Source organism: Salinispora sp. CH2A1_6, from assembly GCF_056820975.1.
Genome location: NZ_JBXEDG010000016.1, coordinates 113,624 through 169,122, shown reverse-complemented (window position 1 = coordinate 169,122; position 55,499 = coordinate 113,624). Strand labels below are relative to the sequence as shown.

Here is a 55,499-nt window from a genome sequence, read left to right as displayed (position 1 = left end):
CGATTGAGGCGGAGCTCGCGGAGGCCGCTCCGAAGGCCCAGTCGTGGGATGTCCTCGCGTCGGCCGACGGTGACTGGTCGGTCCGGGACGCCGCCAAGGTCCTGTCGCGCGATCCGGGCCTAGACCTGGGGGAGCGGCGGCTGTTCACTCTGCTCGGCGAGCAGCAGTGGATCTATCGGCAGCGCGGGGACGGCCGTTGGCGGCCGTATCAGCGGGCTGTCGAGTCGGGCTGGCTGTCCGAACTACCCGCCAGCCACTACCACCCGCGTACGGGGGAGCTGGTGCTTGATCCGCCTCAGGTGCGGGTCACCACGAAGGGTCTGCACCTGCTGCACCGCCGCCTGGGCGGCGTGCAGCCGTTGCGGACGCATGAGCAGACGGCGCTGATCGCATGACCGCCGATGGATCGTATGCCTGTCCTGATTGCACCGACGGTCTCACCGGGATGCCGTCGATGAGGCGAATCGCGGCCGAGCGTGGCCTGCCGTGGGAGTGGCTGTGGGCCCGCATCCAGGAGGCGGGGGTCATCCGCATTCAAGGACGGCAGTTCATCCGTACCCCGCAGGCCCGGTACCTCCTGGGTCTGCCGTGCCGGGGCTGCCGGCAGCAGTAAGTGAGCCCCCCGCCGACCGCAGATCGGCGAAGGGCTCGACACCCGGACAACACCACTCAAAGAAGGAGTCCAGATGCACACCGATCGTACCGACACCACCGAGCGGCAGATGTGCGCCGCCGCCGCGGCTGGTGTCCACTGCTCGCCGCGCTGCTACAGCAGCCGCGGCTGGGACTGCGAGCACCCGCTGCCCACGCCGGCAGCAGAGCCTCAGACCACCCCGGAGCCGGACTACTGGCTGTCCCTCGCCGCTGACCTGCGTCGTGTGGCTGACCGGGTGGGCTCTCTCGCCGGCACGCCGGCCCACGTCAGCTATGTCACCGTCGGCATCTGCGCCGGCCTGGTGCCGTCGGAGGCGCCGGACGGCATCACCACTGTTGATGCCATCGCCGGAGCCTTTGGCGGCTCAGCGAGTACCGGCCACCACAACGGATCTGCCTTGTGGGAGCACCGGGCGGACGTGCAGGTGGGAGAGGTCGTGCTGTCCGCGTTCGCGGTCGTACCAAAGCCGGCCAGCGTCGAAGACGAACTGCGGGCCGAGGTGAAGGCGCTGCGCGCCCAGCTCGCCGAGGGCGGCCCCCGATGAGCGCCCTCGACCCGACCGACCCGGTCGACGCCGTCGTGCTGCGGCACATCACGTGGGATCTTGACCGGGCCACCGATGCCGAGCTCGCCGCGAGGGCCGCCGAGTACGCGACACTCCCGCCGAGCCTGGTCGGCGACGGGCTGCGACATCTGGCCGAGTGCGCCCAGGAGCAGCACCGCATCACTGGCGGTGCCCGATGAGCGCCCCGGAGTGCGACGCCTGTCTAAGCAATGCCCGGTGGCGGATCAGTCCCGCCTGCTCATGTGTCCTCCGTCCCCTCGAAGGGAAAGAACGGAGCTGGTATTTCGCCTGCACAAGGCACATCGGAATGGTGACCCGGCTCTTCACCGAAAATCACGAGCGGCACGTGGGCCAGACCGCGCCCGAGGTGGTCATTTCGGAGGTGCCCAAATGAGCGCCTCCACCTGGCCGCCCTCGGCCGACGCCGATCCGATCACCGTCCCGGACCTCGGTTGCGGGCACCTGCCCGGGGAGAGCTGCGACGACTCCTGCGGCTACTGGCGGGGTGTAGCGGCCGGCGAGTACCCGCCGCCGCCGGAGATGCCGGTGACGCTGCCGCCGCACTGCCCCGGCCTGGTCCCACTACCGGACCCGGCGCTGCGGGAGGTGGCCTGACATGGCACGCCACGAGCAGACCCACTCGGGCCCCGGGGTGTGCCCCGGCTGCCTGACCGTCCCCGGCCGTGACCACGGTCTGGCCTGCCCGGCGGTGGAGGGCCCCCGGCACGCTGCCGCGCCGCATCCGCACGCGGACACCGTCCGCATCGTCACTGCCCTGCTGGTCGGCGTGCCGATCGGTGCCGCCATCTACCTCCTGGCCGCCCTGCTGATCTGGAGCCTCACATGACCGACGACATGGTGCGGGAACTGGCCGCCGCCCTCGACGCGGCCGACGCCGAGCGGGCCCGCCTCGAAGACGAGCTGGACACCACGACGGCCGCCTACCAACGGCGGACCCGGCAGGCCCACCAGTGGCGGGACCTGGCCCGCGGCCTCGGCGACGACCTGCGGCAGGCCCGTGACGACCGGGACCAGGCGATCGCCACCTCCCAGCAGTTGCGGGTGGGCCTGGTGGCCGCGCGGGAGCGGCTCGCCGGCCGTGAGGAGGCGGGCCGGTGAGCCTCATCGACGAGATCGTCCTGCCCATGGCCGCGCACTTGTCCCGTCCGGTGCGGGTGGCGGGCCGGCACCGGCGCACACCTGGGGACCTGCCGCGGATCTCCACCCCTCACTGCGTTCGCTCCCATCGCTATCCGAAGGCGAGGAATCGATGAACCCGATCCACCTTGATGAACTGGCCCCGCTGGTAGACGCGCTCAACCACGCTGAGGCTGAAGCCAAGAAATGGGGTGGGGCTGCGGAGACGATCCGTAAGCGCATCCAGTCCGTCATGGGCGACCGCACCGAGGGGCACATTGGTGGGCGGCCGGTGTTCACGTGGCGGCACACCGGCCAGTTCAACGCACGCCGTTTCGCCCAGGACCACCCCGACCTGGCGGTCAAGTACACGGTCACGGTCACCCGCGATGAGGTGGATGTGGGCGCGCTCAAGGCGGAGTTGCCGGAGCTGTTCACCGCGTACCGGGCTCGCCGTTTCGAGCGGAAGGCGTGACCGTGACTCGCGCCGTCAAGTTGTCGCGTGTTGCGTGCGCCGCGAACTGTGGTGAGCCGCTGGACCCGAGCCTGTGGGCCCACGGTCTGCATGTCGGGTGTGTTCGGCCTGCTGCGGTTCCCGAACAGCCTGCCCTTCCTGCTGGCGCTGGGGTGTTCGCGGCGCCGGCCGGGCCGACGGCGCACCCGATCAAAGCCGAGCTCATCGACATGGTGCGGTGGGCATCGGCCAACGCCCCCCGGTCGCGTCAGCGTGCTGTCGGCCCGTCGGAGATCGGCGTGGACTGTATGCGCCGTCTCGCCTACCGGTATGCCGGGGCGGAGCCGGTCAATACGGCCGCTGACCCGTGGTTCGCATTCGTCGGTACTGCGGTGCACGAGAACCTGGCTATCGCTATCGACCGGTACAACGCGGAAGTGTTGGGGCCACCGAACGGCAGCCGCGACTACGGGCAGCGCCGGTACTGGGTGGAGGAACGCGTCACGGCCGGCGCGGATCAGCATGGGGTGTCCGGGTCGTGCGACCTGTACGACGCTGACCGACACGTCGTCATCGACCACAAGGTTGTCGGCGCGGCGGCCCTGAAGAAGTACATCAACCACGGACCCTCCAACCAGTACCGGACGCAAATCCACCTGTACGGGCTGGGCCACGCGCAGGCCGGGCGGCCGGTCCGGGAGGTCGCGATCGCGTTCTACCCGAGGTCGGGGTACCTCACCGACCTGCATGTCTGGTCGGAGCCCTACCAGCCGCAGGTCGCCCACGACGCGCTGCGGCGTGCCACCACCGTGCGGCAGCTCGCCGCCGCCCTACCCATCGGGCACATCCCCGCCCACCCGGACCAGGCCGCCTGCACCTGGTGCCCGTTCTACCGGCCCGGCGGGCCCGCCGACACCACCGGCTGCCCCGGACCGGGATAGCTCCACCCAACCGTGGCCGGGAGCCACCCAACAAACCCAGTAGCCGCAGCAGACGCCGCAGCTCATATCGAAAGGACACGACAGTGCAGTTCAACGCCCCCAGCAGCAGCGGAGACATTCTCGCCGCGAAAGACCTCGTCGGTCAGCTCCTGATCGTCCGGCCGACCGAACACGCCCAGGGCATCAAGACCAGCTTCGGGGAGAAGGACGGCATCCGCTGCGATGTCGCCGTGCTCACCCAGACCAACGCCGACGGCAGCCACGGTGTCATCTACCGCGATGTCTTGTGGTTGCAGGGCAAACTCGTCGGCGCCCTGAAGCGGCAGCTCGGCGAGCTGGTCCTGGCCCGGATGAGCATCGGCACCGGCAAGCCCGGACAGCAGCCGCCGTTCGAGCTCGACGACGCCACCGGCGACGCGCAGGCCGTGGCTTTCGCCGAGCAGTGGATGGCCGCGAATCCCGGGTTCGTTACCGCGTTGACGGCGCCCACCCCGGCCTCCCAGCCCGCCGCGGCCCTGGCGCCGGTTCCCGCCCCTCCGGTCTCCACCCCTGCGGCGGTTCCCGCCCAGGTCCCGGCGGCCATTCCGGCCGGCCCCGCGCCCGCGGCGGTCCCGGCGTCCACGCCGCCGGCTGCGCTGGACCCGGCGGTTTTGGCGCAGCTCACCCCCGAGGCCCGGGCGCAGCTCGGCGCCCTCGGCGCCTGACCCGCACAGTTCAACCCGCCGGCCCCCGCCCCGGATCGAAAGGGCGGGGGCCGGCATGACCCGAAGCGGAGCAAAGAGTCGATGACCAGCACGGCGACCGAGACACGGCAGGCCAGCACATGACCGCACTCGTCGCCCCCACCCGCCCCGCCGACGACGACATCGAGCGGGCCCTCACCATCGCCCGCGGCCTCGTCCAGGCTGGGGTGCCGCTGTTCGTCGCCCCACCCCACGTCGACGGCGAGTGTGTGCCCTGGTGTAAAGGCACATCGGTTTCCGGCTTCCACTTACCTAGGCGTTGGGAGACCAGCACCCCTACCCTCGACGTGGTCAACCGGTGGCGGCCCGGGTGGGCGCTGTGCGCCGTCATGGGCCACCGCATCGACCTACTCGACGTTGACCCGCGCAACGGCGGCGACACCACGGTGGGTGGCCTCAAAGCCGCCGGGGCGTGGCCGACCAGCTACGGCCAGGCTGCCACCCCGAGCGGCGGCACCCACGACTTCATCGCCGCTCTTGCCGTCGGCTCCCGTGACAACATCGCCCCCGGTGTTGACGTCAAGGGCGGACGCCCGGACGGCGACGGCCGCGGGTTCGCGTTCATCGCGCCCACCGTGCGTGTCTCGAAAACCACCGGCCAGCCCGAACGCTACCGGTGGTTGATCGAACCCGACCTCGACGAGCTGGACGACGACGACAGCGGCGCCACCATCGCCGACATGATCCAACGCGCCCGCGGTAACCCCACCGAGGCGACACCAGCCGCCCCGGACAGCCTCCCCGACGGGCTGACCGGCCCGCACAACCCACACACCGGCCCCATCCCCGACGGCACCCGTCACGCCGCCCTCGTCTCCTACGCCGGGCACCTACGCAACCTGCCCGGCCTCACCCTTGCCGAAGCCGAAAACCTGATGCGGGCCCGATGGTCCGACTGCGCCCAACCACCCGCCGCCCGCTACCCCGTCACCTGGGAAGAAGCCCACGACAAGCTCACCGACGTCTGGTACCGCTACCCCACAACCTCGCAGCAGCCCGCCACCCTCACCCCCGCAACGCAGCTCACCGCCGAAGCAGAAGCCACCCGCCTCGCCCAGCTCACCGACAACGAACTCATGCGCCTCCGCGCCCGCCGCGCCGCCGAAGCCACTCTCCGAGCCGAAACCGCGGCCCGCCTGCCACCACCGGAATTCGTCGCCCTCCCCGACCTACTCGCCGAGCCCGACGAACCCGTGCGCTACCTGGTCGACGAGCTGTGGCCCCGCCACGGCCGAGTCATGCTCGTCGCCCAAGCCAAAGCCGGAAAGACCACCCTGCGCGACAACCTGATCCGCAGCCTGGCCGACGGCACCCCGTTCCTCGACCGCTTCCACGCCGACCCGGTCCAGGACGGAACCATCGTCGTATTCGACGTCGAGCTGTCCCGGCAGAATCTGCGCCGCTGGTTGGCCGACCAAACAATCACCAATCAGCAACGCATCATTGTGGTGCCCCTACGGGGCGCCGTGTCCTCATTCGACCTTTTCGACGAACAGCGTCGCAATGAATGGGTGGAACGCATCCGGTCGGTTTCCGGCCGGACAGTCATTCTTGACTGCCTCGGTCCGGTACTCGCCGCGTTCGGCCTCGACGAGAAAGACAACCGCGATGTCGGTCGTTTCCTCGTCGCCTTCGAAGCCCTTCTCAAAGAGGCTGATGTGACAGAGGCGCTTGTGGTTCACCACATGGGCCACAACGGAGAACGGGGGCGGGGAGCATCCCGGCTGCGGGACTGGCCCGACGCCGAATGGCGGCTCGTGCGCGCCGACGAAGACCGCGACAACCCCGACCCGGCCCGCTACCTGACCGCCGTTGGCCGTGACGTCGAGCTACCCGAGACGCAACTGGAGTTCACGGCCGCCAGTCGGCGCCTGACGGTCACCGGAGGCGGGTCCCGCAAGGAGGTGAAAGACGCCCGCTACCTCGACCTGGCTGTCGACTACGTGACCGTGAACCCGGGCCTGAGCCAAACCAAGATCGTGGCCGGGTTGGAGGAGAAGCACGGCGTCGTCCGGGACGATGCCCGCGCCGCGATCCGGTACGCAGTACAGATAGGGGCCATAAGGCAAGAAAAAGTCAACAATCGGGACACAGCACACTACCTAGAAGCCGACCGCGCGGACCGCGCGGAACCCCGCGACCGCGCGGTTCCGCAACCGCGCGACCGCGCTTATATGGAAGCGCGCGGTTCGGTTCGCAGCGAACAAAGATCAAAAAACAGCGACCGCGCGGTCGCCACCTTCGCCGCCCCCGCCACCACCGGCTGCCCCTGCCACCGCCACACCCACTCACAGGGCGACTGGGGCACCTGCCCCCGATGCGGCAGCCGCTACCACCGACACGGCCCCGGACGGCTACGCCAATGCCCCCACTGCCACGGCCAAGGCGGCAGAACGCCATGAGCCACCTCCACACCACACCCGTCAAGGTCCACACCTGCCACCGCTGCCGCACCGTCGTCCTCACCGGCTGGGCCGAAGGCATCCACGCCCGAGCTGACCCCACACCCCTCAACCGGGCCGGCGTCATCGCCGCCATCCTCACCACCCGAACCATCTACCGACTCACCCGAATCGGCCTCATCCACCTCGACCAAGAACGCATCAAAAGCGCCAACCGCGGCCCCGTACTCCCAGAACACCACTGCGGGAACCCCACCCCCGCCGAACACCACGCCACCACCACCTGCGACACCACCGAAACAGCAGAAGAGGTGATCCCGTTCTAATGAGCGCCAGCAAACGAAAAGGAACCGCCTGGGAAACCGCAGTAGTAACCTACCTCCGCGACAACGGCGCACCCCACGCCGAACGCCGCACCCTCAACGGCGCAAACGACCGAGGCGACATCGCCGGAATCCCCGGCGTCGTCATCGAATGCAAAAACGAGAAGACCATCACCCTCGCCGCCTACGCCGACGAAACCAACACCGAAACCGCAAACGACGGCGCCCGAATCGGCCTCGCCTGGATCAAACGGCGCGGCAAAACCAGCCCCGCCCACGCCTACGTCCTCCTCGACGGCGCCACCGCCGTACGCCTGCTCGCCGACGCCGGCTACATCCCCAACGGAGCCACCGATGCCTGAGCCCACCCGCCTACCCGTCTACGGCGAATGCCGCCACGACCACCACGCCACCACCACCACTGAGTACGACTGCGCTCTCGACCAGCTCGCCGACGTGCGGGCCGCCCTCGACCGCGCCGGCTACAGCGACCCCGACACCACCGCCGCGCAGCTCGTCGACCAGCTCACCGCCGAGCGGGACCAGGCCCGCGCAGCCCTCGCCGACGCCCAGGAGCTGATCGCCGTATTTGACGACGTGGTCGAGCAGCTCGACCGGGCACGGGCGCGGTACGCCACCCGCCCCGGTTCCCCGGCCCGCGGCGCGCAGGGTTCCGCCAAGCCCGCTGAGAGCCACGCACAGCCCCGAGTAGGCCACGAGCGGGACCGCAACCCCACGTACCCCCCAATCGGCATGCAGGCGTTCCTCGACTACTCCACGGCGGAGTGGCGGGCCGCCCGCACCGCCGACGAACGCTGGGCAGCCATTCGCGACCTCCTGGAGGGCTGGTACGACCGCTGGGACGCCCACTACCCCGGGGCCGTTACCGACGAGCACGACGGAATCGCCCGCCACCTCGTCGCCCTCATCGCCGCCGCCGAAGCTCGCGCCGGCTGGGACGACCTCGACCGGGGCAGCCGATGACCGCGCTCCGCCTCGGCTCCCTGTGCACCGGCTACGGCGGACTCGACCTCGCCGCTGACGCCGTACTCGGCCCCCTCGAACACGCATGGCACGCCGAAAACGACCCCCACGCCTCCCGCGTACTCGCCCACCACTGGCCGCACGTGCCCAACCTCGGTGACCTCACCACCGTCGACTGGACACGTGCCGAGCCCGTGGACGTGCTCACCGCCGGGTTCCCCTGCCAAGACGTGTCCTCAGCAGGCCGCCGGGCCGGACTCAAACCGGGCACCCGCACCGGCATCTGGTCACACATCGCCTACGTCATCGCCACCATGCGGCCGCCCCTAGTGCTACTCGAAAACGTGGAAGGACTACTCAGTGGACCAGCCCACAGCGACGTGGAACGCTGCCCGTGGTGTCTGGGAGACACCCCGCCTGACCTTGTGGTGCGGGCACTCGGAGCCGTACTCGCAGACCTTGCCGCCTGCGGGTTCGATGCGGAATGGACAACTGTTCCCGCGTCGGCCGTCGGCGCCCCACACCGCCGCAAGCGAGTTTTCATCGCCGCCTGGCCTACCGACACCCCGCGCCCGCGACTGGAAGCGCGGCGGCAAAGACGGCCTGGAACAGGCACTGCTACCGACCCTGCGTGCCTCGGACACCGGCACCCCAGGCCGGAGGGCATCAGAGGGATTCCGGCCGCCGCTGTCGCAGGTTTTGCTGAGTCTGGACGCGACAGCATGATGTTGCTACCCACACCACGGGCCGCCGTGTTCGGCAGCGACGAGGACGTACGGACGTGGCTCTCGCGTAACGCCCGACTGGCGGGCGCTCGCCCCAAGGGGTCCAGCGGAATGCCCCTGGGTGTCGCACTACAAGTGCTGCCAACGGCTGACCAGTGGGGCAAATACACCCCTGCCATACGGCGGTGGGAGCACATCCTCGGCCGGCCCGCACCCGCTCCGACAGAGCCGGGTGCCGCCGGCCAGCCCCGCCTGGCTGCGGCCTTCGTCGAGTGGCTGATGGGACTGCCCGCCGGGTGGGTCACCGACCACCTGACCCGTCGCCCCGCCCTGCGCTGCCTCGGAGCCGGCGTCGTCCCACAACAGGGCGCCCACGCCTACACCGACCTATTCACCGTCTGAGGAGCCGTTATGAGTAGCAGCTGGCGCGGCGGCGACTACGCGCCCACGTCCTAACCCCGGCCACCCAGACCCTGACCGTCGCTCGCTGAGAGGCCACGCTGTGACACCGCACCACCTGCACGCCACCGCCGCCGCCTGGTCCATCCACACCGCCAGACAGCAACTCGACGTGCTCGCCGCCACCGAGGCCCGGCACCGAGGCGACACCCTCACCGCCGCCGCCCCGATTCTGCGCAGCCCCATCCACGGCACCATCCACCCGATCGGCGGCCACGCCGACCCTGTCGCGACGCTGACCGCCGACCGGACCCCACCGCGCACCCAGACGTGGGCGCAGCGGATCCGACGCCTTCACGGCCGGCTGACCTGGCTCGCCGACATGTACCGTCTCCCGGCCGGCCGTGACCCGCTGGGGCGCATCCTCCACGCCCTACCCGCCCTCACCCTGCCGACCCGCACCCTCGGCCTGCTCGCCCTCCACCTCGCCGATGAGGACGAGCTGGCCCGCGGCTGGCTTAACCAGCCGCCCTACCGCACGCGGATCCCTGGCGAGTGCCCCGGATGCCGGCGACGCTCCCTGGAGGCGGCCACCGTCGGGCCCGCCGCCGCCCGCACCGTCGTATGCGCCGCCGACTGCCGGCACACCCCCGACTGCCGGTGCCCCGGGGGTGTGGAGGGCGTACGACACATCTGGCCACGGGCAGGCGTCCTCAGCGTGGTCAGAGATGCGGGGTACGCGTGAGCGACCGCTGCCCCGCCTGCCGCGCCCACCTGCCCGCCAGCGGCACCTGCACCGGCACTGCACCTCTCATCGAGCGCGACGGCCGCCACTACGGCACCGCCGCGCAGATCGCCCACCACCTCGGATACCTCGGGGACGTTTCCGAGGCCATGGTGGTCAACTGGCGGCGACGTGATGGCCTGACCTGCTACCGCTTCGCCCGCAGCGTCTACCACGCCCTCGACGACGCCGCGACCATCGAGCGCAACAAGCGGGTGTCGAAACGCGGTCGGGCACGTCAGCTTGACGCCATCCCGCTCCCTGCCGCATGATTTGATCAGTCACTCCCACTAGGCGGAGTGTGCCCAAAGCCCGGCCGGCCGACTCGCCGCCGGGCTTTCGCGTACCCAGGACCGGGACGCACGAGGGGAACTGCGGGCAGGTCACAGGCTGGGATGACCTGCCCGCACACCCACATCAGTACAGGGGGCGATCGTGACGTATCCGGCGAGTCTCGGTGCCCGCACCATCACCGGTGTCATCCTCACCGCCGATGGCGCCCCGGCCGCCGGAACAATCCGGCTGACGAGGGCCATCCCCCTACAAGGCCCCGCCGACGACATCACCATCCAGCCCGGCGCGCACACGGCCACACTCGACACCGCCGGCGCATACAGCCTTACCGTGCCCGTCTCGGACGACGACGACTGGTCGCCGTCCGGGTGGGCGTACACACTCGACGTGGACACCACCGCCTGGCGGTACCGGGCGGACATCACGATCCCCGCCGGCCCGCCCGCGAGCCTCGCCGACCTGGTACCGACGACCACCACGGCACCGGACCCGGCGAGTACCTACGTCACCAAAGCGTCGGTCGGAACCGCTACCGGCCCGGCTGGGCCCCTCGACGGCAGTGCGCTGCTTCCCGCCGGGCAGGTGCCTGATCTGTCCGGCACCTACACGCCGCGGGCCTACGTAGGCGCATCCACCGCACTGACCGCCCCGCTGCTGTCGGTGCGGTTCAGCGACGTACCCGGTGGTAGCGCCGTCAATTTGGCTGAGGCGCACATCACCATCGGCGGGCAGCTCAGACTTGCCGCGTGGCTCAACGAGGCCCTGCGCTATCGGGCCGAGCAGCAGCCGGGCGGGTTCGGCTACGACCACCTGATTACCTTGATCGCGAGCCACGCTACGGCTACTGGGGTGCTGATTCGGTTCGAGCGCCGCGACGGCGCCGACCAGCGTGTCACCACCGGCGGGATCGACCAGGACGGGCGGATCCAAACCAGCCTGTACGCCTGGCAGGCCATCACCGCTGTCGACCCCGACGCGACCGGCCGGTACAGCGAGGACACCAGTACCGGCGTCGCGCCCCTAGCCGTGCGCCGCGAAAGCGACGACCGGACCTGGCTGCGCGGCAGGATCGCCGTAACCTCCAGTGGCGCCAGCTCGGGGCATGTGGTGGCCACCCTGCCCGTCGGCCACGCACCGACCCACAGTCAACTGCTGTCAGTGCCCACCACCGGTGGTATCGCCGCCCCCTGCGAGGTGATGGCCTCCACCGGTGACATCGTGGTACGCCGCACCCAGGCCGGCGCGTACAGCCTCAGCTTTGACGGCCTCAGCTACGTGCGATGAGCCGGCACAGCGAGGACAGCTACGCCTACCGCAAGGCGAGGCGAGTGTTCCTCGCCGAGCACCCGGTGTGTTGGATCTGCGGGCACGGTGGTGCCAACCAGATCGACCATCGGATTCCCCGATCCCGCCGGCCCGTCGGCCGTCTGGAGGTATGGAATTGGGAGCCGTCGCACGGGCCGCGTCCCGATGGATCACCGGGGTGTGCGGTCTGCGCGACGAACTGCAACCAGAAACGCGGCACCGGTGGAGTGTCGGCGCCTGCCTTGTGGGTGACATCGCCGCATTGGTGATCTGTGTTTGCGCAGGTCAGGGCTGCTGTTTTTTAGTTTCCGGTGGGTCGACAACCCGCCGCCAAGTTGATTTTTTTCTCTCTCCCGGGACTGGGGGGACAGGTCGATGGAGCAGGAAGAGCCCTCGGTGAGTGAGCCGATCAGTGCGGTGGTCACCGTTGAGATCGGTGTGGCGCGGCGGGTTCGAGGCGCTACCCGGGATGAGGTGGCTGTCGCGGCGCGGGCCGCTGGTGCGCCGGCTGTGTTTACCGCGGCGGCGCTGCGGAACCTGGAGACGGGTAAGCGGGCTCCGAGTGTGGATGAGCTGGTGTGGCTGGCGGCGGCGCTGGAGGTGCCTGTGCCGCGGCTGCTCGGCGCGCACCGTGACCTGTTCGGTGCCGTATCGGCGTCGTCGGGGTGCGGGGCGGTTGAGTCGGCGACCCGCGAGTCGATGCGCGAGTTGGGTGACCTGGAGGGGCGGGAGCATCCGTTGGCGCAGGCGGCGTACGCGTTGGCGCGCAAGCTGGACACCGACGCCGGTATGGCCACTGCGGCGGTGTCGAAGGAGCTACGGGCGGCGCTGGCCGACATCTGGGAGGGCCGGGGTGCCGAGGACGAAGACGACGAGGAACTCGGGCCGTCCTGACCGGTACACGCCGTACGAGGTGCGGCTGCGGCCGGGAATGTCGTTGGCGGAGATCTGGGCGGCGTATGGGCTGACGTGCCCACCGCGGGTGGGTACCGTCCGTGACCCGTCTCGTCAGACGTACGGCGCGGCGGTGGCGCGGATCTCGGCCCAGTTGGGTATGCCGATGATGCCGTGGCAGCGGTACTGCGTGGATGTCGCGTTGGAGGTCGACCCGGACACGCAGGAGTTGGTGTATCGGGATGTGACCCTGTTGGTGCCGCGGCAGAGCGGTAAGACGTCGATTGTGCTCGGGGTGAAGGCGCATCGCGCGCTGGCGTTCCCACGGGCTGCTCGGCGGCACGCGCCGCAGCAGGTTGGCCGGCAGCGCATCCTGTATGCGGCGCAGAAGCGGCAGGACGCGCGGGACAAACTGATAGATGATCACCTACCGGTGTTGTTGGCGTCGCCGCTGGCGAACCGGTTCCGGCCCCGCCTACGGGGTGGGTCCGAGGCGTTGATCTGGGATACCGGTGCGATCGACGGGATCACCGCGAACACCGAAGACGCGGGGCACGGCAAAACCCTCGATCTGGGGGTGGAGGACGAGTTCTTCCACGCCGAGGATGCACGCCTGGAGCAGGCGTTCTCACCGGCGATGCTGACGCGGTGGTCACCGCAGCATTGGCGGGTGTCCACCGAGGGCACCGAGCGGTCGGCGTATCTCGCCGCGAAGGTGGAGTTGGGTCGTACGGTCGCCGCCGCCGGTGAGCGGTCCCCGATCTGCTACCTGGAGTGGTCGGAACTGACCGGCTCGTACGACGACCCAGGTACGTGGCTGCGATGTATGCCGGCGCTGTGCCCACGTCAGAGCGGCCCGTGCGTATGCGGGGTGGATGAGCAGGGCCGCCAGTGGTGGCGGCACACGGTGCGGCTGGACACGATCCGCGCCGAGATGGCCAAGTCCACCACCGTGGCCGACTTCGAGCGGGCGTATCTGAACCGGCGTCGTGGCGCGACGCCGCCTGCGGACCCGAACGTGCCGCCGGTGGCCCGCTGGAACGAACTGATCGACATACGGCAGACGCCGGGGGATGTGGTGGCGTTCGGCGCGGCGTGTGACTGGCAGGGCACCCAGGCCGCGATCGTCGCGGCGTGGCCGGGCGTGGGCGGGGTGAAGCATCACCTGCGGGTGATCGAGTACAAGCCGGGCATTGACTGGCTACCAGGACGGGCGCAGGCCCTCAGCCAGCGGTGGGCGCCAGTCGCGTGGGGTGTGGACCTCGCCGGAGGGCCGACCAGGCAACTCAAGCAGCCGCTGGCCGACGAGGACATCCGGTTGCCGACCGGCGTGCAGCCGCGGCGGGGGGATGTCGCGTCGCCGTTGGTCAGTGACACCGCCGCGTACACGGGGACGTTGCTAGCCGAGGTCCGTGACGCGACGCTGCGGCATGAGGGTCAGGCGGCGTTGACCGACGCGTACACGGTGGCCCGCACGAAACCCTCCGGTGACGTGTGGCTGCTCGACCGCAAGGCCAGCGGGAACGTGGTGTGCCTACAGGCGGCGATCACCGCCCTGTTCGCGCTGGAAACCCGTAAGCACCTGGCCGACGACGACTACGACGTTTCCGAATCGTTCGGATAGGGATGGTGTGCCGTGCTGCGTGATGGGGTGACGCTCGGCCTGGACCTGCTCGGCTTGCTGCTGGTCGCCGCTGGTGTCGGTGTCGCCGTCGCGGCGCTGGCCGGCACCGGCGCGGGCATGGTTGTTGCTGGTGTGGTGGTGCTGGCCGGACGGTGGTGGGCCGACCGCCGCAACCCGAGGGTTGAGCCGTGAGTTTGTTCGGCCGCCACAAGCGGGCGGCGACCATCACCACCCCCGAAGAACTGCTGGGTGAGCGCACCAGCCGGCGTACCGGCGGCCCGCTGGTCACGAACGCGACCGCGTTGCGGCACTCGGCGGTGTGGGCGTGTCTGACGCTCCGCGCCGACCTCATCTCCACGATGCCGGTGGACGTGTTCCGCCGCGTCGGCGGGGTGCAGGTGCAGGTGCCGACACCGCCGGTACTGATGCTCCCTGGTGGTGACCGGGTCGACATCCAGGAGTGGCTGTGGTCCACCCAGTTCGACCTTGACCGGGCCGGCAACGTGTTCGGCGTCATCACCCAGCGGTCCGCGCTGGGGCTGCCGGCGCACATCGAGCTGGTGGCCCTGTCGGATGTGTCGGTGCGGGCGTCCGGCGCCCAGATCACCGAGATACGCATCGGCGGTGAGCAGTTTACCGGCGCGCGGCTGGCCGATGTGTGGCATGAGCGGCAGTATGTGGTGGCGGGTTTGCCGCTGGGGTTGTCCCCGGTCGCCTACGCCGCCTGGTCGCTGGAGGAGTCGCTGTCGGCGCAGCGGTTCGCCCTGGACTGGTTCGGCGGATCCGCTATCCCGATGGCCGAGCTCACCAACACCGCCAAGAAGATCAACAAGGATGAGGCGCGGGTCGCCAAAGACGCCTACCGGGCCGCGGTGGACAACGGTGACCTGTTCGTGCACGGCAACGACTGGGAGTACAAGCCCATCCAAACCGTCGCGGCATCCTCGGAGTTCCTACGGACCCGCGAGTTCGGGCTGACCGACATCGCCCGGTTCTTCGGCGCCCCGGCCGACCTGATCGACGCCGCGGTGTCCACCGGGTCGATCACCTACGCCAGCATCACACAACGCAACCTCCAATTTCTGATCATGAAGTTGGGTCCGGCTGTCACCCGACGGGAAACCGCGTTGTCCCGGCTGACCGCGCGTCCCCGGTTCGTCAAACTCAACCGGTCCGCGCTGCTAGCCATGGACCCAGCCGCCCGCGCCGCCACGATCAAAACGAGGCTAGACGCGCGGGTACTCACGCCAACTGAAGCACGGCAGTTGGATGACCTGCCGCCCCTGACCGACGCCGACCTGGCCGAGTTCGACCGGGTGTACGGCACCCCCCGCACACAGCCGACGGAGGCGAAAACATGACCACCACCACCGGCGCCGCCGCGGCTGCCGCGCAGCGGGCGCAGCACGTGCGGCAACGCGCCGACCGGCCCTCCCAACGCCGCTGCGCGCCGCAGACCGGATCCCGGCCAGCGACACGCGCACGACTGGCCGACATACACCTACGCGACGCCGACGGCACAACGCAGGTGGAGTTCACCGGTCACGCCTCAGTCACCGAGCGGGCCTACGAGATGTGGGACTCCTACGGCCCGTACACCGAGGTCATCACCCATAGCGCGTTCGATGCCACTCTCGCCCGCCCGGACCTGGACGTGCCGCTGGTACTCGGCCACGACCAGCTACGCCGTATCGCCCGCACCACCACCGGCACGCTCGACCTGTCGATCGACGACGGTGGGCTGCTGGTGACCGCCCGCCTAGACCCCACCGACGCCGACGTGGCCTACATCGCCCCGAAGCTACGCGCCCGCCTCGTCGACGAGATGTCGTTCGCGTTCCGCATCGAGTCGGGCACCTGGTCGCCGGACTGGACCCAGTACCGCATCGACCAGGTCGACATCCACCGCGGCGACGTGGCGATCGTCGGCTACGGGGCGAACCCCGCCACCGACGCCGCCCTGCGCCAGCGCGGCGACGCCCGGGCGCGGGCGCTGCTGGAACTCGCCATCGCCGGAGGCTAACCAGCCCCGATCACCAGAGCACCTGTCGCCCGCGCGGGCGTCGGGTACCTCGCCCTGCTCTGCCTCGCACGAGCCCACCCGGCGCTACCGCCTCGGGTGGCCGTCTGACCTGGACCGGGCGCCACCGATCACTCACCACCACAAGGGAGTCATGAGCATGACGCTCACCGAGATGATCGCCCGGGCGCGGGACACGCTGCGCACGGCGATCACCACCCGCCAGGCCGCCCAGGACCAGCTTATGGCGCTGCGGCAGGACCCGAACCTGACCGAGGACGCTGTCACCGCCCGCCGGCAGACCCGAGACGACGCCGACGCCGCGGTTACCCGCGCCGAGGCCGACCTCGCCGAACTGCTCGCCGAGCAGCGCCGCGAAGACGAGATCGCCGAACTCGCCGCCCGCACCGAGACCACCGGCGCCCGACCCCCGGCCTACGACCAGGTGGCCCGCGTCGGCGCCGAGGAGCGCACCTACCGGCGAGACCAGGACCCGCGCGGCGCCGGCTTCGAGCGTGACGTGGCCGCGATGTTCGTGGGTGACTTCGCCGCCCGGGACCGCCTGTCCCGGCACATGGCCGAAGAGCAGGTCGAGCGCGGCCAGCACATCCGCGCCATCGGCACCGGCGCGTTCGCCGGCCTGACCGTGCCGCAGTACCTGACCGACATGTACGCCCCGGCCGCCGCCGCCGGCCGCCCGTTCGCCGACGCGATCCGCCGCCACGACCTACCGGCGCAGGGCATGACGGTGAACATCTCCCGAATCACCACCTCCACCGACACCGACCTGCAACCGTCCGAGAACGCCGCAGTGACCGAACAGGACGCCGACGACACCCTGCTGACGATCACCGTGCAGACCAACGCCGGGCAGCAGACCATGTCGCGCCAGTCGATCGAACGCGGCGCGGGCACCGAACCGGTCATCCTCGACGACCTGTTCCGCCGCTACGCCACCCGACTGGGCTCCACCCTGCTCAACCAGGCCAGCACCGGCCTGTCAGCCACCGCCACCGCCGTCACCTACACCTCCGGCGCCCCGGCCACCGCCGAGCTGTACCCGCGGGTAATCGAAGCCCTGTCCGGAGTGGAAGCCGCGCTGCTGGACCAGGCATCCGGCGAGAACATCGCGGTGATGCACTCCCGCCGCTGGTACTGGATGCAAAACGCCATGGGCACCTCGTACCCGCTGATCACCCAGCCCGGCATCGTCGCGCAGACCCTCGGCGCGAACTACGCCACCGCCTACGGGCGCGGCGTCCGCGGCATCCTGCCCAACGGCACCCCCGTGATCGTCGACAACAACATCGCCACGACCCTCGGCACGGGCACCAACGAGGACGAGATCTACCTCGTCGACCGCAACGAGTGCCACCTGTGGGAAGACCCGAACGCCCCGATGTACATCCGCGCCGAGCAGGCCAAAGCCGCGTCCCTGGGTGTCCTGCTCGTCGTGTACGGCTACCTCGCCTACACCCACTCCCGCTACACCCACGCCCACAAGGTCGCCGGCACCGGCCTGGTCACCCCAACCTTCACCGGCGCCTAGCCCCACGCTCGGCTGGGCGCACCAGCGGTACGCCCAGCCGAGCACCACCAATCGAACGGGAGCAGCGATGGACACGTTGAACGATCCGAACCCCGCCGGCACCATCGCCGGTCTGGCCGCCGAACGCGCCGCGCTGACCCGCGCCACCGCCAAGGCTGACGAACCGATCAAGAAGCGCTACACCGACCGGATCGCCCTGATCGACGAGCAACTCAAACTTCGCGGCCACGGCTCCAAGACCCCGCCGGCTGGCCGGCAAAGCCCACCGCGGCAGAGAACCTGAGGCGACCCATGAACTACGTGGATCTCGTCATGCTGAAGAACTACCTCGGCGTCACCACCACCTCAACCGATGGCCTACTCAACCAGGCAATCCACACCGCGTCCCGATGGATCGACCGGCACTGCGGCCGACGCTTCCACACCGACGCCGGCACGGCGCGGGTTGCGGTGGTGCCGCTACGACACCGTGTCATCGGCGACCCCCACCCCGGGCAGTCACAACTGCTCGTCGACGACATCGCCACCACCACCGGGCTGACCGTCGAACTCGGTAGAGCCCCGTCCACGTGGTCCAGCTACACCAGCTGGTACGCCGACGACCCCAAACCGGGCTGGCCCGTGACCGTCCTACGGGGCACCTGGTCAGGCACCCACACCCGGATCACCGCCGTGTGGGGATGGCCGGCGGTCCCCGACGAAGTCACCCAAGCCGCGCTCCTGCAAGCAGCACGGCTACACCAGCGCAGATCCAGCCCCGAGGGCATCGCCGGCTCGGCCGACTGGGGGTCGATGCGGGTAGCCCGCATCGATCCGGACGTTCACGCCCTGCTCTCCCCGTTCGTCCTGCCCGCATTCGCATAGGAGCAGCCGTGGACATCGCCGACGTGATGCGCGACATCGCCGCCCGACTCGCCACCATCGACGACTCATGGTCGGTCTACCCGTACCCGCCAGGCACCGTGTCGGCGCCGGCCGCGGTGGTCTCCTACCCCGACACCTACACCTACGACGCCACCTACGGCCGCGGCAGTGACGAGCTGACCCTCACCGTCGCCCTGGTCGCCGGCCGCGTGCACGACGAGTCCACCCGCGACCAGCTATCCACCTGGCTCGCCGGCACCGGCGACACCTCGGTCAAGGCCGGTCTCGAAGCAGACGAGGGCACCTACACCGCGTTCGACTCCATCCGCGTCGCCGGCGTGGAGTTCGACAGCGCGACCATCGGCAGTAACACCCACATGGTCGCGCTAGTTGAGATCCGGATCGCAGGCCCAGGCGGACAGTGAAGGGAACAAAGATATGGCCCGCGTGCACAGTAAACACACCTACGTATCACTGGCGGGAAATGACCTGTCGCAGTACCTGAATGATTCGGACTGGACGAGGTCCACGGACGTTCGGAAGTTGACCACCTACGGCAGCGACAATGAGGTCTATGCCGGCGGTCTGGGCGATGGGTCAACCGACCTGTCGGGCACCTACGACAACGCTGCCGTTACCGGGCCCCGGGCGGTTATTGAGCCGCTGATCGGCACTAATGCCGTTTTCGTATACCGCCCCGAGGGCACCGGCACCGGCCGACCGGAAAGATCGGTTGATGTCGTTGTGGGCGAGTATAAAGAGACGCATCCGGTTGCCGATTTCGTGATGTGGACGGTCAAGTTTCAGCATTCCGGCGACGTCACCTACTCCACCCAGGCATGACAGGAGAGGCCATGGCACATCTGACCCGCGACGAGATTCTTGCCCGCAAGACCGGTAAGGGCATCGCTACCCTTCCTGATGGTTCGACGGTTGGCATTCGCGGACTGACCCGTGACGAGGTCCTAGCCTCCAATGACAAGGCGACGCTGACCGACCGTGACAATTTCATTGTCGCTACGGGCATGACCGCCCCAAAAATGACCGAGGAAGAGGTGGCGGCCTGGGGCGCGTCCGGTGACGCCGGGGACCTCGTTGCCGTTTCCGAGCAGATCGCCAAGCTGTCCGGGCTGCTCAGTGGGGCGGACAAAGAGGCGATGCAGACCTTTCGAGACGGATCCAACGACTGAGTTTGAGTTCTTTCTCGCGCAGAAGTTGGGCCGCACTGTCGCCGAGCTGCGCGCGGGAATGAGTAATTACGAGTTTGTGCAATGGGGCGTTTACTACGCCCGTAAAGCTCAGCGAGAAGAGTTGGAACGGCTGAAAGCGGAAGGGAGTATGCGGTGATTGACCCGATCAAGATTGACGGACTCGCAGCGTTTACCCGCAACCTCCGCAAGCTCGACGGCGACCTGCCGAAAACGCTGCGCGTAGCTATGAATGATGCCGCCCAGGTCGTCGTGGACTGGGCGCGTCCACGCGTGCCGCGCCGGTCCGGGCGGGCGGCTCGGTCACTGCGTACCGCCTCAACCGGGCGGGCGGTCCGGGTGCGCGCTGGTGGGGCACGGGTGCCCTACTACCCGTGGCTGGACTTCGGCGGACGGGTCGGCCGTGGCCGGTCTATTCGTCGCCCATTCCGCCGGGAAGGGCGGTACCTGTGGGCCGGCTACAGCAGCAATCGCGATCAGGTTCGCCGCGTTACTGAACGAGCGCTACTGGACGCCGCGAAATCTGCTGGGGTGGAGGTCGACTAATGGCCGGCAACACCGTCACGATGACCTTCGCGGGCGATTCGGCGCAGCTTGAATCCGCATTCGACCGGGTGGGTTCCGCCGCCCGGTCAATGGACCGTGATGTCCGCGCATCGGCGGACGGATTCGATCGCGTCGGCCAAGCCGCCGACGACGTAGACACCCGGGCGATGGGTTTCCGCGACACTCTGACCGGTGTTCAGGACGGCATGGAGGGCGTGCGCGTCGCCCAGGACGGAATTGGATTTGAGGCGCTGCTGTTGATGGGTTTCGCCATTGGCGACCTGGCCTCCGGCCTCTACAACTTCCTGATCCCAGCCATGAAATCGGGTGTGCGTTGGCTGCGAGCAACGCGGGTCGGAACTCTCGCCGCCGCCGCAGCACAAAAAATTGCCGCAGTCGGCTCGAAGATTTGGGCCGGCGCGCAATGGCTACTCAACGCGGCGATGACCGCCAACCCAATCGGCCTCGTTGTTGTAGCGATCGGAGCCCTGGTCGCCGCCGTGGTGTGGGTCGCTACTAAGACAACCTGGTTTCAGGATCTTTGGCGGGCAGTGTGGGGGCGTATCGGTGGGCCGGTAACGGCGGCATGGAACGGGATAAGGCGAGTTACCGGCCGCGCTATTTCTTGGTATCTCAGCCTGCCAGGGAGGATCGGCCGCGCATTCGCCCGGGTAGGTAACCTGATTTCTCGTCCATTCATAGCCGGTTTCCGCGCTATCGCGCGAGCGTGGAATAGGACAGTGGGTCGTCTGTCTTGGACGGTACCCGGATGGGTTCCTGGTATCGGCGGACGAGGCGTTTCGGCGCCGCGGCTGCCCACGTTCCACACCGGCGGTCTGGTGCCCGGTAGCCCCGGACAGCAGGTGCCGATTATGGCTCTGGCGGGTGAGCGGGTGCTGCCGCCCGGTCGGTCCGGCGGCAGCCTCACCATTCGCGTCCAGGCGGGGACCGGAGCGCCCATGGAGCGGGCGTTCGCCGACATGTTTCTCGGCCTGATCCGGACCGGGGTGATCCGGCTTGTGGTTGAGCAGGGCCGGGTTCGTCCGGCTTGACGGACAGGAGTGCTCATGGCGTTTCCCGCCGATCCGCTGGACGCGAGGGTCGAGTTGGACGTGGGTGGTTGGACGGACATCACCAGTGATGTCCTGACCGGCCACGGTCCAATAGTGATCAGCCGTGGGCGCATGTCGGAGGGTTCCGAGGCGGCGCCGACGCAGGTGTCACTGTCGATCCGTAACACCACCGGCGCCTACAGCCCGCGGAACCCGACCGGCCCGCACTACGGCGTGATCGGCCGTAACACGCCGCTGCGGGTGCGGGTGGGGCCACCGTTACAGGCCGCGAGTTTCCGTGGCCTGACCCCCGGGGAGAGTCTGTCCACGCCGGATCATGCGTCGCTGCGGATCGTCGGGGACCTAGACGTGCGGTTCGACTGCCTCGCCGACTGGTTCACCGGTGCCTCAATGGACTTGGGTGGCCGGTACAACACCAGTGGTGACAACCGGTCGTGGGCCGCCTTGGTGGGCAGTGACGGGCGGTTGACCATCACGTGGTCGCCTGACGGCACCTTCGGCGCCCGCCGGGCGCTGAAGGCGTCCGTCGCGGCCAGCCCGCCGTCGCACGGCCGGCTGGCTGTGCGGATCACCCTCGATGTCGACAACGGCGCCGGCGGCGTCACCGCCCGCTTCTACCAAGCGAGTCAGGGCCTGGCTGGCCCGTGGACGCAGGTGGGCGGTGATGTCGTCGACGCCGGGACGTCGTCCATCTTCGCCGGTACCGCGGCGCTGGAGCTTGGTCACGTGCCGGGGATCGTGACCGGCCCGCTTGCCGGCGACCTGGTCGCCGCCCAGGTTCGTGACGGTATCGACGGGCCGGTGGTCGCCAACCCTGACCTCAACACCGTGCCTGACCTGACCGCGCAAACATTCACCGACGGTGCCGGACGGCTGTGGACGGTCGCGCCGACCGTTGACCTGGTCGACCGGTCCGCGCGGGCGGTCGTGGAGGTGTCCAGCTGGCCGCCCCGCTGGGACCGCTCCGGCACCGACGTGTGGGTGCCGGTGCAGGGTGCCGGGGTGCTACGCCGCCTGACTCAGGGCGCGGCGTCGCTGCGGTCGCCGGTCTACCGCACGTTTATCGCCTACGCCCCGGCGGCGTACCTGCCGCTGGAGGACGGCGCGGCGTCCGCGCGGCCCGCCAGTGCCGCCGACGGCATCGCCTACGGCGATGCCCAGGATGTGGAGTTCGGCGTTGATCCCGGCGCCGCGTTCGGTGGCACCGCCGCCGCCGCGCGGATGACCACCACCACGGCGTCCATTTCGACACCCGTGCGGGCCGGCACCGACGCATCCGGGCACTGGTCAGTCGGGTTCTACATGCGCCTGGCCGGCCCGCCGTCCGGCGGTGACCAGCTGGTGATGCGGGTCCGCGTCGCCGGCGGGTCGGTCGCCCGGTATGAGCTGTCGGTGACCGACGGCTCGTACTGGTGGCGGGCCTACGACGCCGCCGGCGTCCTGGTGGGCGACCGTAACGTCTTGTACGGCACCGGCGCTGAGCCGACCGGTTGGGTGGCCCACGCCCTCGACGTGCAATCGGATCCGGCCGGTACCCGGTGGGCGGGTGTGTGGCACGGCGTCGGCGACACCAATTTCTGGGCGACGGTGCCCGGCGGTGAAACCCTGGCCGGCCCGATCGGCGCGGTTACCTCGGTGGAGCTGCTCGGCAACGATCACACCAACGGCGCACTCTTTGGGCATCTGATCGTCACCCCGATCGAGTTGCCGTTCGTGCGCACCGAATTTCGGATCGTGTCTACTGGCTTCGATTCCGAGTACGCCGGGGAGCGGATCCGCCGCCTGACCGCCGAGGCTGGCGTAGCCCTGGAGGTGGTCGGAGACACCACCCTCACCGAGCTATGCGGCCCGCAGCGGGCAGCGCCACTGGTCGAACTACTACAAGCCGCGGCCCGCGTCGACGGCGGGATCCTGGCCGAGTCCCGCTCCCTGCTCGGGCTGTCCTACCGGACCCGACGCAGCCTCTACAACCAAACACCCTTGCCGATCAGCTACACGGACGGACACATCAGCGAACCCTTCGAGCCCGTCGACGACGACAACGGGATCGTCAACGACGTGACCGTGACACGCCCAGGCGGGTCCTCGGCGCGAGCAACCGCTACCAGCGGCCCCCTGTCCACCGCGGCGCCGCCGCTCGGAGTCGGCACCTACGACACGTCGACCCAGCTGGACGTGTCCGACGACCGGCAGCTACCCGACCAAGCGGGCTGGCGGCTGCACCTGGGCACCGTCGACGAGGCCCGATACCCCACCATCCGCGTCGACCTGGCCGCGCCCGGCTACGACAGCGACCTCACCGCGGCCGTCGCCGCCGTTGACGCCGGTGACGTCCTGGCGCTGTCTGACCTGCCGCCGTGGCTACCGCCCGGCCCTACCTCGGTGATGGTGCAGGGCAGCACCGAGGTACTCGACACCTACCGGTGGGACATCACCCACACCGGCACCCCCGGCTCACCGTGGGACGTCGCCGTCGTCGACGGCCCGCAACGGGTCGGCGCGGACGGCTCCACCATCGCGGCCGTATCCGATACCGCACTGACGGTGACGATGACCTCGACCACCGAAAACGGCGCGTGGACAACAGACGCCGCGGACTTTCCGCTGGACTTATTGATCGGCGGCGGGGAACGCGTCACCGCCACCGGCATCACCGGCACCGGACTCACCCAAACCGTGGCCCTGTCCGCGCGGGCCGTCAACGGGGTGAGTAGGGCGTGGCCGGACGGCACGGAGGTGCAGGTGTGGGATCCCGCAGTGGTGCCCCTATGAGGAGGACAGCATGACGCACTGGCAATCCGGCATGTTCCTCACCCCGGCCCGGCTGGGGGAGCAGGAGAGCGGGCAGGTCGAGGTGTCATTTACCGACCTGACAATTTACACAGAATCCGTGACGTTCGATCAGCCATTCGCGTCGGCGCCTCATGTGTCGACGCAAATCGTCAGCGGCAGCGGTGCCGCCGCCCGCTGGGAATCCCGGCCCATCAACATCACCGCCAGCGGATTCACCCTATTTGTTTACCGCGGGGATGGTGTCAGCTCCCCGAGCACCTGGGACGACATTCCCGTCCAATGGATTGCCGTTCTTTAACGACCACTCCGATATCAGGAGCACCTATGCCCACCAATCCCCATCCAACCCCCGACGAGAGCCCGGAGCAGCACATCGGCGAACAGATCCCCGATCCGTGGATCGATTCCGAGCAGACCGACTGGCCAATTGTGGAGGTGAACACCGATGGCGTGGACCGTGGTACCGAACCTGGATGAGGCACGAGACCAGCTAACCGAGCGGTTCCCCGATCGGGACACCAGATCGGACGGTTCGATCGGCGATGCCGCCCACCAGAGCTACCCGTCGTCGCACAACCCGGACCGGACCGGCCGTCCGGAGTACCGCGACGGCGACCAGCTCGACGAGGTACGGGCCCGGGACTTCGACGCCGACCTGCACGACCCGGGCGGGGTCACGATGGAGCAGGTCGTGCAGCTGTGGGTGACACTCGCCCGATCGGGTGCGCTGTGGTGGGTGCGGTACATCATCTACCAGGGCCGGATCTGGCACCGCCGGCACAACTTCGCCACCCACGCGTACACCGGGTCGAATCGGCACACGACCCACTGCCACGTGAACTCGGACTTCACCCAGGCCGCGGACACGGTGCGGGGTACGGACTGGCGGCTCGACCAGCTCGGCACGCCGGCGCCGGTGACGCCACGGCCGGCTCCCGGCCCGGTGGTGGCGTTCCCTCTGCCGAGTGGCTACTACTTTGGCTCCCGTAGCGGAGGGAACAGGTCGGTGTCGGGCTACTACCGGCGAAAATTCGCCGGCAAGACCGACCGGCAGTGGCTGGCCGCCTGGACCAAACAGCTCACCCGCCGAGGCTGGCCCGCCGGCAAGGGCAAGCGGTACCTGCGCAAGACCGGCGCCGATGGCCTGTATGGGCCGGAGTACCGGGAGCTGATCAAGGCGTTCCAGGCCGACCAGGGGCTCCGCGTGGATGGGCTGCTGGGCCGTAAGACGTGGGAAGCCGCCTACCGCAACCCGGTTACCTGACCGGCTACGCACCTCAGGAGTCCGCGGTGGAGAAACTGCTCTACATCTCGGCGGTGATCGCCGCTGTCGGCGCCGCCGCGGAGGTGCTTCGCCGCGCCGGCCGCGGGACGCTGAGCACCAGCCGCAAGCTGGCCAGGCTCGCCGATGACCTGATGGGCGAGCCGCCCCGCGCCGGCCTACCCGACGGCCGCCCGGGGCTCATGGCCCGGGTCGGCCGGATCGAATGCCGCCTTGACGCCCTGGAGGAGCTACGCCCCAACGGCGGCCAGTCACTCAAGGACCAGGTCGGCCGAATCGCCGAGCAGGTCGGCGCCGACACCACCCCCGAGAGGAAACCCCAATGACGCACGACTACCTAATCAGCCTCATCCGTACCGTCGTCCCCGCCGCCGTCGGCGCCCTCCTCGCGTGGCTCGCCTCGGAGGCGGGGATCGTGCTCGACGCCGACTCGTCCACCGCCCTCACGGCCGGTGTGGTGGCGCTGGCGATGGCCGGCTACTACGCCCTCGTCCGGGTCGCCGAGGCACGCTGGCCGTGGCTTGGTGTGCTGCTGGGTACGCCGACCGCGCCCCGATATGAGGCAGCGGGACACCCTTGTCCCACCCGGAGCCGTAGGAACGAGCCCGACGGCGGGACCGGGGGCGGATAGCTACTCCCCGCAGCCCTGACCCTGTTGACGAAATAGTTATAGAGGGCGGCTGCTTGGCCGGCCCACGTAAGTCCTATTTAGGATGATATGCCTGGCCATCCTCTTAGGAGCTTGCAAGGGGCTTGAACCTTCTGTAGGGTTTGCCGCCTGTCATCACCGGATGTCACCTATCACTCCTATTGTGGCGCTGATGACAGGGCAGGGGATTTACGGGATTTCGGACGATGAAGTCCCATAAACTCCGTCTCTTATTGCGAGATGAAGGAGAAGTGCGTACGTGAATGCAAGTAGGGGAAAACTCGGCACGGTGTTTTCCATTGTCTTGGCCGGCGTCATGGGAGCTACCTACTCACCATCTGTCGCTTTCGCCGACGAAGCTACGAGCCTGGACAAACTGGTTACCCGCGCCGAAGCCGCCGTTGGAGCCACGGCGGCCCCCGTCGGCGGAGCTTCGACGATCCAGACTGAGGGAAATAGGATCAATGTCGCCCTGCGTGGAAACAAGACCCTGACCATCGGCCTGCCGAACACCGATGGCGCTGACGCGTGGAGCCACACTCCGAGGGGTGCCCTAACGGGTGCCCAGAAGACCGAGAGCGTGGTCGATGTTGTGGAACCCGCACAGAACGGCGTGCGGGTTCTCTCGGTAATCGAGGATTCGTCCGCCCCATCGGAGTTTGTCTACGAAGTTTCGCTTGGAGCTGGTTCTGAGCTGAGGCTGGACAAGACTACAGGTGCTGGTGCTGTGATCAGCGCAGACCAGGAGCGCGGGGTTGCGATCTCTCCGCCATGGGCTGTCGACGCCAATGGTGTCGACGTGCCGACGCACTACGAGGTGCGTAACGGCAAGTTGGTTCAGGTGGTTAGCCACACCGAGCGCAGCTACGCCTACCCAATTGTGGCGGACCCGACATGGAATGATCGCTGGTTTGGTGGCGAGATTATCTTTAGCCGAAGTGAGACGGCCGCTATCGCTGCCGGCGGTGCAGGCGCTGCAACCACGATCCTGGCTGGTTGTGCGTGGATCCCGGTGATCGGGAATACGACCTGCGGTACGATCGGTGTCACCCTGGGCCTGGCCGCTTCATATTTTACTGCCATGTACGCTGGTGGCAAGTGTGCTAAGTTCCACTACTACGTCATACCATTCAGTTTGGTGCCCGTTCCGGGCGGACAGACGGTGGGGAGTGTCGGCTGCTACTGACAGCAGTCCGCCCTCCTGAAAGGAGTGCGGGATGGATCGACTGAACCGCATTGCCAGGGTCCTCATATTGGCCGGGGGTACCCTATGGTTCACCTCTATGGCTCTAAACGGATTTAGGGTATCCTGGTTTTCCTTTGCGCTGCTCGGAGTAGTCATAATCGGTGGTGTTCTCATAATTGTCGATGGAGAACTGAAAAAGCGGCGGGAGCGATAGGGATATCCCACCAGGAGGGGATCCTGCCCCCGGGTCGACCAGGCAGGTCGATGTGCGCTCGACTGATAGCGCTTTGAGCAAGAAGTGTGTGAGTAGATCCATGTGGAGGTGGCCGGGCTAGGCGAGGGGACCCGCCTAGCCCGGCCCTTCTCTTACTGCTGCGCTCACGGCATGAGGGCCTTCCCCGCGTCCCTGGCCGTAGCGTGTTGGGTTTAGCCGAACGTGCACCTGCACGATCACGGATGTCCCCACCGACGCGGGATGATCCTTCGCTAAGCGCTCGGTGCGTTCTGTGGGATCTACTTGTTCCCGCCCACGCGGGGCAGACCATAGCGCCCCGCCTGGCCTCACGGCCGGGCGGGGCGCTTCGTCGTGCCCGGGCTATCCCGTGCGCTCTTCAAGATCCGCGCACAGCTCGGCGTACGCCTCAGCCAGCACCGCGTCAACCGTCTTCGGCGCCCACGGCTGACCGCACCCGAGGTAGGCGCGGGTTTGCGCGTCCTCCCGGGACAGTGTCGGCTCGCCCGACGGGGCCAGGTCTAGGTACACCTCGTACGGATCGACCGTGTCCGCGGCCGGCGTTGCGGAGGGTGGCGCCTGTGATGGTGTCTCTGTAGCGGCCAGGAAGAGGCCCGTGCCAGCGATGCCGGCACCCAGTGCAGCTACTGCCACAGCAGTGATCACGATTCGTGTGCGGGTCACTACCGCACCGTACGACCGGCCGTCAAACCAGGCCGCCGTGACACGCGCCGGACATGGGGCGCATCAGCCGGGACTACGACACGGTGCGGCCCCGCCCTCCCAGGTCGGGAGGGCGGGGCCGTCTGCTGTCACATGGTGGGTTGTCCGGAGCCGGGGCAGCGGGCGCGATCACCCATCGCCTGATGCGGTGGGCAACTCTTGCCGGGGCTCACACTGACGCGGGCTCCGCATGCGGAGCATTGAGACGATGCCATGACTGGACTCCCTGGGGGATCTGGTAGTCCGGATACGGGTCGGTCTCGGGCTCGGACGTGCCCCCGGATGCCGCGGTAGCGCGGAGGTAGATCACCGATCGGTCGCTGGCAGTGATGCGGATCGCGGCGGCAACGGGCACTTCCACGCCGGGCTGTTGGCACAGCTCCCACGAGGTGAACACCTCGGGCCGGGCGACATCCAGGAGTTGCTGGGCGAGCACGAGGATTCGGGCGGCGCGCTGCTTCGGTGGCAGCGGCCCGGTGGGCAGCGGTACCGGTGTGGCGTCGCGCGGTGGTACGCCGGCCCAGAGCATGGCGGCTGTCCCGGACTGGTGTCTGACCTTGATCCCCGGGGGCGACTGTCCGCCCGGCTGGGTGTCGGCGCCGTAGCGGGTGACCTCGACGATGTCGGGGTGCTCGGCTGCCCGGAGGATGGCAGTCATCACGTCCAGGGCCTGGGATACCTGCACGGGCGCTCTCCTGATCTATCCGGGATCGTGGCTGCTCACGGGCCGGGCCAGTGTACCGGCGGTGCGGGCGGGGCGCGGCTCCAGCGCATCACGTCGCCTCCGGAGATAGGGGTGGGCCGAGCAGGCCGTGGGTGAGTAGCCCGGCGTATGCCTCCGCCCAGGGCCAGCACCGCCGCGGGGTGCCGCACACGGGGCAGCGTCCGTCGACCTGGCGGTGGTCGTTTAGGTCCCGCCACCACCGGCGGACGGTCACGTCGGCCGGCGTCAACGCCTGCTCCGGGCGCGTTGCGGTGGCGCCCAGTTGCCCTGCCCGGTCGTGGCGAGGTAGTCGTATGCGGTCTCGGTGGGCGGACACGGCCACCCGGATCGGCAGATCGGGCACCGGTCGATCCGCGGCCAGTGCTCGGTGATGATCCGCCGGGCGGACAGGATCATCCGGTTGCGTAGCTGGACCGTCGACAGGCTGCCGGAGCGCGGCCGGGCGTGGGTGGCCATCACCGGCGGCAGGCCCGCTGCCGGGCCAACCGGGTCATCAACGGCCGATGATCGAGGATCACCGTCGGCTGGTCCCACAGCGGGCGGTAGGCGCCGGCCCGCGCCGAATACACCGTGGCGGGACCGGTGGCGTCCAGCCGTGCGGGCCGGCGGCGGAGTCGGCGGAGTAGCCGGATCATGCGCGTGCTCCCCTCGATCAGGTCGAGGCGGCAACGGCACCAGTGTCACCACCCAGAATGATCCTGTGGTGACACCGAGCTACTTGTCAGGATGGGCGCTGTCCGTTACCGGGTAGCGGACAGGCGGCGGACAGCCTCGGCGACCTGCCTAGCCAGCTTCCGCGACGCGGTGGCGTCGGCGATGGCGCGAGCTTCGTCCAGGACCTGCCGGGCAGTGCTGGTGTCCCCGGCCTGCATGTGCGCCACCGCGAGGTGCACCAGGTGTCGGCCGTGCCAGTCCGATCCGCGGGCGTCCTCACTCGCCTCGGCGACCCCGGCGGTCAGCAACCGCAGGGACCGATCGTTGGCCCGGTCGTCCCGGGCGCCCAGGTACCGCCACACAATCCCCTGCTGCACAGCGAAAAACGCGGGCGTGTACCAGTAGCCCCACGGCGACAGGGGCTGGCCGATGGCCTGCTTAGCAAGATCGGCAGCCTCGCTGAGGAGGCCGACTACCTCGCGTGGGTGGGCGTTGGCCATGGCTAGGCCGCGGGCGCCCTGCCCGGTGGAGTATGCGCGTAGCGCGGTGTGGACCGCATCGTCTCGGCGGGCCGCCCCGGACAGGCCGATCATGGTTGGCAGGTCCCCGCGCCCCTCGGCCTGGTGGCCCTGAAACGAGAGCACAGCAGCGATCAAATCTTGATTTCCGGCCTCGGTGGACCATTGCAGCGCGCGCCCGAGCCACATTGTGGCGGCGCGGTCATCACCGGTGGCAATCCCTAGCCACCCGGCGAACTGGGCCCATTGCGCGGCCATATCCACAACCGCCGGCCGGACCTGATGGCCGGCATCTCGCAGCAGGGACACAACGGTGTCGAGCTGCACGCGGACCGGATCGACAACCAGAGTTGAACCGATGCTGTCCTCTAGGCGCCGGTAGCTGGCGAGCAGATCGGCCAGGGCATCCACGGCACCGTGGTCAACCCGGCGGGGATGCTCGGCCGCATATGTGGCGCGCTCGCTGGGGGTGGGCATGTCGGCGACGAGAGCGGCCAGGGCCCCGCCCGCGGCCAGGGCGTCGTCCAAGCGCACGGCGACGTCCACTGTTGGCCGGGTCCGGCCGGTCTCCAACTGGTGCAGCAGACTCTTGCCATAGCTGACCGCCACGCCCAACTGCCGCAGCGTCAAGCCGTGCGATTCGCGCCGCTGACGCAGCTCGGCGCCGAATCTCGGGTCCACGATGGTGCGTGTCGGTGCCGGCATTGGTTCTCCCAGGTAGCGGTCTGGGGTGGCGGGCGCCGACCGCTACAACCGGCGCCCTGCCGCCATCGACGGTACTCCCTGCCCGCACGTCACGCCGCCATCCGGTGGTGTGGTCGCCTCGGGAGCGTCGCGCCGTACGCCCTACCACGGAATGGTGGTTCCGAACAGGTTCGAGCTGTCCGCTATGAAGTAGCGGACATTCAAAACGTCAACGGACGTCCAAAAATCATTCGTCGATATGAGTTGTCGACTATGGATACGCTACTAAAATTGTTCGGGCTGATCAGTGATCACGAGCATCGGTGACGGGGGCCTCCGTGCGGGGGTCGTGGCCCTCGGTCGCGCACCATCGCCGCCTGCAACCGGGCGAAGATCCATCGACACACCCCCGAGAAGTCTTCCCATCTGTTCATACGTGTGTTCGACTAGCACGCCCCTGACCGGCACTCACCGGAGGTCTTCGACAGCGTGAACTACCCCTCCCACCCCCACCGTCGCCCCGCCATGCCACTGGTCGCCCGCGCGGCACACGCCGCCACCGCCGCCTACCAGCGCGCAATGACCAGCAAGCGCGAACGCCTGCACCAGCAGGAGATATACCAGCTCCGGCAGGAGAACGCGTGGCTCCGGAACGAAGTCCGGCACTGTTGGGATGCCATCGACGGGATGGGCCACGACATGGAGGTGCGGCGCCAGGAATTCGTCCTGGGCGAACTCTCCCGGGTAAACGCCCGCAGGCGGACGGCGGTCGTCGATCAGCGGCGCCTGCTGGAGGTCCACCTTCGCGAACAACTCGCCGCCGAGTTGGAGGGGGCGCGGCGTGAGGGCTGGACAGAGGGCTATGCGGCCGGGGTGGCAACGCTGGCTAGCCCTGGCGAACCAGTCTCTGAATCCGCCACGGACCGGCGTGCCTTCTACTGGCAGGTGTACGCCGACGTGATGCGAGACCTCTGGGACCTGGAGTAGCGGGACCAGGTACACGGAAACGTACACTGTTGATCTTCACCTTGATCAAGACGAGGGCCCGTGACCTTGGCGTTTCGCCTGGTCACGGGCCCTTCGTTGTCCCGAGCCGCCTGACGGAATCGAACCGTCGACCTACGCATTACGAGTGCGTCGCTCTAGCCGACTGAGCTAAGGCGGCAACGATCAGCAAGTGTACGCCACCCGGCCGGACCCGCTGATCGGGATCCCCACCGGGACCGGGCGGCCGAGGGAGGCACCTTTCCCGGACCGGGGCGCCGTAACCTGACGTTCTCCAGACAGCGCCGTCGACCCGGCGGCACTACGCTGCGCAGATGACGGACGACCATGCTGCTGGCCTCCCGGACCAGCATCCCACTCCGCACGGGTCGGACGGCAACGGTGACCAGGGCGAGACGGGCCCGGGCCACCGGGCCACTGGTCCGGAGCCGGCAGCGCCAACGCCCGGGCCGCCGCCGAGTGGCCCACACGCCAGTGAGGCGGCCGGCGGGCAGCCGGCGCACCGCCCCCGCAGCACCGACCCGCTCGAGCTGGGCTTCACCCCGCGCAGGCCGGTGCCGTGGCTGGCGCCGCTCCTGCTGATCAGCACCGGTATCCGGACGCTACTCGCGCTGCTGTTCGGCGCCTACCTGGACAAACGGGAGCTACAGCACACCTTCGACGCGACGGTGACCCGGCAGGTCGGGCCGGACGGTGGGCTCTGGCTGGACTACGTCGCCGACCTTGGTGATGGCTTCGACGCCACCTACTCGGTGGCGTACCTGCTGGCCCAGCGGGAGCTGACGGTGGACGGGCATCGGCTGCCCCGGGCGCAGGTGCTGGTGCTGGGGGGTGATCAGGTCTACCCGTCGGCGGCCTTCGACACATATGAGGACCGGTGCAAGGGCCCGTACCAGGCGGCGCTGCCGGTCACCCCGCCCGAACAGCCGACGCTCTTCGCGATCCCGGGCAACCACGACTGGTACGACGGCCTCACCGCGTTCCTGCGCCTCTTCGTCCGGTCTCGGGACCGACACTTCGGCGGCTGGAACACCGCGCAGACCCGGTCGTACTTCGCGGTGGAGTTGCCAGCGGACTGGTGGTTGTTCGGCCTGGATGACCAGTCCGGCTCATACCTGGACGACCCGCAGCTCAGCTACTTCGACTCGGTGGCGGAACGGCTGGGGCCGCAGAGCCGGGTGATCCTGGCCGTCCCGATGCCGACCTGGGTCAAGGCCACCACGAAAGACCCCTCGGCGTACGACTCGATCGACTACTTCATTCGCACCATCGTCGCACCGACCGGGGCCCAGGTACGCCTGCTCATCTCCGGCGACCACCACCACTACGCCCGTTACGTGGGGCCGGACCGTCAGCTGATCACCTGTGGTGGCGGCGGCGCGTACCTCTATCCGACGCACGTGTTGCCCCAGCGCATCCAGGTCCCGCCGAAGGAGACGCTGGCGCGGCGGGCGAGCGCCCCGCACTCCTACGAGCTGGCGGGACGCTATCCGGACGCGGCGCGGTCCCGGCGGTACGCCTGGGGCATCTTCGCGCGGCTGCCGTGGCGCAACCCGGGCTTCACCACGCTGCTCGGCGCCCTGTACACGCTGCTGATCCTGTCGATGGTCGGTGTCTCCACGAACCACAACGGCACCCAGCTGCGGCTGTTCAGCGTTCCGTTGGTGGCGATGCTGCTGGTGACCCTGACCGCGACGGTCCTCTTCGCCGAGGCACCCGGTGCCGTGCAGCGACGGCTCCGGCACTGGCTGCTCGGCCTGGGGCACGGTCTGGCCCACCTGGGGTTGGCGGCCGTCGGCACCTGGGTGTGGCTGGCGCTGCCGTTCCACGACTGGCCGTGGCCGTTGTCGGTGGTCGCCGCGGCCGTCTTCTTCGGCTCGGTGGGCGGGCTGGCGGCCAGCCAGCTGGTGGCGGCGTACCTCCTGGTGGCCAGCGCCTTCGGGGTCAACGCCAACGAGCTCTTCGCCGGGCAGGGGATCGAGGACTCGAAGGGTTTCGTCCGCATGCGCATCGCCCCGGACGGGACGTTGACGATCTACCCGATCGGGGTGGATCGGGTGGGCCGCCACTGGCAGGTCAACCCCGACCAGTCGGCTGAATCGTCGTGGCTGGTCCCGCGGACCCCACTGGAGCCCCGCCTGGCCGAGCCCCCGGTGGTCCTCCGCTGAGCCACGGCCGCCGCTCGCGGGGGGCAGCCGCAGCCGTCGTCGCACCCCGCCTCGTCGTCGTCGCGTCGCGATCACGCTCAGCTGCGGTCGCGCGCCTCGTACGCCTGGCGCGATCCGCAGACGTCGGAGAGCGCGCACCGGCGGGTGGATCCGTCGGCGATCTGCCGGACAGTGACCGTCTGGCTGGGTGGATGCCGGGACACGACCTTCGCGGTGCCCGCTGGTGTCTCCACTCGCTGACCCGAGGCGGGGTAGGCACCACTGTCGGAGTAGAGCGGATGCTCGAACTTGAGGCAGCACATCAGCCGGCCGCACGCGCCGGAGATGCGCAGCGGGTTGAGGGGCAGATCCTGGTCCTTGGCCATCCGGATGGTCACTGGCTCGAAGTCGGTGAGGAAGGTGGCGCAGCACAGGTCCCGCCCGCAGGAGCCGATGCCGCCCTGTACCCGGGCCGAGTCGCGGGCGGAGAGCTGACGCAGCTCGACCCGGCAGTGCAGGGTCGCGCCGAGGTCCCGGACCAGCGACCGGAAGTCCACCCGGTGCGGGGCGGTGAAATAGATCGTGCTTCGCTCGCCGCCCTCCGTCGCACCACGCACGTGGTCTACGGCGACCACCTTCATCGGCAGATCGTGCTCCCGGATCAGGCGTTTCGCCGCGACCTTCGCCTCGGCTCTGCGCCGGCGTAGCAGCTCGTCGCGGCGCAGATCCTCCGTCTGGGCCAGCCCGGCGAGGCGGGGGAATCCCGCAGTGTCGTCGGAGGTCCACTCGGCGGCCCAGACGCACTCGGCCACCTCGGGCCCCTCGTCGGTGGGGACCAGCACCTTGTCGCCGACCTGGGGCCGAAACTCACCCGGGTCGAGGTAGTAGAGGCGCCCGTACCGGTGGAAACTGACCGCGCAGAGCATGCCCATACCCTCACCCTACGTCGCTGTCGGGCCCGTCCAGGGCCGCTGCCCTCGACCCATACACGGTGCTCACCAACCGACGTGGGTCGGGGTGTCGTAGCGGGAGGTTCCGGTGACCGGTGCCCGCCAGGGGGATTCGGCCAGGCTGGGCCCCCACTGCCGCAGGAGTGTCTCCGCCCCGTCGTAGGCGGCGGAGAGCACCGCCAGCACCCGCGCGGCGATCTCGGCCGCCTCGACCTCCGCCGCGGGGTGTGGCACCGACACCACGAGCTGCGCCGAGGCCGTGGGGGGCGCTGACGTCGCGGCAACCACCGCCACCGCCTCGGCCGAGCCCAACACAGCGGCCAGAGTCCGGGCGAGCGTACGCCGGCTGCGCTCGATCCAGTCGGCGAGGGCGGCGGCGTAGCCGGCGGTCGCCTCCAGCCGCCCCACCAGGCTCTCCGGCCCCTCGTCGAGGTGGCTCAGTAGCGCCGCCCGGTACTCCCCGAAGGCGGTCGCGGCGGTGCCGGACCAGAGCACCGATTCGGTGAGCGCAGCGGAGACCTCGTCATACCCCCGGACCAGGTGACGCACCGACCGACCGGCATCGGAGAAGGCCACGGCGGGTAGCTCCAGGAAGCTCCGGACCGCCGCACCGGGGAGCACCTGCATCCGGCGCAGCAGCGGCCAGACGGCATGTCCCTCCGGGGCGCCGGTGGCGAGCAGGGTGTCGACCCGACGCAGCAGGTCAAGGCCGGGCTCGGCGAGTCGCTCCAGTGGGTCCATCACGTCTCCCCCACGAACCGCCAACGCGCGTCCTGGTCGGTCTCGGCGTAGTTGTCGGCGGCGGACCGGACCGCGGCCGCCACCGCGGCCAGCTGCTGGGCGACCAGGTGAGCCTCGCGGGCGCGGTCATCGGTGGCGGCCGTCCACTGCCGGTGCAGGGCCCGGCCCACCTCGCCGGGGCGCCCCACCGCATCGCCGCCGAAGGCGACTCCCGGCGGATCAGTGGCCGGCGCGGCGTGAGAGAGGCTGGTCAGGGTCTCGCTCGCCGCCTCCAGCCGGAGAGCGAGGGCGCGCAACGCCTCCATTCAGGCCCCCGTGAGCGGGCGGTAGGCGGTGAAGGTCTCGTTGTGCAGCTTTTCCCGCGCCCACTGCGCGGCGTCGGCCGCGGCGGCCACCGCCGCCTGCACGGATCCGGCGATGTCGCGGGGTTGGCGGTTCTGCAACGTGCGGAGGAACCGCACATCGGTGATCTGCCCCGCCGCGGTGACCACCACCTCCACCAGCCCGTCCGGGGAACGGACCGTGACCTCGACCGTCGTCACCGCCTGGTCGAACTCGGCCTGCAGGGACTCGATCCGGCGGTAGCGCCGCACCGCTTCCTCGATCCAGGCTTCGTCGATCTCCCCCGGCGGCATCGCGTCCTCCCGCACTGGCGTTACTGAGCGTTGCCCCCGCGTCACCATGGCACACCGGACCGTACCGCACCGGAGTGGAGCGTGTCGATGCCGCCCAGCTGCCCAACGCCCTGCTGCCGCGACCACTGACCGCCGTCCCCAAGAGCCGGAGACAGTCCAGGTCAGCCCTTCCAGAGGGCGAGCATCATCGCCTCGACGGCGATCCGGGGCTTGACGTTCGCCTCGATCGCGGCCCGGCAGGCCAGGACCGCCTCCAGGCGACGCAGCGTGCCGTCGGCATCCCACTTGCGCGCCCCCGCCTCGGCGACGGGGGCGGTATCGGTGTGTACCGGTTCGACCGGGGCGCCCAGCGCCATCGTGAGCGCGTCCCGGTAGAAGCCGGCGAGGTCCACCAACGCCCGGTCCAGCGCATCCCGCTGCGCCCGGGTCGCCCGGGACTTCTGCCGCCGCTCCAGCTCCTTTACCTGCCCGGCGGCGCCCCGGAACGCGCTGGCCGCTCGCCGACCGGTGCCGCCCGCGCCGAGGGCCGTCTCCAACGCGGCCCGTTCGGCCGCATCGGTGTCCGCCACCAACGCCGTGGCCTCCGCCTCGGCGGCTCCGATCAACGCGGCGGCGGCGTCGATCGCCGCGCCCACCCCGGTGAGCTGGCGGGGTACCGCGAGCACCGCGTCCCGCCGGGTACGCGCCTGCGGGTCCCGGGCCAGCCGCCGGGCCCGCCCGACGTGCCCCTGGGCCGCGGCGGCCGCCCAGTTCGCCACGTCGGGCTCGACGCCGTCACGCCGAACAAGCACCTCGGCGACCGCCGCCGGTGCGGGCTGCCGCAGGGGTACGACCCGACAGCGCGACCGGATGGTCACCGAGATGTCGTCGGGGTGGATGGACGGCGCGCAGAGCAGGAAGACCGTTCGCGGGGGCGGCTCCTCCACCGCCTTCAACAGGGCGTTGCCGGCGGCCTCGGTGAGACGGTCGGCGTCCTCGATGACCACCACCTGCCACCGCCCGCCGGAGGGGGTACTGGCGGCGCGGAGCACCAGGGCGCGCATCTCGTTGACGCCGATGGAGAGCCCCTCCGGCACCACCAGCCGGACATCGGCGTGGGTGCCGGCCATCGTGGTGTGGCAGCCGGGGCAGGTGCCGCATCCGCTGCCGTCCCCGCACTGGAGGGCGGCGGCGAAGGCTCGCGCGGCGACCGACCGCCCCGACCCGGGCGGCCCGGTGAAGATCCAGGCGTGGGTCATCCCCGCCCCCGGTTCACGCTCCGCCGGCTCGGGTGTCCCGGCACGGAGCACGGCGGCGGCGTCGGCGGCGGCCCGCCGCAGCACGTCCACCGCCTCGTCCTGGCCGACCAGGTCGGCGAAGACGTCTGGCATCAGGTCCGACGCTCCATCGTCACCAGCTTCGGGTCGGATAACTCGGAGTGGACCGCGGTGTCCGGCCCGCTCGCCGCTGGCGGGTTCGGCCTACTCGCCGCGGGTGCGTTCGCCGCCGGCCCACCACTCGCCGCCGGCGGGTTCGGCCCGCCGGCCTGGGCGCCGAGCAGCTCGGCGACCCGCCGAGCCACCTCGTCGGCGATCTCGTCGGTTGGCCGGGCGGCGTCCAGCACCAGGTAGCGCTTCGGGTCGGCGGCGGCGAGGTCGAGGAACGCGTACCGGACCCGTTCGTGGAAGCTGACCGACTCGGCCTCCAGGTGGTCGGGGGTCCCGCTCCGGGCAGCCACCCGGGACAGCCCGGAACTCGGATCGATGTCCAGGAGCACCACCAGGTCGGGCTTGAGCCCGCCGGTGGCCCAGGAGGAGAGCCAGGAGACCTCGTCAACGGGGAGCGTCCGCCCCGCGCCCTGGTAGGCCAGGGACGAGTCGATGTAACGGTCGCTCGCCACCACGGCACCCCGGAGCAGTGCCGGCCGCACCACGGTGGCCACGTGGTGGGCCCGGTCGGCGGCGTAGAGCAGCGCCTCGGCGCGGGGGGAGGGGACCTCGGAACCCGGCTGACCGAGCAGCAGGGACCGGATTCGTTCACCGATTCCGGTGGCGCCGGGCTCACGGGTGACCACCACGTCCCGCCCCTGGTCCCGCAGCCGCCCGGCGAGCAGAGCGAGCTGGGTGGACTTGCCGGCTCCCTCGCCCCCCTCGAAGACCACGAACAGCCCGGCGGAGGTGAACGGCTCGGCTGGCGTCAGCGGTCGCCCACGCATCGAGCCCCACAGGTCGGCCAGGACGGGAACGCCCTTCTTGTCGTCCATCTGCCCGAACGCGCTGATTCCAGCGAAGATGCCCGCCAGCCCCGCGGCGAGCAGCAGCAGCCGGGTGGATGAGATCGAGATCCCCAGGTTGGCGACTTCGAAGCGGCGGGAGCCACCAACCCCGGCGAGCAGGCTGCTCAACGCGATGGCCAGGATCAGCACCATCCGGGTGCCGATCTGCACCACTGCGAAGACCCGCCCCCGCACCTCGTCGGCGATCTCGCCACCGAGCAGCGTGGTGCCGGCGAGGAAGGCCATGCCGGCGCCCGCGCCGACCAGGACCGCACCCACCATCGCCATGGAGAGGTGGATGGCGAAGGCCAGGGTCATCACCGCGGCGCTGGCGAGCACGATGCTCATGCCGAACCAGCGCCGCCGGGACATCTCCTTGACGATCATCGGACCGAGCCCGATGCCGATCGACAGGCCGATGAAGATGGCCCCGAACAGCAGGTAGAAGGCGGCGTCGCCGGCACCGAGCGAGTTGGCGAAGAAGCGGGCCGTGCCGATCACGATGCCCCCGCCGGCGAAGGCACCGAAGATGCCCAGCACCAGACCCCGGACCAGTGGGGTCTGGCCGATGAACCGCCAGCCGTCCTTGAACTGGCGCAGCATGCTCTGCTCGGTCTGGTCCCGCTGGGCGGCAGGGCCCTGGCTGATCTCCCGGATGCCGTACGCGACCACCACGGCGATGGCCAGCCGGGAGAGCGCGTTGAACCAGAGCGCGAGCTGGGCCGGCTCGGCCCAGTCCGGAGCGGCACCACCGGTGGCGGCCCGGACCACGCCGTCCAGCGCGGCGAGGACGGTCGCCGCGAGGACCGGGGTGAGGCCGTACGTGGTGATCAGCGTGAGCTGGTTGGCCGCTTCGAGCCGGGCCCGCGGGATCAGGTTCGGGACCGCGGCCTCCTTGGCCGGAATCCAGAGCAGGGTGATCGACTCGATCAGGAACGTGGCGATCGTGGCCCACCCGACCACCACCGCGCCACTCGCCCCCAGGACCGCGACCAGCGGGATCGAGGCGAAGAGCAGGAACCGCAGCAGGTCGCAGATGACCATCGTCCAGCGGCGGTCGAACCGGTCGGCGAAGACGCCGGCGATCGGCCCGAGGAGCAGAGCCGGCAGCAGCCGGATCGCGATGACCGTGCCGAAGGCCGCGCCCTTGGCGGTGTTCCCCTCCACCTGGGAGGCGGCGAAGACGGAGGTGGCGAGCAGGCCGAACCAGTCACCGAACGAGGCGGCACCGAGCACGATCCAGAGCCGCCGGAACGGGCGGATGCGCAGGACTGATCGGATCGCGGCGTAGCCCGAGTGGTCGGGCTGGCTGGCCGGCGCCGCGGTCCCGGACGGGCCCGCCGGTCCGGACTCGGCTGCGGGCGACGAACTGTTGGCCGACGCGCCGTTCTGCTGGCTTTCGATGGCCGTACCTCCACATGGCGACCCGTTACTGGGCGGTCTCGGTGCAACACTCTAGCCCCGGCCCGATGGCATACCGCTGTGACATTCCCCTGCTCGCCGAGCCTAGGCGCGGGGGTCCACCGCCCGCAGCCCGCCCGAGGCGAGGTGCTTGGGCATCGACCCCGGTACGGCTAGCGTGCACCACGTGGCCCCCGACACCGCGGAACTGCGTGCCCGACTCGACGACGCGACCGCCCACCTCGACCCGCCGTACGCGGTGGTTGACCTCCGGGCGTTCGACGCCAACGCCACCGCCCTCGCCGAGCGCGCCCGCGGCAAGCCGGTCCGCCTGGCCAGCAAGTCGGTCCGCTGCCGGACGCTGATCTCCCGGGCCCTGGCCACTCCCGGCTGGGCGGGTGTGCTGGCGTTCACCCTCGCCGAGGCGCTCTGGCTGGTCCGGTGCGGGGTCACCGACGACGTGGTGGTGGCGTATCCCGCGACCGACCGGGCCGCGCTCGCCGAACTGGCCGGTGATCCGACGCTCGCCGCCGCGGTGACCCTGATGATCGACGATCCCGCCCAGCTCGATCTGGTGGACGCCGTCCGCGCCCCAGGTCGCCGGCCCGAGCTGCGGGTCTGCCTGGACCTGGACGCCTCCTGGCGACCGCTGGGCGGGCGGCTGCACCTCGGGGTGCGCCGCTCGCCGGTGCATGATCCACAAGCGGCCGGCGCGCTCGCCGCCACCGTCGCCGACCGGCCGGGATTCCGGCTGGTCGGGTTGATGGCGTACGAGGCACAGATCGCCGGGATGGGCGACGCGCCGCCGGGGCGGGCGCTGCTCGGCGCGGCGATCCGACTGGTTCAACGCGGGTCGTACCGGGAACTGCTGTCCCGCCGGGGCGCGGCGGTGGCGGCGGTCCGCGAGCATGCCGAACTGGAGTTCGTCAACGGTGGCGGCACCGGCAGCCTGGCCGCCACCAGCGCCGATCCCGCGGTCACCGAGGTCGCCGCCGGGTCCGGACTGTACGGACCGACGCTCTTCGACACCTACCGGGCCTGGCGCCCGGCCCCCGCCGCCTTCTTCGCCTGCGCGGTAGCCCGCCGGCCGGCGCCCGACTACGCCACCGTGCTCGGCGGCGGCTGGATCGCCTCCGGGCCGGCCGAACGTAGTCGTCTCCCCCGCCCGGTCCTCCCAGCTGGCCTCCGGCTGGTCGGCGCGGAGGGCGCCGGCGAGGTGCAGACTCCGCTTACCGGCCGGGCCGCCGACACGCTTCGGATCGGCGACCGGGTCTGGTTTCGGCACGCCAAGGCCGGCGAGCTCGCCGAGCATGTCAACACACTCCACCTGGTGGAGGCGGAGACCGTCGGGACGGTCGCCGCCACGTACCGCGGTGAGGGGTGGGCCTTCCTCTGAGGGCCGCACCACCGACGCCGGAGCCCGGGTCCCGCCGCCCGGACCGTTCGAAACCGGTCCGGGCGGCGGGACGCCGGTCAGGCTGGCTGGGCGACCTCCACCGGCCGGTCGACGCCCCCCCGATCGTCAACCTGGCGGTACAGGTACTCCCGAATCAACGCCTTGGCCTCGACGAGCACCCGGTCGTCACCCTCCTGCCGCCGGCGGAACGCCAGCTGGATGAGCGCATCAGCACCCTCGACCGCGATCTCGAGATGGAACTGGAGCTCCGGGACGTCGGTGAGTCCGAAGCGCTCGGTGAGAACACGAGCCAGTTGGTCCGCGATCACCCCGTTGTTGTCCCGTTGCTCATCGAGCAGGTGCAGGTCGACCACGTCGCCGAAGTGCAGGGTACGGAACCCGGGAACGGTGCGGTGCATCGTGATGTACTCGTCGATCGCCGCGTCAACCCCATCCCACCAGTGGGTGAGGTCGTTCGAGGCGAACCTCTCGTCGAGCCGCTGGAGATAGGACTCCATTGTGCGCAGGGTCAACGCCTGCACGATCGCCCGCTTGTCCGGGAAGAACTGATAGACCGACCCAATCGCCACCTCGGCGCGCTCGGCGAGCAGCGTCGTGGTCAGCCCCTCGTACCCCACCTCGTCGACGAGCTCCGCACAGGCGTCCAGCATTCGCTGGACTCGAGCGACACTTCGACCCTGCACCGGTACGCGGCGCAGCGGCCCGGTCGTGGCGGCTGGTGTGGACACTCGCCACCCCCCTTCGACGGAAGAACATATCTGCACGTCACGAGTCCGTGACTACCGGTACAACGAGCGGAACTCGATTACGGTATTTACCAGGCACAACGTTCCTGATATGAAGTCACTTCATATTCATTTCGAGGAGCGTCCATGGCCGCTACCGCAAGCTCCGTAAGCGCCTGGTCCAACTGGGCCGGCAATCAGCGTGACACCGCCACCAGCGTGCTACGCCCCACCTCACGCGCCGACATCGCGGCGGCGGTACGGGCCGCCGCGGCAGCCGGGGAGCGGATCCGCCCGGTTGGCAGTGGCCACTCCTTCACCCCCGTCGCCCGGACCGACGGTCATCGGATGGAGCTGACGGACCTGGCCGACGAGGTGCGGGTCGACCTCGATCGCCGGCTGGTCACGGTACCCGCCGGCACCACGCTACGAAACCTCAACCGGCTACTCGCCGGCTACGGCCTGGCCCTGCCCAACCTCGGTGACATCGACGCGCAGACCGTGGCCGGCGCGATCTCGACCGGCACCCACGGCACCGGAGCCCGGTACGGCTGCCTGTCCACCTTCGTCACCGCACTCACCCTGGTCACCGGCGTCGGCGAGGTGCTGCACTGCTCCGCCGACGAGCACCCGGAGGTCTTCGCCGCCGCCCGGGTCTCGCTCGGCGCGCTCGGCGTCCTGGTCGATGTCACCCTGAGCTGTGTGGACGCGTTCGTGCTGCAGGCACACGAGCGGCCCGCCCCGCTGGCCGGAGTGCTGGCCGAGTTGCCCGAGCTGGTAGCGCGACACGACCACGTCGAGTTCTACTGGTTCCCCTACACCGACCGGGTCCAGATCAAGAGCAACGACCGGGTGCCCGTCAACGACCGTCCGCTGCCGCACTGGCACCGCTGGTTCAACGACGAGTTCCTCTCCAACACGGTTCTCGCCGGGGCCTGTCGGCTCGGCCGGGCCCTACCGGCACTCGCCCCCCGCATCAGCTCCGTCGCCGCGCGGGTGCTCACCGAACGCCGCTACACCGGCCCCTCCGACGCGGTCTTCTGTAGCCCACGTCGGGTCCGCTTCGTCGAGATGGAGTACGCGCTGCCCCGCGCGGCCCTCGCTCCGGCCCTGGCCGACCTCCGCCGCATCGTGGACCGGCTGCCGGTCAAAGTCCTCTTCCCGGTCGAGGTCCGGTTCAGCGCCGCCGACGACATCTGGCTCTCGCACGGCTACGGCCGGGACTCCGCGTACCTCGCCGTCCACCAGTACGTGGGGATGCCGTACGAGCCGTACTTCCGCGCCGTCGAAGAGCTGGCCGAAGGGCTTGGCGGCCGGCCGCACTGGGGCAAACTGCACTGGCGCGACGCGGCCTCCCTGGCCCCCGCCTATCCCCGGTGGGACAGCTTCCGGGCCGTCCGGGACCGGCTCGACCCGCACCGGGTGTTCGCCAGCGCACACCTGTCCCGCGTCCTCGGCTGACCACACCCGGCCCGTCTCACCTCGGCTGACCGCGGGCCGGTGGACGCGTCACTCGGCCGCGCTGCCCGCCCGCTTCGGCTTCGCCGCCTTGGCCGCGGTGTTCTTCGCCGTCGCCGTCTTCTTCGCCGCCTTGGTCGCCGCCGCGGTCTTCTTCGTCGCCGCCGCCTTCTTCGTCGCCGTCGCCTTCTTGGCCGGCGTCGTCTTCTTGGCCGGCGCGGCCTTCTTGGCCGCCTTCTTCCGCGGTGCCGGGCCCTTCTCCCGCTTCTCGGCGAGCATCTCCGACGCCTGCTCCAGGCTCAGCGCCTCCGGCGTCTGACCCCGCCGCAGCGACGCGTTGGTCTCCCCGTCGGTCACGTACGGCCCGAACCGGCCATCCTTGATGACCAGCGGCTTCTCGGTCAACGGGTCGGCACCCAACTCCCGCAGCGGAGGTGCGGGAGCCCGACGCTGCCGGGTCTTCGGGGCGGCCAGCAGCGCCAGCGCCTCGTCCAGCGTGACCGTGAACATCTTCTCTTCGGACTCCAGCGACCGGAACTCCTCGCCCCGCTTCACGTACGGGCCGTAGCGGCCGTTGTTCGCGAAGACCTCGTTGCCCTCCGGATCGACACCGACCAGCCGCGGCAGGCTCAGCAGCCGCAGCGCCTCGTCGAGGGTGAGGCCGTCCGGCGACTGGGAGCGCAGCAGGGACGACTTGCGCTCCCCGCTGGCCACGTAGGGGCCGAACCGGCCCGACTTGAGCAGAATCGGCTCTCCGGTGGCCGGATCCTCCCCGAGCTTGCGCTCACCACCGCCACCGAGAAAGAGCTCGTGCACCTTCTCCGGAGTCAACTCATCCGGGGCCAGCCCCTCCGGAATCGGAGCCCGGTCGCCCTGACCGCCGCCCTCCTCACCCTCGACGGCGGCCGCCTCCCCGGGCAGTTCCCGCTGCAGGTACGGCCCGTAACGGCCCACCCGGACCACGACCGGCCGCCCCTGGTCGTCGCTGAAGAGCGGAATCGAGTTGACGCTCCGCGCGTCGATCTCACTCAGGTTCTCGGTGACCAGCTTCTTCAACCCACCGGAGCGGGCAATATCCTGGTCACCCGCGCCGTTGGTGGTGCCGAAGTAGAACGCGGTGAGGAAGTCCACCGCCGCGTGGTCGCCACCGGCGATCTCGTCCAGCTCGTTCTCCATGCTGGCGGTGAAGCCGTAGTCGATCAGGCGCGGGTAGTGCCGCTCCATCAGCCCGACCACGGCGAAGGCCAGGAACGACGGGATCATCGCCTGGCCACGCTTGACGACATACCCCCGGTCCTGGATGGTCTGCATGATCGAGGCATAGGTGGAGGGACGGCCGATGCCCAGCTCCTCCAGCGCCTTAACCAGGGACGCCTCGGTGTAACGGGCGGGCGGCTGGGTGTGGTGCCCCTGCGCGGCGAGCTGCTCACCGGTGAGCGGCTGGTCCTTCACCAGCGTCGGCAGGCGCCGCTCGGCATCCTCCGCCTCGGCGTTCTCGTCGTCGCTGGACTCCACGTAGGCGCGGAGGAAGCCCGGGTCGGTGATGGTCTTGCCGGTGGCGCCGAAGTCCGCTTCCTCACCGGCCGCCGTCACGGCACGGATCCGCACCGAGACGCTGGAGCCCACGGCATCGGTCATCTGGGAGGCGACGGTGCGCCGCCAGATCAGCTCGTAGAGCTTGTACTCCTCAACCGACAGCTCGTTGCGCAGCTCACCCGGGGTGCGGAAGGTGTCGCCCGCGGGACGGATCGCCTCATGCGCCTCCTGCGCATTCTTCACCTTGCCGGTGTAGCGACGCGGCTCCGGCGGAACGCAACGTTCCCCGTACAGCTCGACGATCTGCTGACGGGCCGCGGCGATGGCGGTCTCCGACAGGTTCACCGAGTCGGTACGCATATAGGTGATGTAGCCGTTCTCATAGAGCCGCTGCGCGGTGCGCATCGTCTGCTGCGAGGAGAAACGCAGCTTGCGGGCCGCCTCCTGCTGCAGCGTCGAGGTGATGAACGGCGCGTACGGGCGGCGACGGTATGGCTTCTCCTCGACCCGGGTGACCGTGAACGGCCGGTCCGCCAGCCGGGCGGCCAGACCTCGGGCCCCGCCCTCGTCCAGGTGCACCACCCCGGCACCGGGACGGACCCGCCCGGTGGTCGGCTCGAAGTCCTTGCCGGTGGCGATCCGGTCACCGTTGAGCGCGACCAGGGTGGCGTTGAAGGTGCGGGGACCACCACCGGGCTCTTCGGCGGCGAGCGTGGCGAGGATGTCCCAGTACTCGGCGCTGCGGAACGCCATCCGCTGCCGCTCCCGCTCGACCACGATGCGGGTCGCCACCGACTGCACCCGGCCCGCCGAGAGCTTCGGCATGACCTTCTTCCACAGCACCGGGGACACCTCGTAGCCGTACAACCGGTCGAGGATGCGACGGGCCTCCTGGGCATCAACCAGATCGCGGTCGATCTCGCGCGGATTCGCCACGGCAGCCCGGATCGCCGCTTTGGTGATCTCGTGGAAGACCATCCGCTTGACCGGAACCTTCGGCTTGAGGGTCTCCACCAGGTGCCAGGCGATCGCCTCGCCCTCCCGGTCCTCATCCGTAGCCAGGAGGATCTCGTCAACCTCCCGGGCCAGCTTGGTCAACTTACTGATCTGCTGCCGGCGGTCGGACGAGACGACGTAGAGGGCGTGGAAGCCGTTGTCGACATCGACGCCGAGCCGGGCCCACGCCTCGCCCTTGTACTTCGCCGGCACATCGGCGGCGTTTCGCGGCAGGTCTCGGACGTGCCCGAAACTGGCCTCCACGACGTACCCCGGGCCAAGGTAGCCCGAGATCGTCTTGGCCTTCGCCGGGGACTCGACGATGACCAGACGGGTGGTTCCAGCATTGCTCGGCACGTCTCTCTCCGACCTCACTCCCGCATCGCGACCGCTGTGGGGTCCGGTACGGGGCGCATTGACCCCGCCGGTGCCCAACAGCCCGGATGTCCAACGTAACGCGTCGTCCGGGATTCCGGTTTCGTGGGCGACAAACACCGGAGGGACCCGACCCGGCGTCACCGTACACTGCCCGTAGGCCTGACCACCGCTTCCCGTGACGAACGGGACCCAACGCACCCGGTCGGGGCGGTGTGCCGACCGAGGAGCTGCCACTCCGCCCACCCTGGGGTCGCGGCTGTCGAGCGCCGCCGCTCAACCGCGGTACGGCCAGGCCACCTGGGGCACGGTGGGGGGTGGGTCGCCGACCAGTTCGGCGAAACGGTTCAGCAGGTGACGCCCGGTGAACCGGTAGGCCAGGCCGGCCGGGCCCGGTTCCGGCGAAGCGGGCAACCCCACCGCGGCGAGCGCCGCCCCCACCCGCTGGTGGGCAGCGGTCCCGAGGCGAAGCAGGACAGCGGACTCCGCCATCGAACCGGCCGCGACGAACCACAGCCGCAGCCCTCGCCCATCCAGGTGGAAGGCGTCGGGGGGATGCTTCGCCGGGCCGCGCAGCCACGCCGCCACGAGCGGCTTCAGCACCCTCGTGTACGCCGTCCGCACGGTATGCCGTCCACCGCCCGCCGCCGCCCAGCTCGTGGGAACGTGTCGCGCCTGCAACTCGGCGGCCAGCACATGCACCCGCCAGGCATCGTCAACCACCACGGCCAGGCGGGCGGTGCCTCCCATCACGGACCCCTCGGCGGGTCCGGCGAGCAGGCCGGCCAGGTCACCGACGGCGGGTTCGGTGGCCTCGACGCCGAAGAAGGCCAGCTGACAACCCGCGTCGTGGCCTCGTTGCTGGCGGTCCGCCGAGTCAGCCCGGGCGGCGGCCGCACCCGGACGCACGGCCCGGGCGGCGGCAACACTCGGACGCACGGCCCGGCTGGCGCGGCCCCGGGTGGCGGGCGGGGCCAGCTCGGGCGCCGGGAAGAGCCCCGGCGCCGACTCCCCGTCCACCGGCCCGGTCAACGGCACTCGGGGACCTCGGCGAAGGCGCGGGTCAGCTCCTCCGAGTTCAGGTTACGGGCGTCCAACACGCCGGCCTCGTACTCCTGGTTCAGGATCTGGACCGCATCCCGCACCCCGTCGTAGAAGGCGGTGGACTCGCTCGTGCTGAGGCTGTCGATGGAGTCCCGGGCCTTGGCGTATGCGTCCCGCATCCGCGCCAGCGAGGCGCGGACCCGCGCGGACACCTCGGCGCCCTGCTCCGCGTCGGGAACACCGGCCTGCTCCACCCGGTGCCGCGCCATCTCGCTGGCCCGTGCCGCCCCGTCGAAGAGCCGCACCAGGTTCTCCTTGGCCTGAGCCGGACTGGTCTGGGCGGTCATCTGCTGGTCGGTGCTGCTGGTGAGCTTCCTGATCTCGGCTCGCCAGGGGGTCAGGGCGGAGCAGACCGACGTCGCCCACGCCCCGGGGCTCGGCCCACCACCGCATCCGGTGATCAGGACAACCGCAGCCAGCACTGCCGCCAGCCTTCCGGCTGTCGCCCGGCACACACGCATGCGTTGCAGCGTACGGTGTCGCGCCGCCCCGTACAGCGATCAGGTGCACCGGGTATCCGCACCACCGCCCTCCCGACGTGGGCCGGGAAGGCGGCGGGTGCGCGGTGCGGTGTGGACAGATCAGGACCGGACCGCCGCTGGACGTTGTTCCGGGCTGCCCGTGCCCGCGCCGGGATCATCCGACATCGATACCCCCTGGCGCTTGCTGAACAACACGGAGGCGACAATGATCAGGGTCGCGACCACGGCGATCGAGATCCGCAGTCCGGTGTTGCGGTCGTCGCCCACGCTCCAGGCCACCACGGCCGGCGCGATCAGCAGTGAGACCAGGTTCATCACCTTGATCAGCGGGTTGATCGCCGGGCCGGCGGTGTCCTTGAACGGGTCGCCGACGGTGTCGCCGATAACCGTCGCGGAGTGCGCCTCGGAGCCCTTGCCGCCGTACGCGCCGTCCTCGACCATCTTCTTGCTGTTGTCCCAGGCGCCGCCGGAGTTGGCCAGGAAGACGGCCATCAGGGTGCCCGCACCGATCGCCCCGGCCAGGTACGACGCGAGCGCGCCCGGCCCGAGCCCGAAGCCGACCGCGATCGGCGCCATGATCGCCAGCAGGCCGGGGGTCATCAGCTCCCGCTGCGCGTCCCGGGTGCAGATGTCGACGACCTTGCCGTACTCGGGGCGCTGGGTACGGTCCATGATCCCGGGCAGTTCCCGGAACTGCCGGCGAACCTCCATGACCACCGCCCCCGCCGAGCGGGACACGGCGTTGATGGCCAACCCGGAGAAGAGGAAGACCACCGCGGCACCGATGATCAGACCGACCAGGTTCCGCGGGTTCGCCACGTTCAGCGAGTTGAGGATCTCGCCGCCGACATCGGTGATGCCCGCGTCGGCGTAGGCGATGCGCAGCGTGTCGGTGTACGAGCCGAAGAGCGCGGTCGCGGCCAGTACCGCGGTGGCGATCGCGATGCCCTTGGTGATCGCCTTGGTGGTGTTGCCGACCGCGTCCAGCTCGGTCAGCGTGCGGGCACCGTCCGCATCGATGTCGCCGGACATCTCCGCCACGCCCTGGGCGTTGTCGGAGATCGGACCGAAGGTGTCCATCGCGACGATGACGCCGACCGTGGTGAGCAGGCCGGTACCGGCCAACGCGACCGCGAACAGCGACAGTGTGATGGAGCTGCCGCCGAGCAGGAAGGCGCCGAAGACGCCCGCCCCGATCAGCAGCGCCGAGTAGACCGCGGACTCCAGACCGACGCCGATGCCGGCGAGGATGACGGTCGCCGGGCCGGTCTGTGAGCTGCGGCCGATGTCCTGCACCGGGCGCCGGTCGGTCTCGGTGAAATAGCCGGTGAGCGCCTGGATCGCGGCGGCCAACACAATACCGATGACGACCGCGCCGATGGCCACCACGCGCGGGTTCTGGTCAACGTCGGCCAGTCCCTGGGTCAACTCGGCGAAGCTGGCCGGCAGGTACGTCCAGGCGGCGACGGCCACCAGTACCGCGGAGATGAGCGCGGAGGCGTAGAAGGCCCGGTTGATAGCGGTGAGACCGGAGCGGTCCGAGGTGCGCAGCCGGGTGATGAAGACGCCGATGATCGCGACGATCACACCGATGCCGGAGACGATCAGCGGGAAAACCAGCCCCTGCTCACCGAAGGCGGCCCGGCCGAGGATCAGCGCGGCGACCAGGGTCACCGCGTACGACTCGAACAGGTCGGCGGCCATGCCGGCGCAGTCGCCCACGTTGTCGCCCACGTTGTCGGCGATGGTGGCGGCGTTACGCGGGTCGTCCTCGGGGATCCCCTGCTCCACCTTGCCGACCAGGTCGGCGCCGACGTCGGCGGCCTTGGTGAAGATGCCGCCACCGACCCGCATGAACATGGCGAGCAGCGCGGCACCGAAGCCGAAGCCTTCCAGCACGGTCGGGGCGTCGCTCCGGTAGAAGAGGACGACCAACGCCGCGCCGAGGAGACCGAGGCCCACGGTGAGGAAGCCGACGACGCCACCGGTGCGGAACGCGATCTGCATGGCGGCCTCCCGGCCACCAACACGTTCCCGGGCCGCGGCGGCGACCCGCAGGTTGGCCCGGGTCGCCAGCCACATGCCGGCTCCCCCGATGAACGCGCTGAAGAGTGCGCCGATGACGAAGAAGGCCGATCGGCCGATCTTCACCGCGGTCTCGCTACCGTCGGTCTCGTGCACCGGCAGCAGGAAGAGCAGCAGCACGGCGACGACCACGAAGATCGCCAGGGTACGGAACTGCCGGAACAGGTACGCCGAGGCGCCCTCCTGCACCGCACCCGAGATTTCCTGCATATTGGTGGTGCCCCTGCCGGCGGCCAGCACGGTCCGCGTCAGCGCGGCGGCGAAAGCCAGCGCCACGGCCGCGATCACGGCGGCGAGAACCACGTACGTGACATTGCTCCCGGTGAGGGAGATCCCGCCGCCCTCGGCGGCCAAGGTGTCGGACATCTGTGTCCTCCTGTACCGAACGCTCGCGCCGACCGTGGAGACGCAGGGCCGGCGCCTGGATGCGGTGTCGCAAGCACGCGCCAACCCACCGAGCGGACCAGCGATGGAGCACCGTTCCCGCTGGCTGCGGAAGGGTTCACTTGCTGACAACCCGGGTACTGTAGCCCTCCGCAGTGTCAGAGGTCACACGTGGTGGTCATCGTGTCGGAATGATCTTTGTCGCTGTGCTATGAGGGAAATTCTGATATAGCGAAGCGCCGATCGAGATCAGAGACAGCCGGCCCGAGCCCAGGGCAGGGGCCGCCCCGACCGAAATCCGGTCTGCCCAGGTCGGACCGCGCAGGGGTCGGGTGGAAGGGCCTGGCAGGGGTCGGGTGGAGCCGGGGCGCTCAGCGGTCGAGCGGCCACACCATCTGCACCTCGGTGCCGACACCCCCATCCGCCGGACGCACCAGGAGATCGTCAACGAAGCCAGCGAGCAGCGCGAAGCCGACACCGGTGGTCAACGCGTCCTCGCTGAGCGACTCCCGGGCCAGTTCGTAGGGCGGCAACGCCGCAAGATCGGCGCCAGGCTCGATCGGCGCCCGGTCCACCACCCGGACGGCATATGTCCCGTAATCGGACATCTCCACCCGCACCGGGTCAGGCAGGTTGTGCTGCTGGTGCAGCGCCACCGCCCGGGTGCACGCCTCCCCGATCGCCAGTCGCACCTCGTCCAGCAGGCCCTGCCGGACCCCGGCGCGCCGCGCTACGGCGACACCAACCAGCCGCGCCGTGCGAACGTGCACCGGCGCGGGCGAGAAGGAGAGACGGACCACAGCCATCACGCGCCGGTCGCCGCGTCAACCGTCGAATACAGCGGGAAGACCTGGTCAAGCGCGGTGATGCGGAAGATCTTCAGCAGTGGCTCCCGGTCGCAGACCAGCGCGAAGGAGCCACCGGCGGTCCGCAGCCGTTTGAGGACACCCACCAACACGCCAAGCCCGGTGGAGTCGAGGAAGTCGACTCGGCCCAGGTCGACCACGACGTGCTCAACCCCGGCATCGACCAACTCGAACAGCCTTTCCCGGAGCTGTGGGGCGGTGTAGACATCCACCTCACCGCCGACCACGACCACCGCGAACCCCCCGACGGTGCGCGTCGCCAGCGACAGCTCCATCAGACCCTCCTCGCAAGAGCCGTAAACTCTCCACGGGCATTCAACCATCACCACCAGTAATACTGGTTACCACCAGCGCCCCGGCAGGCAGGCACTTCGCCCCTGACCAACGCTACCCATCCCCGAACATCCGTGCGAGTGTGCAGACGTGACCTCCGACAGCCCGGCACCCCGGCCGCGGCGCCCCGGCCGGCCGGGGGCACCCGCGGCTGCCCGAGCCGCAGCCCCCGGGCCGTCCCCGGCGAAGCTGCTGAGCCAGTTACGCGCCCGGCACGACGCCGACCCGGTAACCCACGTCGAACGGGTACCCGCCCGCGCCGGCGAGCCCGCGCCGTGGCCCAGCTGGGTCTCGGCAGACCTGCAGGCGGCGTTCACCCGGCAGGGCGTGACGACACCGTGGCAGCACCAGGCCGAAGCCGCCAACCTCGCCCACACCGGCAACCACGTCGTCGTCGCCACCGGCACCGCGTCCGGCAAATCCCTGGCCTACCAGCTACCGGCGCTGTCGACGCTGCTCACCGACCCCCGCGCCACCGTGCTCTACCTCGCTCCCACCAAGGCACTCGCCGTTGACCAGTTACGGGCCATCACCGCGCTGGAGCTGGAGGGAGTGCGCCCCGCCTGCTACGACGGAGACACCCCCCGCGCCGAACGGGAGTGGATCCGGCAGCACGCCCGGTTCGTGCTGACCAACCCCGACATGCTCCACCACGGCATCCTGCCCGGTCACGCCCAGTGGACGAGGTTCCTCCGCCGGCTCACGTACGTGGTGGTGGACGAGTGCCACAGCTACCGGGGCGTCTTCGGCTCGCAGGTCGCACACGTGCTGCGCCGGCTGCGCCGGCAGTGCACCCGCATCGGCCGTACGCCGGTATTCGTCCTGGCCTCCGCCACCTCGGGCGACCCGGCCGCGACAGCGGAACGACTCACCGGCCTGCCCGTGGCGGCGGTCACCGCAGACACCTCGCCCCGCGGCGGGGTGACCTTCGCGCTGTGGGAGCCGCCGACGCTGCCCACCCCGGCCACCTCCCCCAATGACACCGACCTCGCGCCGGTGCGCCGATCCGCGCTGCGAGAAACCGCCGACCTCCTCGCCGACGCGGTGGCCGCGGGGGTCCGCACGCTCGCCTTCGTCCGGTCCCGACGAGGGGCCGAGGCGGTGGCCTCCAACGCCCGACGGGCCCTCGACGAGGTGTTCTCCGGACTGGGCGACCAGGTGGCCGCCTACCGCGCCGGCTACCTACGGGAGGAGCGACGCGAGCTGGAACGGTCCCTCCTCAGCGGTGAACTGCGCGGACTGGCCTCGACCAACGCCCTCGAGCTCGGCGTCGACCTGGTCGGGCTGGACGCGGTGCTGATCTGCGGCTATCCCGGCACCCGCGCCTCGCTCTGGCAGCAGGCTGGGCGGGCCGGCCGCTCCGGCCAGGAGGCGCTGGCGGTGCTGGTGGCCCGGGACGACCCGCTCGACAGCTACCTCGTCCACCACCCCGAGGCCATCTTCGGGACCCCGGTTGAGGCGACCGTGCTCGACCCCACCAATCCGTACGTGCTCGGGCCACAGCTCGCCTGCGCTGCAGCCGAGGCGCCGCTCACCCCGGCCGACCTGGACCTGTTCGGGGAGGGCGCGAAAGAGGCGGTGGACGCCCTGGTCGAGGCCGGTGCGCTCCGGCAGCGCCCCACCGGGTGGTACTGGCGCCACCGAGAGCGCCCCCAGGTGGAGCTCCGTGGCGACGGCGGCGCACCGATCTGCGTGGTGGAGACCGCCACCGGACGACTCCTCGGCACGGTTGACGGTGGGTCATCGCACTTCCTGCTGCACCCCGGGGCGGTCTACCTGCACCAGGGCGTCTCGTACGTGGTCGACACCCTCGACCTCGCCGACGGGTGCGCACTGGTGCACCCCGAGGAGCCGGACTGGTCCACCCACGCCCGCGATGTCACCTCACTGTCGGTGGTGGCGGTCCGGTCGTACGTGGATGCCGGGCCGGTCGGGCTCTTCCTCGGCGAGGTCGACGTGACCAGCCAGGTCGTGTCCTACCAGCGACGCCGGATCGCCACCGGCGAGGTCATCGACACCCGACCCCTGGACCTACCGGCCCGGGAGCTGCGGACCGTGGCGGTGTGGTTCACGCTCTCGCCGGAATCCCTCACCGCGGGTGGAGTCGACCCGGCCGACGTGCCGGGCGCGCTGCACGCCGCCGAGCACGCCGCGATCGGGTTACTACCGCTGACCGCCACCTGCGACCGGTGGGACATCGGCGGGTTGTCCACCGCGACGCATCCCGACACCGGCGCGCCGACAGTCTTCGTCTACGACGGCCACTCCGGCGGGGCCGGCTTCGCCGAGCGCGCGTACGGGACGGCGGCGAGGTGGCTGCGGGCGACCCGGGACGTGGTTGCGGAGTGTGGCTGCGACTCCGGCTGCCCGTCCTGCGTCCAGTCCCCGAAGTGCGGTAACGGCAACAATCCGCTGTCCAAGGCGGACGCGGTCCGGGTCCTCGACATCGTACTGGCCAACCTGCCGTCCGGAGCGGTTCAGGCCAGCCGGGCTTCCTGAGCGGCAACGGGCCCGGCTCTCCGCGCACCAGCGGCGCGCGAAGCTCTCACCACTCGCCGCTTCGGCCACCGCCCTTCGACCACTCCACGCTTCGACGACTCCCCACCCGAAGGGAGATTGCATGCACCCCGACGCACTCCAGGCCCAGCAGCAGTTCCACATCCGCCAGCGAATCCGGATCATCGTCAAACCAGTACGAGGTCCATGCCGTCGCGCCGGACGGCTCGGAGGGGGAGCTACTGGCGTTCGCCCAGCAGAAACGGCTCGCGTTCAAGGAACAGGTAACCATCTACACCGACGACACAAAGCAGCAACCGTTACTCGGGTTCACGGCACCGCAGCGCCTTGACCTGGCAACTACCTACGACATCACGGATCATGCCGGAATCCCGATCGGCCTGTTCCGCAAGAACTTCGCCCAGTCGTTGCTGCGCTCCACATGGCAGCTGGAGCAACCCGGGTTGCCCCAGGTGACCGGGGAGGAACGCTCCCTGCCGGTCGCCCTGCTCCGCCACTTCGTTGAGGCGCTGTCCTGGCTGCCCTACCACTTCGATGTCGTCGCCAACGGCCAGCCTGCCTTCTCGGTCGTGAAGAAGTGGGGTCTCCGCGACCGGTATGCCGTGCAGATCCACAACCCACAGCTCGATCGTCGGCTGGTCATCGCCATGGCCATCGCCCTGGACGCGCTCCAGTCCCGCTGATCCGAGGCCACGGCTGCCGGAAGGCCAAGCTCAGCTTGCGGGGCCGTCGGCCCGGCCGCTTGGCACCTTCCCGGGCGCTCCCGCGGCCGCTGCGCCAGCCCAGCTGCCGGGTGCGCGTGCGTTTCAGCCACGCAGCGGGCCGGCGCGGGCCCGTCCGGTCGCGGCCCGGACCAGGCCCGGCAGCACGGTGGCGGGCACCTCCACGGTGACCAACAGATCCAACCCGTCGAGCCGGCAGGTGACGAGCCGGCCGCCATTCGCTGTCACGATTTCCCGGGCCGACTCGCAGGCGGTGGTGACGCCGAGTGCGGCGTCCGCCGCGCCGGCGAGCGCACCGAGGTCCGCCGCAACGCCTGCCTGCTGTCGGGCCACCCGAGCCGCCCCGACCGCCGCGCCCGCCACCCCGAGGACGACGAATGCGACGCCGACCGCGAGCAGCAGAACCGTGGCACCGCCGCGGTCGCCAGCGGC

Annotated in this window: 63 protein-coding genes, 1 tRNA gene and 1 pseudogene (2 of these 65 running past the window's edge); 44 read left to right on the top strand and 21 right to left on the bottom strand. The window is 69.9% G+C overall.

Annotated elements, in window-relative coordinates; translation table 11 throughout:
- From AC1UKG_RS21725 to AC1UKG_RS21540, 38 genes are all read left to right on the top strand, one after another.
- A protein-coding gene (locus AC1UKG_RS21725) for a phage antirepressor (protein WP_482643085.1) crosses the window boundary here: on the top strand, positions 1-395 show its 3' portion. It extends 397 nt beyond the left edge of the window; 395 of the gene's 792 nt are visible here — the last part of the coding sequence; its start codon lies beyond the left edge, outside the window; it ends in the stop codon at positions 393-395.
- A 59-nt stretch (positions 396-454) separates the two neighbouring features.
- Positions 455-613, top strand: coding sequence for a hypothetical protein (locus tag AC1UKG_RS21720; protein ID WP_482643086.1), 159 nt, complete (start codon positions 455-457; stop codon positions 611-613).
- Positions 614-686: 73 nt separating this feature from the next.
- Positions 687-1,199, top strand: a complete 513-nt coding sequence (locus AC1UKG_RS21715) for a hypothetical protein (protein ID WP_482643087.1) — start codon at positions 687-689, stop codon at positions 1,197-1,199.
- Entirely contained in the window at positions 1,196-1,399 is a 204-nt protein-coding gene (locus tag AC1UKG_RS21710; RefSeq protein WP_482643088.1) for a hypothetical protein, read from the top strand. Before AC1UKG_RS21715 ends, AC1UKG_RS21710 begins: the two co-directional genes overlap by 4 nt.
- A 211-nt stretch (positions 1,400-1,610) precedes the next feature.
- Positions 1,611-1,835 carry a hypothetical protein gene (locus AC1UKG_RS21705; RefSeq protein WP_482643089.1) on the top strand — a complete coding sequence of 75 codons (225 nt, stop codon included), beginning with the start codon at positions 1,611-1,613 and terminating at the stop codon, positions 1,833-1,835.
- 1 nt (position 1,836) lies between these two features.
- Positions 1,837-2,067, top strand: a complete 231-nt coding sequence (locus AC1UKG_RS21700; protein ID WP_482643090.1) for a hypothetical protein — start codon at positions 1,837-1,839, stop codon at positions 2,065-2,067.
- The gene (locus tag AC1UKG_RS21695) at positions 2,064-2,339 is read left to right on the top strand and encodes a hypothetical protein (protein ID WP_482643229.1); all 276 of its coding nucleotides are present in this window, start codon (positions 2,064-2,066) and stop codon (positions 2,337-2,339) included. Before AC1UKG_RS21700 ends, AC1UKG_RS21695 begins: the two co-directional genes overlap by 4 nt.
- 151 nt (positions 2,340-2,490) lie before the next feature.
- Positions 2,491-2,832: a hypothetical protein gene (locus AC1UKG_RS21690; RefSeq protein WP_482643092.1), complete on the top strand. Its 342-nt coding sequence runs from the start codon at positions 2,491-2,493 to the stop codon at positions 2,830-2,832.
- Between the two features lie 152 nt (positions 2,833-2,984).
- A complete protein-coding gene (locus AC1UKG_RS21685; RefSeq protein ID WP_482643093.1) occupies positions 2,985-3,752 on the top strand; it encodes a PD-(D/E)XK nuclease family protein in 768 nt (255 codons plus the stop codon).
- Positions 3,753-3,835: 83 nt separating this feature from the next.
- Positions 3,836-4,456, top strand: a complete 621-nt coding sequence (locus AC1UKG_RS21680; RefSeq protein WP_482643094.1) for a hypothetical protein — start codon at positions 3,836-3,838, stop codon at positions 4,454-4,456.
- 119 nt (positions 4,457-4,575) lie between these two features.
- On the top strand, positions 4,576-6,897 hold the full coding sequence (locus AC1UKG_RS21675) for an AAA family ATPase (protein ID WP_482643095.1): 2,322 nt from the start codon (positions 4,576-4,578) through the stop codon (positions 6,895-6,897).
- On the top strand, positions 6,894-7,223 hold the full coding sequence (locus AC1UKG_RS21670; RefSeq protein WP_482643228.1) for a hypothetical protein: 330 nt from the start codon (positions 6,894-6,896) through the stop codon (positions 7,221-7,223). Before AC1UKG_RS21675 ends, AC1UKG_RS21670 begins: the two co-directional genes overlap by 4 nt.
- Complete coding sequence (locus AC1UKG_RS21665) at positions 7,223-7,582, top strand: hypothetical protein (RefSeq protein WP_482643227.1); 360 nt, start codon at positions 7,223-7,225, stop codon at positions 7,580-7,582. The genes AC1UKG_RS21670 and AC1UKG_RS21665 overlap by 1 nt, the downstream gene beginning before the upstream one ends.
- Positions 7,575-8,204 carry a hypothetical protein gene (locus AC1UKG_RS21660; RefSeq protein WP_482643226.1) on the top strand — a complete coding sequence of 210 codons (630 nt, stop codon included), beginning with the start codon at positions 7,575-7,577 and terminating at the stop codon, positions 8,202-8,204. Before AC1UKG_RS21665 ends, AC1UKG_RS21660 begins: the two co-directional genes overlap by 8 nt.
- Entirely contained in the window at positions 8,201-9,331 is a 1,131-nt protein-coding gene (locus tag AC1UKG_RS21655; RefSeq protein ID WP_482643097.1) for a DNA cytosine methyltransferase, read from the top strand. Before AC1UKG_RS21660 ends, AC1UKG_RS21655 begins: the two co-directional genes overlap by 4 nt.
- Positions 9,332-9,431: 100 nt before the next feature.
- Positions 9,432-10,073 (top strand): hypothetical protein, encoded by a 642-nt coding sequence (locus tag AC1UKG_RS21650; RefSeq protein ID WP_482643098.1) that lies wholly within the window; start codon positions 9,432-9,434, stop codon positions 10,071-10,073.
- Positions 10,070-10,384, top strand: coding sequence for a hypothetical protein (locus AC1UKG_RS21645; protein WP_482643099.1), 315 nt, complete (start codon positions 10,070-10,072; stop codon positions 10,382-10,384). The genes AC1UKG_RS21650 and AC1UKG_RS21645 overlap by 4 nt, the downstream gene beginning before the upstream one ends.
- Positions 10,385-10,547: 163 nt before the next feature.
- Entirely contained in the window at positions 10,548-11,690 is a 1,143-nt protein-coding gene (locus AC1UKG_RS21640) for a hypothetical protein (protein ID WP_482643100.1), read from the top strand.
- A gap of 396 nt (positions 11,691-12,086) precedes the next feature.
- Positions 12,087-12,605 (top strand): hypothetical protein, encoded by a 519-nt coding sequence (locus AC1UKG_RS21635; RefSeq protein WP_482643101.1) that lies wholly within the window; start codon positions 12,087-12,089, stop codon positions 12,603-12,605.
- Positions 12,565-14,229, top strand: coding sequence for a hypothetical protein (locus AC1UKG_RS21630; protein WP_482643102.1), 1,665 nt, complete (start codon positions 12,565-12,567; stop codon positions 14,227-14,229). Before AC1UKG_RS21635 ends, AC1UKG_RS21630 begins: the two co-directional genes overlap by 41 nt.
- A gap of 12 nt (positions 14,230-14,241) precedes the next feature.
- Complete coding sequence (locus AC1UKG_RS21625) at positions 14,242-14,421, top strand: hypothetical protein (RefSeq protein ID WP_482643103.1); 180 nt, start codon at positions 14,242-14,244, stop codon at positions 14,419-14,421.
- The gene (locus AC1UKG_RS21620; RefSeq protein ID WP_482643104.1) at positions 14,418-15,590 is read left to right on the top strand and encodes a phage portal protein; all 1,173 of its coding nucleotides are present in this window, start codon (positions 14,418-14,420) and stop codon (positions 15,588-15,590) included. The genes AC1UKG_RS21625 and AC1UKG_RS21620 overlap by 4 nt, the downstream gene beginning before the upstream one ends.
- A complete protein-coding gene (locus tag AC1UKG_RS21615; protein ID WP_482643105.1) occupies positions 15,587-16,252 on the top strand; it encodes an HK97 family phage prohead protease in 666 nt (221 codons plus the stop codon). Before AC1UKG_RS21620 ends, AC1UKG_RS21615 begins: the two co-directional genes overlap by 4 nt.
- A 157-nt stretch (positions 16,253-16,409) precedes the next feature.
- Positions 16,410-17,798 (top strand): hypothetical protein, encoded by a 1,389-nt coding sequence (locus AC1UKG_RS21610; RefSeq protein ID WP_482643106.1) that lies wholly within the window; start codon positions 16,410-16,412, stop codon positions 17,796-17,798.
- Positions 17,799-17,865: 67 nt separating this feature from the next.
- Positions 17,866-18,081: a hypothetical protein gene (locus tag AC1UKG_RS21605; protein WP_019901219.1), complete on the top strand. Its 216-nt coding sequence runs from the start codon at positions 17,866-17,868 to the stop codon at positions 18,079-18,081.
- An 8-nt stretch (positions 18,082-18,089) separates the two neighbouring features.
- Complete coding sequence (locus AC1UKG_RS21600) at positions 18,090-18,662, top strand: head-tail connector protein (protein ID WP_482643107.1); 573 nt, start codon at positions 18,090-18,092, stop codon at positions 18,660-18,662.
- An 8-nt stretch (positions 18,663-18,670) separates the two neighbouring features.
- A complete protein-coding gene (locus AC1UKG_RS21595; RefSeq protein ID WP_482643108.1) occupies positions 18,671-19,087 on the top strand; it encodes a hypothetical protein in 417 nt (138 codons plus the stop codon).
- Between the two features lie 13 nt (positions 19,088-19,100).
- Positions 19,101-19,505 carry a hypothetical protein gene (locus tag AC1UKG_RS21590; protein WP_482643109.1) on the top strand — a complete coding sequence of 135 codons (405 nt, stop codon included), beginning with the start codon at positions 19,101-19,103 and terminating at the stop codon, positions 19,503-19,505.
- An 11-nt stretch (positions 19,506-19,516) separates the two neighbouring features.
- Positions 19,517-19,852, top strand: a complete 336-nt coding sequence (locus tag AC1UKG_RS21585) for a hypothetical protein (protein WP_482643110.1) — start codon at positions 19,517-19,519, stop codon at positions 19,850-19,852.
- Positions 19,853-20,005: 153 nt separating this feature from the next.
- Positions 20,006-20,416, top strand: coding sequence for an HK97 gp10 family phage protein (locus AC1UKG_RS21580; protein WP_482643111.1), 411 nt, complete (start codon positions 20,006-20,008; stop codon positions 20,414-20,416).
- Complete coding sequence (locus tag AC1UKG_RS21575) at positions 20,416-21,468, top strand: hypothetical protein (protein WP_482643225.1); 1,053 nt, start codon at positions 20,416-20,418, stop codon at positions 21,466-21,468. The genes AC1UKG_RS21580 and AC1UKG_RS21575 overlap by 1 nt, the downstream gene beginning before the upstream one ends.
- A 15-nt stretch (positions 21,469-21,483) precedes the next feature.
- Positions 21,484-24,261, top strand: a complete 2,778-nt coding sequence (locus tag AC1UKG_RS21570) for a hypothetical protein (RefSeq protein ID WP_482643113.1) — start codon at positions 21,484-21,486, stop codon at positions 24,259-24,261.
- Between the two features lie 10 nt (positions 24,262-24,271).
- Positions 24,272-24,580: an H-type lectin domain-containing protein gene (locus tag AC1UKG_RS21565; protein WP_482643114.1), complete on the top strand. Its 309-nt coding sequence runs from the start codon at positions 24,272-24,274 to the stop codon at positions 24,578-24,580.
- 26 nt (positions 24,581-24,606) lie between these two features.
- Entirely contained in the window at positions 24,607-24,759 is a 153-nt protein-coding gene (locus AC1UKG_RS21560; RefSeq protein ID WP_482643115.1) for a hypothetical protein, read from the top strand.
- Positions 24,728-25,546 (top strand): peptidoglycan-binding domain-containing protein, encoded by an 819-nt coding sequence (locus tag AC1UKG_RS21555; protein ID WP_482643116.1) that lies wholly within the window; start codon positions 24,728-24,730, stop codon positions 25,544-25,546. The genes AC1UKG_RS21560 and AC1UKG_RS21555 overlap by 32 nt, the downstream gene beginning before the upstream one ends.
- Before the next feature lie 26 nt (positions 25,547-25,572).
- Positions 25,573-25,890 carry a hypothetical protein gene (locus AC1UKG_RS21550; RefSeq protein ID WP_482643117.1) on the top strand — a complete coding sequence of 106 codons (318 nt, stop codon included), beginning with the start codon at positions 25,573-25,575 and terminating at the stop codon, positions 25,888-25,890.
- Positions 25,887-26,195, top strand: a complete 309-nt coding sequence (locus tag AC1UKG_RS21545) for a hypothetical protein (RefSeq protein ID WP_482643118.1) — start codon at positions 25,887-25,889, stop codon at positions 26,193-26,195. Before AC1UKG_RS21550 ends, AC1UKG_RS21545 begins: the two co-directional genes overlap by 4 nt.
- 277 nt (positions 26,196-26,472) lie before the next feature.
- Positions 26,473-27,399 (top strand): hypothetical protein, encoded by a 927-nt coding sequence (locus tag AC1UKG_RS21540; RefSeq protein ID WP_482643119.1) that lies wholly within the window; start codon positions 26,473-26,475, stop codon positions 27,397-27,399.
- 595 nt (positions 27,400-27,994) lie between these two features.
- On the opposite strand, the gene AC1UKG_RS21535 is transcribed toward AC1UKG_RS21540, so the two are convergent.
- From AC1UKG_RS21535 to AC1UKG_RS21510, 6 genes are all read right to left on the bottom strand, one after another.
- Complete coding sequence (locus AC1UKG_RS21535; RefSeq protein ID WP_482643120.1) at positions 27,995-28,315, bottom strand: hypothetical protein; 321 nt, start codon at positions 28,313-28,315, stop codon at positions 27,995-27,997.
- A gap of 208 nt (positions 28,316-28,523) precedes the next feature.
- The gene (locus AC1UKG_RS21530; RefSeq protein WP_482643121.1) at positions 28,524-29,039 is read right to left on the bottom strand and encodes a hypothetical protein; all 516 of its coding nucleotides are present in this window, start codon (positions 29,037-29,039) and stop codon (positions 28,524-28,526) included.
- A gap of 88 nt (positions 29,040-29,127) precedes the next feature.
- On the bottom strand, positions 29,128-29,307 hold the full coding sequence (locus tag AC1UKG_RS21525) for a hypothetical protein (protein WP_482643122.1): 180 nt from the start codon (positions 29,305-29,307) through the stop codon (positions 29,128-29,130).
- A complete protein-coding gene (locus AC1UKG_RS21520) occupies positions 29,304-29,534 on the bottom strand; it encodes a hypothetical protein (protein WP_482643165.1) in 231 nt (76 codons plus the stop codon). Before AC1UKG_RS21520 ends, AC1UKG_RS21525 begins: the two co-directional genes overlap by 4 nt.
- Positions 29,534-29,713, bottom strand: a complete 180-nt coding sequence (locus tag AC1UKG_RS21515; protein WP_482643123.1) for a hypothetical protein — start codon at positions 29,711-29,713, stop codon at positions 29,534-29,536. Before AC1UKG_RS21515 ends, AC1UKG_RS21520 begins: the two co-directional genes overlap by 1 nt.
- Before the next feature lie 105 nt (positions 29,714-29,818).
- Positions 29,819-30,955, bottom strand: coding sequence for a helix-turn-helix domain-containing protein (locus AC1UKG_RS21510; protein WP_482643124.1), 1,137 nt, complete (start codon positions 30,953-30,955; stop codon positions 29,819-29,821).
- A gap of 504 nt (positions 30,956-31,459) precedes the next feature.
- On the opposite strand from AC1UKG_RS21510, the gene AC1UKG_RS21505 reads away from it, so the two are divergent.
- A complete protein-coding gene (locus AC1UKG_RS21505; RefSeq protein ID WP_482643166.1) occupies positions 31,460-31,921 on the top strand; it encodes a hypothetical protein in 462 nt (153 codons plus the stop codon).
- Positions 31,922-32,025: 104 nt separating this feature from the next.
- Here AC1UKG_RS21505 and AC1UKG_RS21500 read toward each other — a convergent pair.
- Positions 32,026-32,099 (bottom strand) — tRNA-Thr (locus AC1UKG_RS21500).
- Between the two features lie 154 nt (positions 32,100-32,253).
- Here AC1UKG_RS21500 and AC1UKG_RS21495 point away from each other — a divergent pair.
- On the top strand, positions 32,254-34,107 hold the full coding sequence (locus AC1UKG_RS21495; protein WP_018743866.1) for a metallophosphoesterase: 1,854 nt from the start codon (positions 32,254-32,256) through the stop codon (positions 34,105-34,107).
- A gap of 77 nt (positions 34,108-34,184) precedes the next feature.
- On the opposite strand, the gene AC1UKG_RS21490 is transcribed toward AC1UKG_RS21495, so the two are convergent.
- From AC1UKG_RS21490 to tmk, 6 genes are all read right to left on the bottom strand, one after another.
- A complete protein-coding gene (locus AC1UKG_RS21490; RefSeq protein ID WP_482643125.1) occupies positions 34,185-35,018 on the bottom strand; it encodes a PSP1 domain-containing protein in 834 nt (277 codons plus the stop codon).
- A gap of 63 nt (positions 35,019-35,081) precedes the next feature.
- The gene (locus AC1UKG_RS21485; RefSeq protein WP_482643126.1) at positions 35,082-35,777 is read right to left on the bottom strand and encodes a hypothetical protein; all 696 of its coding nucleotides are present in this window, start codon (positions 35,775-35,777) and stop codon (positions 35,082-35,084) included.
- A complete protein-coding gene (locus AC1UKG_RS21480) occupies positions 35,777-36,082 on the bottom strand; it encodes a hypothetical protein (RefSeq protein WP_018743863.1) in 306 nt (101 codons plus the stop codon). Before AC1UKG_RS21480 ends, AC1UKG_RS21485 begins: the two co-directional genes overlap by 1 nt.
- The gene (locus tag AC1UKG_RS21475; RefSeq protein WP_018731286.1) at positions 36,083-36,412 is read right to left on the bottom strand and encodes a YbaB/EbfC family nucleoid-associated protein; all 330 of its coding nucleotides are present in this window, start codon (positions 36,410-36,412) and stop codon (positions 36,083-36,085) included.
- Positions 36,413-36,573: 161 nt separating this feature from the next.
- Entirely contained in the window at positions 36,574-37,782 is a 1,209-nt protein-coding gene (locus AC1UKG_RS21470; protein ID WP_018743861.1) for a DNA polymerase III subunit delta', read from the bottom strand.
- Complete coding sequence (gene tmk / locus AC1UKG_RS21465) at positions 37,782-39,902, bottom strand: dTMP kinase (protein ID WP_018743860.1); 2,121 nt, start codon at positions 39,900-39,902, stop codon at positions 37,782-37,784. Before tmk ends, AC1UKG_RS21470 begins: the two co-directional genes overlap by 1 nt.
- Positions 39,903-40,245: 343 nt before the next feature.
- Between tmk and AC1UKG_RS21460 the strand changes: the two genes are divergently transcribed.
- On the top strand, positions 40,246-41,463 hold the full coding sequence (locus tag AC1UKG_RS21460) for an alanine racemase (RefSeq protein ID WP_018743859.1): 1,218 nt from the start codon (positions 40,246-40,248) through the stop codon (positions 41,461-41,463).
- A 77-nt stretch (positions 41,464-41,540) separates the two neighbouring features.
- Here AC1UKG_RS21460 and AC1UKG_RS21455 read toward each other — a convergent pair whose 3' ends face one another.
- Positions 41,541-42,134: a TetR family transcriptional regulator gene (locus tag AC1UKG_RS21455; protein ID WP_018743858.1), complete on the bottom strand. Its 594-nt coding sequence runs from the start codon at positions 42,132-42,134 to the stop codon at positions 41,541-41,543.
- Positions 42,135-42,356: 222 nt separating this feature from the next.
- Here AC1UKG_RS21455 and AC1UKG_RS21450 point away from each other — a divergent pair, with 222 nt between their 5' ends.
- On the top strand, positions 42,357-43,670 hold the full coding sequence (locus AC1UKG_RS21450; RefSeq protein ID WP_482643127.1) for a D-arabinono-1,4-lactone oxidase: 1,314 nt from the start codon (positions 42,357-42,359) through the stop codon (positions 43,668-43,670).
- A gap of 48 nt (positions 43,671-43,718) precedes the next feature.
- Here the strand turns inward: AC1UKG_RS21450 and topA are convergent, their stop codons facing one another.
- The 6 genes from topA to AC1UKG_RS21420 all read right to left on the bottom strand — a co-directional run bounded on the left by topA (position 43,719) and on the right by AC1UKG_RS21420 (position 51,770).
- Positions 43,719-46,556 carry a type I DNA topoisomerase gene (gene topA, locus AC1UKG_RS21445; RefSeq protein WP_482643128.1) on the bottom strand — a complete coding sequence of 946 codons (2,838 nt, stop codon included), beginning with the start codon at positions 46,554-46,556 and terminating at the stop codon, positions 43,719-43,721.
- Positions 46,557-46,850: 294 nt separating this feature from the next.
- Positions 46,851-47,612, bottom strand: a complete 762-nt coding sequence (locus AC1UKG_RS21440) for a hypothetical protein (protein WP_018743855.1) — start codon at positions 47,610-47,612, stop codon at positions 46,851-46,853.
- Positions 47,603-48,139, bottom strand: coding sequence for a hypothetical protein (locus AC1UKG_RS21435; protein ID WP_026271466.1), 537 nt, complete (start codon positions 48,137-48,139; stop codon positions 47,603-47,605). The genes AC1UKG_RS21440 and AC1UKG_RS21435 overlap by 10 nt, the downstream gene beginning before the upstream one ends.
- Positions 48,140-48,259: 120 nt before the next feature.
- Positions 48,260-50,611: a sodium-translocating pyrophosphatase gene (locus AC1UKG_RS21430; protein WP_018743853.1), complete on the bottom strand. Its 2,352-nt coding sequence runs from the start codon at positions 50,609-50,611 to the stop codon at positions 48,260-48,262.
- 389 nt (positions 50,612-51,000) lie between these two features.
- Positions 51,001-51,435, bottom strand: coding sequence for an ATP-binding protein (locus tag AC1UKG_RS21425; protein ID WP_018743852.1), 435 nt, complete (start codon positions 51,433-51,435; stop codon positions 51,001-51,003).
- Complete coding sequence (locus AC1UKG_RS21420) at positions 51,435-51,770, bottom strand: STAS domain-containing protein (protein ID WP_018743851.1); 336 nt, start codon at positions 51,768-51,770, stop codon at positions 51,435-51,437. The genes AC1UKG_RS21425 and AC1UKG_RS21420 overlap by 1 nt, the downstream gene beginning before the upstream one ends.
- Positions 51,771-51,918: 148 nt before the next feature.
- Here AC1UKG_RS21420 and AC1UKG_RS21415 point away from each other — a divergent pair, with 148 nt between their 5' ends.
- Both AC1UKG_RS21415 and AC1UKG_RS21410 read left to right on the top strand, forming a co-directional pair.
- On the top strand, positions 51,919-54,327 hold the full coding sequence (locus AC1UKG_RS21415; RefSeq protein ID WP_482643129.1) for a DEAD/DEAH box helicase: 2,409 nt from the start codon (positions 51,919-51,921) through the stop codon (positions 54,325-54,327).
- 121 nt (positions 54,328-54,448) lie between these two features.
- Positions 54,449-55,028: pseudogene (locus AC1UKG_RS21410) on the top strand (LURP-one-related family protein).
- A 123-nt stretch (positions 55,029-55,151) separates the two neighbouring features.
- On the opposite strand, the gene AC1UKG_RS21405 reads toward AC1UKG_RS21410, so the two are convergent.
- Positions 55,152-55,499, bottom strand: the 3' portion of a protein-coding gene (locus AC1UKG_RS21405; protein ID WP_018743848.1) for an Rv3654c family TadE-like protein. The gene runs 42 nt beyond the window's last position; 348 of the gene's 390 nt are visible here — the last part of the coding sequence; its start codon lies off the right edge, out of view — the gene reads right to left on this strand; it ends in the stop codon at positions 55,152-55,154.

Excerpts from the sequence above, each read along its gene's own strand:
- AC1UKG_RS21720 (WP_482643086.1), top strand. The coding sequence starts at position 455 with ATGAGGCGAATCGCGGCCGAGCGTGGCCTGCCGTGGGAGTGGCTGTGG.
- AC1UKG_RS21715 (WP_482643087.1), top strand. The coding sequence starts at position 687 with ATGCACACCGATCGTACCGACACCACCGAGCGGCAGATGTGCGCCGCC.
- AC1UKG_RS21710 (WP_482643088.1), top strand. The coding sequence starts at position 1,196 with ATGAGCGCCCTCGACCCGACCGACCCGGTCGACGCCGTCGTGCTGCGG.
- AC1UKG_RS21705 (WP_482643089.1), top strand. The coding sequence starts at position 1,611 with ATGAGCGCCTCCACCTGGCCGCCCTCGGCCGACGCCGATCCGATCACC.
- AC1UKG_RS21700 (WP_482643090.1), top strand. The coding sequence starts at position 1,837 with ATGGCACGCCACGAGCAGACCCACTCGGGCCCCGGGGTGTGCCCCGGC.
- AC1UKG_RS21695 (WP_482643229.1), top strand. The coding sequence starts at position 2,064 with ATGACCGACGACATGGTGCGGGAACTGGCCGCCGCCCTCGACGCGGCC.
- AC1UKG_RS21690 (WP_482643092.1), top strand. The coding sequence starts at position 2,491 with ATGAACCCGATCCACCTTGATGAACTGGCCCCGCTGGTAGACGCGCTC.
- AC1UKG_RS21675 (WP_482643095.1), top strand. The coding sequence starts at position 4,576 with ATGACCGCACTCGTCGCCCCCACCCGCCCCGCCGACGACGACATCGAG.
- AC1UKG_RS21670 (WP_482643228.1), top strand. The coding sequence starts at position 6,894 with ATGAGCCACCTCCACACCACACCCGTCAAGGTCCACACCTGCCACCGC.
- AC1UKG_RS21665 (WP_482643227.1), top strand. The coding sequence starts at position 7,223 with ATGAGCGCCAGCAAACGAAAAGGAACCGCCTGGGAAACCGCAGTAGTA.
- AC1UKG_RS21660 (WP_482643226.1), top strand. The coding sequence starts at position 7,575 with ATGCCTGAGCCCACCCGCCTACCCGTCTACGGCGAATGCCGCCACGAC.
- AC1UKG_RS21655 (WP_482643097.1), top strand. The coding sequence starts at position 8,201 with ATGACCGCGCTCCGCCTCGGCTCCCTGTGCACCGGCTACGGCGGACTC.
- AC1UKG_RS21635 (WP_482643101.1), top strand. The coding sequence starts at position 12,087 with ATGGAGCAGGAAGAGCCCTCGGTGAGTGAGCCGATCAGTGCGGTGGTC.
- AC1UKG_RS21615 (WP_482643105.1), top strand. The coding sequence starts at position 15,587 with ATGACCACCACCACCGGCGCCGCCGCGGCTGCCGCGCAGCGGGCGCAG.
- AC1UKG_RS21610 (WP_482643106.1), top strand. The coding sequence starts at position 16,410 with ATGACGCTCACCGAGATGATCGCCCGGGCGCGGGACACGCTGCGCACG.
- AC1UKG_RS21605 (WP_019901219.1), top strand. The coding sequence starts at position 17,866 with ATGGACACGTTGAACGATCCGAACCCCGCCGGCACCATCGCCGGTCTG.
- AC1UKG_RS21600 (WP_482643107.1), top strand. The coding sequence starts at position 18,090 with ATGAACTACGTGGATCTCGTCATGCTGAAGAACTACCTCGGCGTCACC.
- AC1UKG_RS21590 (WP_482643109.1), top strand. The coding sequence starts at position 19,101 with ATGGCCCGCGTGCACAGTAAACACACCTACGTATCACTGGCGGGAAAT.
- AC1UKG_RS21585 (WP_482643110.1), top strand. The coding sequence starts at position 19,517 with ATGGCACATCTGACCCGCGACGAGATTCTTGCCCGCAAGACCGGTAAG.
- AC1UKG_RS21575 (WP_482643225.1), top strand. The coding sequence starts at position 20,416 with ATGGCCGGCAACACCGTCACGATGACCTTCGCGGGCGATTCGGCGCAG.
- AC1UKG_RS21570 (WP_482643113.1), top strand. The coding sequence starts at position 21,484 with ATGGCGTTTCCCGCCGATCCGCTGGACGCGAGGGTCGAGTTGGACGTG.
- AC1UKG_RS21565 (WP_482643114.1), top strand. The coding sequence starts at position 24,272 with ATGACGCACTGGCAATCCGGCATGTTCCTCACCCCGGCCCGGCTGGGG.
- AC1UKG_RS21560 (WP_482643115.1), top strand. The coding sequence starts at position 24,607 with ATGCCCACCAATCCCCATCCAACCCCCGACGAGAGCCCGGAGCAGCAC.
- AC1UKG_RS21555 (WP_482643116.1), top strand. The coding sequence starts at position 24,728 with ATGGCGTGGACCGTGGTACCGAACCTGGATGAGGCACGAGACCAGCTA.
- AC1UKG_RS21545 (WP_482643118.1), top strand. The coding sequence starts at position 25,887 with ATGACGCACGACTACCTAATCAGCCTCATCCGTACCGTCGTCCCCGCC.
- AC1UKG_RS21520 (WP_482643165.1), bottom strand. The coding sequence starts at position 29,534 with ATGGCCACCCACGCCCGGCCGCGCTCCGGCAGCCTGTCGACGGTCCAG.
- AC1UKG_RS21515 (WP_482643123.1), bottom strand. The coding sequence starts at position 29,713 with ATGATCCGGCTACTCCGCCGACTCCGCCGCCGGCCCGCACGGCTGGAC.
- AC1UKG_RS21510 (WP_482643124.1), bottom strand. The coding sequence starts at position 30,955 with ATGCCGGCACCGACACGCACCATCGTGGACCCGAGATTCGGCGCCGAG.
- AC1UKG_RS21505 (WP_482643166.1), top strand. The coding sequence starts at position 31,460 with ATGCCACTGGTCGCCCGCGCGGCACACGCCGCCACCGCCGCCTACCAG.
- AC1UKG_RS21495 (WP_018743866.1), top strand. The coding sequence starts at position 32,254 with ATGACGGACGACCATGCTGCTGGCCTCCCGGACCAGCATCCCACTCCG.
- AC1UKG_RS21490 (WP_482643125.1), bottom strand. The coding sequence starts at position 35,018 with ATGGGCATGCTCTGCGCGGTCAGTTTCCACCGGTACGGGCGCCTCTAC.
- AC1UKG_RS21485 (WP_482643126.1), bottom strand. The coding sequence starts at position 35,777 with ATGGACCCACTGGAGCGACTCGCCGAGCCCGGCCTTGACCTGCTGCGT.
- AC1UKG_RS21480 (WP_018743863.1), bottom strand. The coding sequence starts at position 36,082 with ATGGAGGCGTTGCGCGCCCTCGCTCTCCGGCTGGAGGCGGCGAGCGAG.
- AC1UKG_RS21475 (WP_018731286.1), bottom strand. The coding sequence starts at position 36,412 with ATGCCGCCGGGGGAGATCGACGAAGCCTGGATCGAGGAAGCGGTGCGG.
- AC1UKG_RS21470 (WP_018743861.1), bottom strand. The coding sequence starts at position 37,782 with ATGCCAGACGTCTTCGCCGACCTGGTCGGCCAGGACGAGGCGGTGGAC.
- AC1UKG_RS21455 (WP_018743858.1), bottom strand. The coding sequence starts at position 42,134 with ATGCTGGACGCCTGTGCGGAGCTCGTCGACGAGGTGGGGTACGAGGGG.
- AC1UKG_RS21450 (WP_482643127.1), top strand. The coding sequence starts at position 42,357 with ATGGCCGCTACCGCAAGCTCCGTAAGCGCCTGGTCCAACTGGGCCGGC.
- AC1UKG_RS21435 (WP_026271466.1), bottom strand. The coding sequence starts at position 48,139 with ATGCGTGTGTGCCGGGCGACAGCCGGAAGGCTGGCGGCAGTGCTGGCT.
- AC1UKG_RS21430 (WP_018743853.1), bottom strand. The coding sequence starts at position 50,611 with ATGTCCGACACCTTGGCCGCCGAGGGCGGCGGGATCTCCCTCACCGGG.
- AC1UKG_RS21425 (WP_018743852.1), bottom strand. The coding sequence starts at position 51,435 with ATGGCTGTGGTCCGTCTCTCCTTCTCGCCCGCGCCGGTGCACGTTCGC.
- AC1UKG_RS21420 (WP_018743851.1), bottom strand. The coding sequence starts at position 51,770 with ATGGAGCTGTCGCTGGCGACGCGCACCGTCGGGGGGTTCGCGGTGGTC.